A 50,117-nucleotide genomic window follows, 5' to 3' on the forward strand; every position below is an offset into this window, starting at 1 on the left:
GCGAGTCGGTGGTGTTGAGGCGGACTTGGCGGACCCGAGCCAGGGCATCGCGGGCCTCGGCGGGGCTGGGCGCATCCATGCTTTTCCTCCTTGGGCGAATACTTTCCTGAGGAGAAAGTAGCGCGTACTTTCCTGGGCGGCAAGTCAAAGCACGGAAGTTGCGGTGCCCTGTTGGCAGCGGGTTTCTTCGCCATGACGCCCTCACACTCACGGCCGATGGACGTCCCTCACGTCGAGGCGCACCTATCGAGGAAGATCCACACGCGCCCGGGCCGAGAGCGGCCGACGGAAGCACTGTCGGAACTCGTTGACATCGGCTTCACGCAGAACGGGGTGCTGCTCGCCGCCATCGACATCTGCTGTCGCTAGTCGCATGCAATGCCATCCGGCGAACTTCGTCGCGCCGGTGCGCTCCAGGAGCCAGTGCACCGGCCAGCGGCGATCAAAGAACGCATGGGGCCCTGCCGAGAAGGCGAACCCAGCTGCCAGCCCGGCCCAGGACAGAGGGAGCGGCAGCATCGCCCGGGCCACGGCGACCATCACGGTCATGACCAGGTGGTACTGGGCGAAGTGAGCCAAGCACGCACCTCGGCCTTGCCACGGGCTCACGGCGTCGGCGGCCTCGGCTGCCGACGGCGCTGCCTTTCCAGCGGCCTGACGGTCCGTCTGACCGAAGGTGTGATCGGCAAGGTTGTGGCCGACGGTGAGCACTGCCCGCACCGCCGGAGCGTTGCGAGCGTCGCGATCTGCTCGATGCTCGTCATCGGGCACCCCCGGCCGCAGTCAGAACGCCGTGGTCCAGAATCAGGGCATGGACGTCCCCAGGCTCCTGGAAGCCGCCTCCCTGCTGGCCCCCGAAGAGATCGCCACGGAGAACGACATCACGGTCAACGACGTCTGGGACTACCTCACCCACGACGAGTGGGAAGTGGCCCTCGGGCTGCTGGAGGAACTCGGCGACGTCCGCCCGCTCCCACTCAGCTCCTGGGAGGCCCTGGCCACAGCGGCCGAGCACATGCGACTGGAGAAGAGCGCCGCCTGGTGCCGTTGGCGCTGCTACGAAACCCGCAACGGCATCATCCGAGCCGACCTCACCCTCCGGCCAGCCAGCGAGAATCGTCGGCAGACGCCATTCTCCGGAGCCGGCGTCCTGCGACCGATGTGGAACATCGGAAACCGAACCCCGACCGGCGAACCGACCCTGAACATCGCCGCGCTCTGGGTGGAGTTCACGCCCTTCCTGGGGCCGGGCGAGCGATCCTCGGTGCGACTCGCCCCCCTTGACCCCTTGCAGTGGCAGTACCTTCAGCCCGGCCAAGTGATCGCCATGCACGAAGATCGAACCGTTGCCGGAACGGCTGTCGTCCTTGAGGTTCTTCCCCCGGCGACCACGCCCACCGCGTAGCAGTTGGCTTCCCGTACTCCTGCCGTTGGTGCAGAGAAGGTCGACGGTGAACTCCGCTGCTCCCTCCCGGGTTTCGGCTGTGCCGACGACCTCGCGACGGTCTCAGGCCTTCCGGAGGGCCGAAGCTTTCACGCCTCCTTGGGTACCGTGGCGGGCTTATGGGGTGCCCGCCGCTCTCGCCGTCCCTCCACTGTCCCTCCCAGAGGTGAGCAACGTCGTGTCGTGAATCAGGTGGGCACCTGTTGAGAAAGGGACCTCTGATGGGCAGGGAGAACGGTCTCCGGGGCGCGGTGCTGACGGTACGTCGGTTGCGGTGTTGGGCATGGGCGAGGACGGTGCCTGCGGGGCATCGAAGTGTCGTATGTGTAGGGAGATATCTCCTGGACGGAGATCATTGTCGTCTGTAATGATCTATACGCATTGCTCCTGTGCGGTTCCTGTGAACCGGCAGGGCAGCGCGTACCTCACACAGCACACCTCAGGGGGAATATCCATGAAGCCGTCCCGTCTGCGCGCCCGCTTCGGCGGCACCGCGGTCGCCACCGCCCTCTTGGCCGTCGGCGCGGTGGCCATGGCCGCTCCGGCCTCGGCCAAGGCCAACCTCATCGCCATCGACGGCGCCGAGTACGCGGCCCAACCCAAGCCGATGATCACCGTCGATGTCACGTACTCCTGCGACACCGGCGAGACCCTGCGCATCGAGGGCGTGGCCACCAGCACGGCCAACAAGAAGGCCGTCGCCACCGGCACTCTCGCCAGCGGCGAGGTGACCTGCGACTTCGGCTCCCATGTCGCGGAGGTGAAGCTGACCCCGAAGGCGGGGGCCGTCTTCCACAAGGGCGAGAAGGTGACGGTCGTCGTCAAGACGCTCGACGCGACGAACGCCGTCTACGCCGACGCGGAGAAGTTCGCGAAGATCTGAGCGACGGCGGTCCGGGTCACACCGCTCAGACCGCCCCACGCACCGCCCGTACGACACCGACGGCGCCGCCCTCCGCAGCCACGCGGCGGGTGGCGCCGACGGCGTTCTCCCACAGCCCGGGGCGCGCACGACGTCGCGGATCGCGGATCGCCTTCACCAACCGCTTCTCAGTGAGCTTGGTGACGGAGAGGGGCGCGGTGGCGGTGCCCAGCACGGTCAGGTGCCCGGCCGAGAAAGGCTGGTCTGCGGTGAACGGCAGCGGTACGGCGGGCACTTCGACTCGCAGCCCGCGGCGGCCGTGCCCGCGCGCCGCCGTGGTGCACCACCACGGCCAGGCGCTGGAAGAGCAGGGATTGCGGGAGCTCCCAACGGTAAGGAGGACCTCCCGCGTCACCTCGCCACGACACGTCGACGCCCACCAACACCGCCGGGAGACACAGAGATTCACAAGGAGGTGTCTACGGCGCCGCTTCCGCGGCGCGCTGCGCTCGTCCCTGACCACTCGCCGCGTCTCTGCTCGGCACCCTGCTCGCCTGCCCACTCCTCTCAGCAGCGAGTCGTGCAACGGCTGATCAGCGCCCCGAAGCCAGGTCCTTCCGGATCAGCCCTGCTCGTGTTCCTGCCCGCCAGTTCGTCGCACAGTTCCGTCGGGCGGCGCAGGACAAAGACCATGCACCTGGGGGCTGCTGTTTCTCGTGAACGTTGTCGACATTCGGTGTCCTGGCCGCTCGTCCACGAATCTGCCCACGCGCCGGTGACACAGACCGGTGGCCGGCCATGGGGTGCCGTCACCCAGTGGGATTGCGGCTACCACCCCGACAGGGTGAAGAGGCTGAACTGGCTGCCGCGCGGGCCCTTGGCCGAAGCGGTCCGTGACGCGCCCTGGCGCCCATGTGGTTCGTGACCGTGCTCGGTCCTGAGCTTGTTCCGCTTTGACCTTCCAACATCGAGCAGCGAAGTCTGCAGCCGGGAGGAGGTCTCCTCTGACGACTCGACTCCGGCGCCCTCTGAGCCCCTGGGGCCTGAGGGCGAGACGTTGGGAGCCCCAAAGTACGAGGGTGACAACGACTTGAGCAACAGCCCGGAGCACGAGAGCAGCTCGGAGCCCCTCACCGCGAGGCCGGGGGATGCCGAGCCGCCGACAACGTCCGCTGCGGCCACCTGGACGGGCCGCCTCGTGCCGGGCGTACTGCGACAGATGGTCATCGACCACCTCCAGGCACACCCCGACGAAGCCTTCACGGCCACCCGCCTCAGCCGCATCATCGAAAGTTCCTCGGGCGCCATCGCCAACGTCCTGACCAAGCTCACCGCGACCGGAATCGCCGAGGAGGCCACCAGCTGCCCCCGCACCTACCGCCTGGCCCGACCCACCCCCGCTGTGGCCAGTGACGACAGGTAACTCCGAACTCCAACTACGCGGGCGCACCTACCACTTTGGGAAGGTGCGCCCGTACTGTCGTGCGGGCCTGTGGCTCAGGACGTGAGCCACTCCGGGCGGCAGGAGCCGCGGGGGACGAGGGCGAACGGGTAGTGGCCGGGGGTCTGGGACATCCGCACCTGGTCGGTGACGCCTTGGTAGTGGCCGAGCGGAGTCTCGGCGGTGAAGGTTTCGGGGTCGAGGTAGGCGTGCTCCTCGCCGGTGCCGGCGGTCTCCGTCGCGTAGGTCTTGTCGAAGATGCCGAGGCTGAGGATCCACAGGGCGGCGCGGGTCAGGGAGACGTGGACGCGGTAGCTGCCGCCGTCGCGGGCGCGGCGGGCCAGGGCTTCGCCGATGCCGGCGGCCATCAGCCAGGAGACGATGTAGTCGTTGACGACCAGGATCGGCGGCAGGCCGGGGCGTTCGCCGTCGCCTTCGAGGTGCATCATGCCGACGAGGCTGCCGGCGGTCTGGTCGAAGCCGACCCGGTCCGCCCAGGGGCCGGTGGGGCCGTTGAGGGTTGCGGTGGCGTGGATGATGCCGGGGCGGATCTCGGCGGCCTGCTCGGGGCTCAGGCCGATGCTGTCGAGGTAGCCGGGGCGGCGGTTGGCGTAGAACACGTCTGCGGTGGTGAGGAGTTGGCGGATGCGGGCCGCGCCGTCGGTCGATCGCGGGTCGACGGTGGCGGAGCGGACGCCGACGTTGGCGCTGAGGTAGGGGGTGGTCCGTTCGATCTCGCCCGGGCGCCAGATGTTGAGCACGTCCGCGCCGTGCAGGGCGAGCGCGCGGCCCGAGCCGGCGCCGGCGATGACGTGGCCCATGCCCAGCGCCCGGATGCCGGACAGCGGTTGGTCGCCCTCGGCGGGCAGTGGCTCGGCGGGGCTGTCGCCGATCTTCTCGATCTGGATCAGCGGGAGTTGGGCGAGGTGGTCGCGGTACTGCGGCTCGTCGAGGATCTCCAGTGGGGAGCGCAGCATCGGGAGCACGGTGCCGGCCTCGGCGGCGGCCTGTTCGAGGTCGGTGCCCTTCCACTGGGCGATCGCCGCGGCGACCGCCTCGGGGTCGTTCGGGGTGCCGAGCAGCTTCATGGCGGTGTCCTTGATGCCGGGGTAGGGGTTGAGCGGCATCATCCAGCGGCCGTCGGCGGTGGGGTAGAAGGAGAAGCCGAGTGCCTGGTTCTCCTTGCCGGAGCTTCCCGGATAGCCGTTGAGCAGCTCCCACTTGCGGTCGTAGAACGGGCACAGGCGGTGGGGTGTGGTGCGCAGGTCGACGGCGATGTCCTGGCCCGGGCCGCCGCGCAGTCGCCACAGCTTGGCGACCGCGGCGGACTTTGCGGCCAGTGCGATGGCGGCCGCTGCGCCCAGCCGCAGGGTGCTCGGGACGACGGGGTCTGCGCCCTGGAAGGTGACGGTGCCGCCGGTGTCCTGCGGGCTCATGCCGATGCCGTCCAGCACCTCGGTGAACGCGGCGTGGATGTCGAAGGCGTCGTCGGTCGCGGGGGTGGCGACGGCGGCTTCGATGCGCTGGGTGAGGCGGCGGGCGTCCGCTGTGGTCATCGGTCGGCTCCCTGGTGTGGCGCGGGCGGTGAGGCCGAGCCGGTGGGCTGACGGGCGACCCGCGCAAGGTGTCTTGGCGTGTCTAGATGTAATTTGCAACTAGTTTTAGTGTAGATTGCATCTAACTTTTCTGCAAGGGCGTAACTCCTCTTAGCGGACATGCGTGAAGTCGCCGGCTACCGGTTCACGCGGTGGCCGGACGCGGGTGTGACCTCCCGGATCCACGGAGCGATGATCGAGCGGAGGCCCCGGGTCCTGAGCTGGTCGATGAACGTCTGGCTCAGGCAGCCGCAGTACAGGCCGTCCGAGCCGATCATGTCGCGGGTGAGCTGGTCGTGCAGCGCCCGGCGCTCGGGCAGGGCGGCGGGCATCGCCTGCGCGACGTGCAGTCCACACACGGAACGCTCGACGATGTCGACCTGCCTGGCACCGGCTGAATCGGCTGCCGCGAGGACCTGCCGCAGCAGAACGGCACCGCGACAGCGGCTGGTGTCCGGTACCTCGGTGGTGGTCGGGGCGGTGACGCCGTGCCGCTCGCTGAGCCACGTGCAGCAGAAGTAGCCGGCGAAGCTCCACGCCGTCAGGTGCCCCGCAGTCGACGGGGAGGTGGACAGCCACTTCACAAGCCAGTCCTCCAACGCCCCCAGACACTCCGGGCAGCAGCACCCGTCCGTGAGCGAGACCCACAGGTTGTGCTCCTCCCGATTGGTGATGTCGGTGCCCGACTCCAGAAGGTCGTGACCGATCCCGACCACCAGGCCGAGCAGCATCGCGTCCTTGTGGTCGTCGACGATGGCCCGGCCCACCGCGTAACCACCCACCTCGAAGCAGCGCAGCTCCAGAATGCTGCGGTTCTCGAACTCGCCGCAGTGGTTCGCGTAGGCGAGCAGACCGCCGAAGACGCAGTGCCAGAGCACATCCAACCGACCGATGCGGCCCGCGACTTGGACGCTGTCTGTGACGTCCCGCCATGCCTGCTTCACGGCCGAGTCGTTGAACCGCAGCTTCTCCCAGTAGTCCAGCACCACGCCCAACTCGAATCCGGACGCCATGATCCACGCCAGGTCCGTCCAGTCCCGCAACGCCGTCGGAACGGACGTGACCATGTAGACGTAGTCGCTGTACCAGAAGATGCGAGAGGTCCGCAGCAGGGGGCTACGCCTCGACCAGTACGGCGGGATGTCCGCCTGGTAGTCGCGTTCCAGCGTCCGCCGGCCCGTGACGACGCCGAGCATCGGCTCGGTGCTGACCGAGCCCGGTGCACTCCACTGCCCGTCGAGCGGGCGGTTGTACCCGCGCAGGATGCCCTTGCGCTCCAGGAGGCCGCGCCGGATCGAGGGCACCTCCGCAACCTGGGGGAGGGTGGCGAGGGCGTCCAGGATGCTCCGCGCGTATTCCTCGAAGTGCCCGGCGACCGCCAGCAACGTCTCCTTCTCCGCCAGGTCGATCACTCCCGGCTCGTGGACACCAGCAAGGATCCGTCGGATTCCAGGACTATCCATACGTGACTCTCCGATGAGGCTCACCCCAAGACGCTGGCCGTTGCTGCCTGCTGTGGCCATCAGGCGCAGGCGAACGTTCCGTCATTCCTCCGCATGTCCCGGGACGCGGGCGCGCGGTCCAGGTCGTACGACGGCTTGCCCCTCTGCTCAACAGCTCTGCCGACTGCATCCCACCGCCTTCCGGCGCAGGCGTCCCTCAGCGTCAGCCCGCCCCCATTCGCATTCCTCACACGCCACCGAATACACCCACCACAACAACTCATCATGAATTCCAGGCAAGTTCACTCAGGCGGGCTGAAGACGGTACACGCGCTCGAAGCCGTCGCTTGAGACCCCAGGCCACTTCATGAGGGAGCGTCAGACGTCCACCCGTTTAAGCAACTCAGGAAACATGATTGCCATTGATCCTGCGGGTCGGTGTGACGCGTAGTAGTTCATGGGGGCTCCACGGCATGGCCTCGCGCTCGGCGCTGGCCGGGGCGTAACGGCCTGTCTGTTTGGTCCATCGGTAATAGCCCGCGATCCAGTGCCGAAGTCCCGTGACGTAGCGGACGACGTTGGTCTGGTCCGTCACCGAGAGGCTCGTGTACGGGTGCGACGCGAGCAGGACCGCGCTGCGCTGCTCGAACCGTCTGATGGCGTCCTGGGCTTGATGTGACACCTCTTCGATGGCCCTCTTGCGCGGCATGCCTTCGTTGTGTTCGAGGAGGAGAACGGAGTTGTTGATGTCGCCTGTGAATTCTTCCTTGGCGAGCGAGTCGATGTCGTTGGCCAGGGCGATGAAGTAGTTCACTTCCTCTCTCAGGCCGAGAAGGCGTGGGTCGGAGCGCATGTGTGGTGGGATCTCGAATCGGCCGCCTCGTTCGATGGCGTCGATGGAGGGCTCCACGCCGAGCGCCCACTGGCGCTGCTTGAGGTAGAGGGCCAGCCGGAGGGGTTCGTCCTTGCGGAGCCGGTTCTCTGCCTCGTGGAGGTAGCTGGCGTAGAACCTCTGGCAGCTCCAGAAGAACTGCCGCTGCCAGCTCGGGGACATGCCGTCGAGCATGCGAGCCAGGACATCCACGAAAGCGCTTCCCAGCCTGCTCCTTGAGGAGGGACGACCACCGGGAGTGGAGTACATGATTGCCATGAATTCCCCCATGGCCTCCATGGGCCGGTCCAGGGACTCTCCTTGGTGTCCGGCGAACTGGTCGTCGTAGAGGAACATGAACGTCTCGAAGTCGACGAGGAGTTTGATCTCCTCGCGCGCTGCGTGTGGATAGACGTAGCAGTACAGCTCGGGGAAGTTGCTCTCCCGGTAGCGGTCGAGCGACGTGTCGGAGTCGAACAGCCCATGCGAGAGCATCCACGCGATGTTGTCTTCGCGCACTGCGTCGAGGTGCGGGTTTTCGGCGCAGGGGAAGGGGACGTGCACTTTGGTCGTCATGCGCTGGTCTTCCTGGCTACCGTGCGCATCCGCAGTCCTTGGGGGGTGAGACTGGCGCGAGGGCGGGGGCGGACGTGGTTGCCGGGCATGGGCTCGACGTGCCAGCGGCCGGCGATGGTCGCCAGGGCAAGGGCCGCCTCCGCCATGGCGAAGGTGTCGCCAATGCACTTGCGTGCTCCTGCTGCAAAGGGCATGAACGAGGCGCGGGATCGGGGGTGACTCTGCCACCGATCGGGATCGAACATTTCAGGGGCAGGGTGCAGGTCGGGACGACGGTGGAGTAGATACAGGCTGCAGATCACCGCTGTTCTCGCCGGGATGGCATGCTGGCCAAGCCATGTGTCACGAGCGACCGTTCGGCTGGCCACCCAGCCGACGGGCGGCCACATGCGCAATGCCTCGTTCAGGATGTTCTTCACCAGACTCAGCCGAGGCAGGTCGTCGTAGACCACTGCTCCTGCTGGCGCCACGGCATCCACTTCGGCTCGCACGCGCTTCGCCACATCGGGGTGTTGGCCCAGGAGATAGAGGGACCAGGCGAGTGCGGTTGCCGTGGTTTCCGTCCCGCCCACGAAGAACGTGACAGCCTGATCGCTGACTTCCTCGTCCGATAGCCCTTGCCCGGTCTCAAGGTCACGCGCGGCCAGCAGCGCGGACAGCAGGTCTCCGTGGTCATCGCCGCTGTTGGCTCGCCGCTCGGAGATGATCTGGCCGATGGAGCTGCGCAGGCGGTGGATTGCCTGGCGGTATCGGCGGAAGGTCGGGGTGGGAATCCGGTCCAGCGGGGGCGGGGTGATCATGCGCAGATAGATGCCGTTGAGTACCGTGACGAGATCATCGACCGCCTGGTGTAGTGCCTGGGGTGGCATCGAGTCGGAGAAGATGGTGGCCAGGGTGACCCGCGCCGTCAGTTTCATCATCTCTGCACGGGCGTCGATGACTTGGCCGGCTCGCCAGGCTCCCGTGACCGCCTCGATTTGCTCGCCCATCACCCGCGCGTAGCCCGGTATGCGGTCGCTGTGGAACGCGGGTTGGACCAGTCGACGTTGGCGCCGGTGCCGGCTATAGGGACATGTGGCTACACCGTCGCCGAGTACCTCTCTCACTCTGTCGTAGAACGGGCCGCCCTTGTCGTAGGTCCGATCGTCCAGAAAGACCCGCCGCGTCAGTTCCGGGTCACACACCACCACGGTCGTCAGCGGCCCGATGCACACACGCACCAGGTCTCCGTGGGCGGGCAAGGAGCCGAAGAAACCCAGCGGATCGCGCAAGAGCGCCAGACCGTGCCCGAGAAAGGGAAGTGCGCCAGGCGTCATGGGGATGGTGGTGCTGCCCTCGCTACTCGTGCTGTACACAGTAGGACTCCTCTCGAATCCGTCCTGGTGTGGAGAGGCACACGGGAGCCTCGGAACGGCGTGATGCCGTCGAACGAACCTCGACTTTCCAGACGAGGGCGATGCCCAGCCCCTGTGGGAGGACGGAGCGCTGGTGCTCGTCGGCGACCTTGACGACCTCAATGTCGACCTCGTCGTCGTAGCCGTGCTGTACCAGCCGCTGAAGAGCCTGTTTGACGAGGGGCTTGGGAATGGACGCGCCCGATGCCACACCCATAGTGATGACACCGCCGAGCCACGCTTCGGCGATTTCGCAGGCTGCGTCTACTGGGTACGCCTTCACGGGTACCAGCAACCCGTGAAGGCACACACCACCACTACATGCCACCGCACTCGCTGCGTCGCACCGGAGCGCTGTGTGGCGAACCGCTGATTGAGCGGTGTGACCAGTACGTCACCGTTACGCGACGAAGGCAAGAGGTATCGGCGACGCAGGTGTTGAACGGGTTGAACGCTCGCGTTTGTGGCTCGATGGGTAGCCTTGGCAGGCAGGCATCGCGCTGCTCTTGGTGAACGATGCTAGGGCGCTTCTGACGGATCTCCGCGGCGTCGCGGCGTCTGGCACGCACTCCCCCACGCCTTAAGGGCGCGGGGGACCCCCTGCGGCGTTGCCGAAATGTCCCCATAGCTCCGCTATGAAGACATCCCGGCGCCTTGCGATCGCTCGCACCAGACGCCGTTCCTTCCTCCACGGAGATCCGTCAGAAGCGCCCTAGTCATGCCGGCGGTCAAGGCCGGGTCCCTGTCGCGAAAGGGTCCCTCCCCGGTCGAGAGAGGGACCCTTCAGGGCGTCAGGCCGGCAACTGCCGTTGCCTGCTTGCTTTTACTTGGTGCACATGGCGTAAGCCTTGGCCCTGCCGCCGTCCATGCGGACGGCCCAGGTGTTCGCCTTCCACGAGGAGGGGGCGTTGGCGTTGACGGCGTCGGCGATGGCTCCGTTGCCGGTGTGAACCGGCTGTGAGTCGTATCCGCCACCGGACAGTGTGGTGCCCTGCGGACAGGTCGCGTACACGGTCCCGGCGGGGCCCGACCAGTCGGACGTGACGACGATGGGTGCTTGGTTGGAGTCCTTGCTGCACATGGCAAATGCGTTGACGGTGCCGTCGTCCATGCGCACGGCCCAGGTGTTGGGCTTGGCTGCGGAGGGGGCGTTGGCGTTGACCGCGTCAGCGTTCGCTCCGTTGCCGAGGTGGACTGGCTTGGAGTCGTAACCACCACCCACCAGGGTGGTGCCTGCCGGGCAGGTCGCGTAGGCGGTCTGCGCCCGCCCGGACCAGCCCGAGGTGACGATCACGGGGGCGTCAGCCGCAGCGGCCGCTCCCACTCCAGGGGCGACGAGCAGCGAACCGACAGATGCGACTACGGCGGCGGATGCGAGCGTGACGCGGTGCATGAAACGGCGAGACATCGGAAGTCCTTCCCTCGCAGGAATCAGCGAACTCCCCTTTTTTACAAGGAGATTAAGAAAAACAAGCCGATAACCAAGTGTCTACTCCGAAAGGGTGAATGTGGCCCGCGTCCGCAAAGACGGCTCTGCGTCTCCGCGGTCGGTGCCGCCGGCGGAACTCGGACTCACCCAGGGGTGTGGGTGAACTCCCAGCCCACCAACGGAGGGGAGTCCGACTCCTCACGGGCCCGGTCAGGTGTGCTTCCTCGTCGGTCAGGCGCCGCTGTGTGGGCCACGCCTATCCCAAAGTCGCCAGCCTGTACGGGTGGTTGAAGGAAGCTTCTTCCGGGCCGTATCAGCGGATGATGGCGAACCAGCCGCGGCCGGGGACGCCATGATTCAGTACTCGCCCCCGAGACGTTGCGGTCCGATGGTGCGAGGTCGGGCGGGCGTACATGGGGCCGCAGAGCGCCTGCGTCGACTGCTGGGACACTGCTCACAACTCCACCGCACCCACGAACTGGTCCGCCAGTTCGCCACCATGCTCGATGCCCACGATGCCGTACCCCTACCGGACTGGCTCGACCGGCTCGCGACCAGCGGACTCGCGCCCTTGACCGGCGTCGCCAAAGCCCCTCACGAAGACCAACACGCAGTCGTCCAAGGGATCGTCCCCCCCCCACAGGCCGTACTCCGACACGCCGCCTACCTCACGAACACGGTGCCCACTACCTGGCCATTGCCAAGCGGAACCACCCCGGCATCCACGACCGCGTGCGCCGCCTGCCCTGGCGGGACATCACCCTCGATCACTACGCCCGCACCCGCGCACAGCACCACGACGAGATCCGCCGCCTGAAGCCCGCCGCTTTCGTCCACCTCGACTACCCCCGCGCCTGCCAAGCCCTGCAAGTGGTGCGCTGGCGACGTGACCTGTCCACCGGCAAGCCGACCATCGGGAGGACCTACGTGATCACGAGCCCGCCACCCGGCGCCGCCAAGAGCGCCCAGCTGGCCGCCTGGAGCCGAGGCCACTGCCGTGGGCCTTCCCAACCAGGCCCGAACCTCCCTTGGTCTCTTGCGCGGTGAGTGAGGCAAGGACCTGGTCGAGAATGCGGTCCGGCAGGGCCCTGCCCAGCACCGCGGCCAGGGTTGCGTCGGGTCCGACGCGGTAGCGGGTTCGGGGGTGGGCCGCGGTGAGCGCCTCGGCGATGGTGCGGGCGTAGTGTTCGGGCGTCGTTCGGCTGGCTTGGGCGCGCTGCTCATTCATCTTCAAGAAGCGCTCGAAGGACGGACGGTAGCGCTCGGCCACCTCGGTGGGCAGCACGTCCAGCACGTCCTGGCCGGCTTCCTGGACCTTCTCCCAGATGGGTGTCGCGATGGCGCCTGGCTGCACCAGGATCACGTCAATGCCCTCTGGCCGAAGCTCGCGACGGAACGCGTCGCTCAGTCCCTCCTTGGCGAACTGCCCGGTGGCGTAGGCGCCGAGGTACGGTAGCGCCACCTGGCCGAGCCCCGGGGTGACGTTGACGATACGCCCGCCGCTGCGGCGCAGCTGTGGCAGGAATGCCTGGGCAACCGCGAGCGGGCCGACGACGTTGACATCCAACTGGCGGCGCAGCTGTTCGGGGCGAACCGATTCCAACGGGGCCGACAGACAACTGCCCGCGTTGTTGACGACGGCCCAGACGCCGCTGACGGATTCAGAGACCTGGGTAGCCGCGGCGGTGACCGACGCCTCGTCGGTGACGTCCAGGATGACGGGGTGCAGTCGGCCGTGGTCGGCCTCGGCAGCTAACGTGTCGCCGTCCTCCTGCTTGCGTACTCCTGCGAACACCTGGAAGCCGAGCCGCGCCAGGTGAAGGGCGCACGCCCTGCCGAGACCTGAGGAGGCGCCGGTGATGACCACGGACCGGCCTTCGGGTGTCACAGGCTGAGCTGTGAAGAGGGGCTTCGACTGTAGGAACAAGGTTTTCTCCGTGTCTGATGAGTGTCTGGCGCCATCGCATTTCGTCCTCCTCGGGGTGTTCGGTGGCGAGAAGGGATGCGAGGAGCCGATGTCGTGTAGCCGGTTCAGCCTGCGGCGGATGCGGCTGCCGTGAGTACGGTTCGTACGCAGTCGTCGGCTAGGCCCTGGGCGCGGAGCGGGGAAATCGTGCCCGGGACGTAGCTGAAGTTCCAGGCGAGTTGGCCATGAGCGGTGATCGCGGTAGCCACCATGGAACCGGTCACCGAGATGCCCGCGACGAGTTGAGCGTCACTCACCGCCCAGGGTCCGAGGCGGGCGGGGAAGTCGTGCCGGCCCACGTTGGACAGGCACAGGTTGATCGGCCCCTTCTCGTCCATGAATCGCACGAATGGGCCGCTGTTCTCGACGGACGCGGGGCCGGCCGAGCCCAGCAACTTGACCAGCGTGAGATGTTCCCCGCGGGCTCGGCGTCGGGCGAGGTCCTTGCTGATCGATCGAGCCATCGGCCACAGCGGGCGGCCTGGCCGGTACGCGACCAACGACGGCAGCGTGGCGGCATAACTACCGGCTTCCTCGCGGGATATCGCGCCGCTGAGTGAGGATCGGAAGTCGACCGGGCTGCCGATGGAGAAGTGTGCCGGTGAGCATGTGCCCGCGTCTTTGGCCACGGCGGTGACCAACGCCGCGGCCAACGCCCCGTGCACGGTGGTGCCCTGCCGCTTGCACGCCCGCGTCACCAACTCCATCTGAGCGCCCGTCAGCGTACGGTGCAGCATCTGGGTGCGACGCTCCTCGGCGGGTACCGCCCGCCCCGGCACGATCCGTTGGGCACGCAGCCGCCGGGAGGCGAGGGTGTCCCGCAGCATGAGTGCCGCCAGTCGTGCGGACCCCTCCACGCCGCGATGCCGCTCAGGCACGAGATCCTCGGTCGCGGGTAGCGCCCTGAAGGGAGGGGCCAAAACGGTCCGGCCGGCGTGGAGTTCGGCGGCGATCTCGATCCACTGCCGCAGCAGCGAGAGCAACGTCAGGCCATCCGCGACGCAGTGCGATGCCACCAGCAACAGGTCGTGCGCGGGGGCGTCATCCGGGGTGGCGGACTCCTCGGTCCTCTGACTGATCACCACAGCGCGCAACAGCGGTCCGGTCCGCCAGTCGACTCCGGTCACCAATTCGTGCTCGTTGACCTCCCGCTCCCACGCGGTCTGGTCCTCGGCGTCCGCGACGGCCAGGCGCAACGGGACCGGCTGCCCCTCCACGGGTACGAACTCCGCTCGTGTGCCGTCGGGTTCGCTGCTGATGGCGACTCGGAGCAGAGGGTGGCGGTCCTGCAGCACGTCCAGGGCGCGTCGCAGCACCTGCACCGGCAGGAGGCCGTGCACCCGGGCCCGGGCGATGCCGTTGAGCGGAGAGATCTGGTCGGCGATCCAGTACCAGCGTTCCAAAGGGCTGAGAGGTCGCCGCAGCCGAGGCCGGACGCTCTGGTCCCGGGCGGGGGCGCCCGCGGCCGAGGTGGATCCGGCGGATGTCGAAGTCATGGAGGGCCTTTCTCGGTTCCGAGGTGGGCCCAGCCGGCGAGGGGCCGGGCCCACCCCGGAGGTCATGCCGGTATGCCGGGGAAGGTCAGCGCCGCCTTCTGCTGGCGCAGCAGTACGCGCCTGGGCACCAACCGGAAGTACGCGTCCCGCGCCAACAGGCGCTTGGGGCCTTCCATTTGCTGCAGATCGCTCATCGACCGCGAAGCCACGACCATCGTTCGGGCACGTTCCCGGCGCCGGCCCTCGTATCTGCGCAGCAGCAGCGGCAGACTGTCGTCGCCTTCCGCGAGGGTGCGGGCGAGCACCACGGCATCCTCGATGGCCATGGCCGCGCCCTGGCCCAGCGTGGTGAGCATGGGGTGGGCGGCGTCCCCGAGGAGAGTCACCGGGCCGTCGCCCCAGCGCTCCAGGAACCTCCGGTCGCGCGAGGGCACCCCGAGGATGGCGTCCTGGGGCGTCACCCGGATCACTTCGCGTACCTCCTCCGCCCAGCCGGAGTAGGCACTGACGACCTCGTCCTTGCCGCCCTGCCAGCTGTGCGAACGAGCGGCGGGCATGTTCTTCGTGCCCCACCAGTAGTAGCGACCGTGGCCGATGTCGATGAGGCCGAACCGCTGGCCGTTGCCCCAGTAGTGGCCGACGTAGCCGGGGCGCAGCCGAGGATGGGAGAAGGAGGTCAGGGCAAGCCAGCAGATGTATCCGCTGTCCTTGGCCTCCTCGGGACCGACGAGCTGGTGGCGGACCACGGAGTTGATGCCGTCGGCACCGATCAGCAGATCGCCGCGTGCCTGGCGACCGTCCGCGAACTCCACCTCGACCCCGTCGACGTCGCTGGTGTAGCCGGTGGCGGCCGCGCCCAAGGTGATCGAGCAGTCGTCCGCCGCCTCCAGCAGCGCCTGCTGGAGATCGGCGCGACTGATGCACACGTTGGGTACTCCGAGGGCGTCGCTGACCTCGCGCATCGGCAGCTCGCGGATATGCCGGCCCCGGCTGTCCATGATCGTGAAGGTGTTGGCGACCTGTCCGCGCCGTTCCAGGGCGAGGTCGATGCCCAGTGAGTCCAAGGCCGAGATGGCGTTGCTCATCACCGACAAGGCCGATCCCTTGGCTGCCAGTTGGGATGCCCGCTCGTAGACCTCCACCTCAACACCGACCCGGCGCAGTGCTATTGCGGCCGTCAGTCCGCCGATACCCGCGCCGATGACGATGGCTTTGGCGGGCCGGCGGCCCCGGCTCTGCCGCTGGGGTGGGTGACTCTGGTCTGCCTGGTGCTCGGTGCGCTGATTGTGCTTCACGATGTCCACTCTCCCCGTGTGGGAACGGTCCGGTTGGCCCGGGCCAATTGTGCGACTTCCCGGGCTACTCGTCCCACGCACGGCTCCTCCATGATCGTGAGATGGTCGCCCGGCACCTCGACGATCCGGACCCGGCCCTCGGTCATCCGACGCCAGCCGTTGCTGGCGTCGCGGTGCTGACTACCGGCCGCGCCGTGCATCGAGGCGAGTACCGGAGGCAGGGGCTCCATTGCGCGGATCAAGGTGAGGTCCAGGTTCACAGGCCGCGGCCGATAGGCAAGCGTTGCCCTCCAGTTGGCCTCGTACACCCCGAACAGGCGGCGGACGACGGCGCCGGAGCTGCCGGACGGCAGCACGCCCGTGTCGGCCGCGAACCGCGCGATGTACGTGAACTTTTCCTCCAGCGTGCCCAGATCGCCGGGAATGATCTCCATCGGAGAGTCTCCGCCGCGCTCCAGCCACAGCAACTCCCAGAAGAACCACGTCAGCAGCGCGTCGTCGCCGTGCTGCGTGCGCTCGCCCGCATCGAGAGCGGTGGTGTCGAGCAGCACCAGGTTGGCTATCTCCTCACCGTCCGAGCGCAGTTGCCGGGCCACCTCGAACGCCACGAAACCACCGAAGGACCAGCCGCCAATGGTGTACGGACCGTGCGGTTGTACCTGCCTGATGGCGGTGAGGTAGCTCGTCGCGATCTCCTCGACGCTGCGCAGCGGCTCGCTGCCCGGGTCCGCACCGGCCGCCTGGAGGGCGTACAGCGGCTGGTCGTCGGGGAGATGGCCGGCAAAGGGCAGGTAGCACAGCACGTTGCCGCCCATGGGGTGGATCATGAACAGCGGCGGCCGGCTGCCCTTGGGGCGGATCGGTACCAGGGGATTGAACTCCTTGAGTACCGAGCCATCGGCCCCACCGCGTAGCCGGACCGCGAGTTCAGCGGCGGTCGGTGCCGCGATGAACTCCGAGAGCGGCACGTTGACACCGAACCGCTGCTCGACGATCACGACCAGCCGCATCGCGGTGAGCGAGGTGCCGCCCAGGTCGAAGATGTTGTCGTGCACGCCCACCAACGGCACCCCGAGCAGATCGGCCAGGACGTCGACCAGCACGCGCTCGTACGCGTCACGCGGGGCAGCAGCACAAGCCGCTCCCGCCACTGTGGCCAGGGGGACGCTGCACAGTGCCCGGTCGTCACGCTTGCCGCTGGGCGTCAGCGGCAGGGCATCCAGCCACGTGAAGTGCGTGGGCACCATGTAGTCGGGCAGCCTGTCGCGCAACTTCCGCTTGATCCCGCCGCTGTCCACCGCCTCGCGGTCACCGACGAGGAAGGCGGCGAGGAAGACGTCACCACCCTCGCCCCTACGCGCCACCACGGCGGCTTCCCGCACGCCTGGAAACGGATCGGCGAGGCTGGTGATCGCCAACTCCACCTCGGCGGGCTCGACCCGGAAGCCGCGCACCTTCACCTGCCCGTCGGCCCGGCCCAGACACACCACCTCTCCTGAGGGTAGGACGAACCCGAAGTCGCCGGTGCGGTACAGGCGTTCGCCTTCCGCGTCGAACGGATGCGGAAGGAATCGCTCCTTGGTGAGATCGGGCCGCCCCTCATAGCCCTGGGCCAGGCACGCCCCACCGAGGTAGATCTCGCCCCGCACTCCCGTGGGCACCGGCCGCAGGCGGGAGTCCAGCACATGCACCTCGGCGCCGTCCACGGCCCGGCCGATCGGCGGCAGCGCCGGGAAGGCGGCCGGGTCGCCGGCCATCGAGTGGTACGCGGCCACATGGGTCTCGGTCGGCCCGTACTGGTTCTCCAGGATGACGCCGGGCAGCCTGGAGCACAGGCGACGGATCTCGTCGGTGACCCGCAGTTGTTCGCCGGAGGAGATCAGCACCCGCAGCGCGCTGGGTACGAGGTCCAGCGCGTCGGCCGCCTCGGCGAGTTGCTGGAGCGCGACATAGGGCAGATAGAGCCGTTCCACCCGCTCTGTATCCAGCAGCCGTAGAAGAGCGGGCATATCGCGTCGCTCGGTCTCGGAAACCAGCAGCAGCGTGCCGCCGGAGCACAGCGTGGAGAAGGTCTCCTGGAAGGAGACGTCAAAGCTCAACGGGGCGTAACTCAGGGTCGTCGCGCCCACGGCGCCGCTCGGCACGCGGTTCTGCCAGGCCACGAGGTTCGCCAGCGACCGGTGCGGCATCGCCACCCCCTTCGGCTGCCCCGTGCTGCCGGAGGTGAACAGGACGTACGCGGTGGAGTCCGGGGCGACCTGGGGGAGCGGCACCTCGGTCGGAGCCACCTCGGTCAGCGACTCAGCGGGCAGCAACACCGACCGGTCGGCGACCAGATGGGCGTGCGCGGAGGTGGCGACAACCCGGAACGGCGCGGCCCGCTCGATCATCGAGGCCAGCCGCTCGACCGGATAACCGGTGTCCAACGGCACCACCGCAGCCCCGGCTTTCATGGTGCCGACGATCGCGGCGACCGTCTCCGGAGAGCGCTCCATGGCGATACCGATGCGAGCCTCGGCCGGGACACCGAGCGCGAGCAGCCGCCGAGCCACCGAGTCCGAGGCCGCCTCCAGCCGCGCGTACGTCCACCGTCGCTCACCCATCGCCACGGCAACAGCGTCCGGTGTGCGGGCGGCCTGCTCCACGAACCGCTGCACCACGCCGAGTTCGGCATCGGGACTTGGTCCGGCGAGGGCGGGCGCCTCGGTGAGGAACGTGAAGTCCACTTCCGCATCGGGCTGTTCCAGCATCCGCCGCAGGATCGCCACATACGTCCGAGCGAACAGATCAGCCTGCTCGGCGCTGAAGGTGCGCCCGTCACAGTCGATCTTCAGCTGTATCCGGCCGTCCGCCGGGTCGGTCATGGCGTTGACGAGCAGGACGAAATTGCTCTCCTCCCAGGTGGAGAAGTCCAGCAGTGCCAAGCCAGGCAGCCGCAACACCTCGGTGAGCTGGTGGAAGTGCACGTAGTTGAACGCAGTCTCGATCACCGTCGCACTGCCACGGTCCTCCTGGATCGCGCTCAGTGGGAAACGCCGGTGCGGGTGGCTCGCGCGCTCCTGACGGAACGCCTCCCGAGCCACGTCGAGCCACGTGTCTCGGTCGGTGTTGAGCCGCAACGGCACGGTGTTGAGGAACAGCCCCGCGATCCGTTCGGCGCCCTCGCGCTCGGGACGGCCGTGGGTGACCAGCCCTGAGGTGATGTCAGGTGTGCCCGCCAGCAACCGCAGCGTGAGGGCGTGCACCGCGAAGAGCACCGATTTCACCGGCAGCGCGTTATCCCGCGCGAAGCCGCGCACCCGCGCCCCCAGCTCCTGTGGCAGCTCGACCCGGCGTACCAGCGTCTGGCCGCTGGTGTCGTGGGCGGCGTCGGTAGCCGTACGGGCCTGGTGCGGGCGGAACGCATCGAGCTGGACCGGTTCGGCGCCCGCCAACTCGGCTTGCCAGTAGCGACGAGACCCGGGATCGTCGAGGGCGCGCTGCTCCTCGCGGACGTAGTACGCGGCCGAGGGAAGCACCGTGTGGGGTATCGGACCGATAGGCAGGCCCAGCCCATGCGCGTAGTCCTGCAGCAGTTCGCCGACGAGGTTCGCCACGCTGCCGCCGTCGAGGATCGCATGATGGAAACTCAGCACCAGCTCGATGGCGGTGGGCCGAACGTGAACCCGGAACAGATACAGCGGCGCCCGGTCAAACGCATAGGCGTGGTAACGCCGTTCCTCAATATGCCGGTGCACCTCGGCATCGGCATCGGCAACCCCACACTCGCGCTGGTCCACGATCTCCAGGCCACCGTCAACCGTCGGGTGGATGATCTGCAGCGGCTCCGAGAAGCCCGCCAGATCGAAGGAGGAACGCAGCACCGGGTGCCGGGCGACGAGACGGGTGAACGCCTGCCGGAAGGCGCCCTCGTCCCAGGCGACCCGGAGGGTGTAGCGGAAGACGTCCTTGTAGACGGCCGAGATCTCGTGCCGGCGGCTGTGGTACAGCAGTCCGAGCTGGAGCCGGGAGACCGGAAACGCGTCCTCAGCGCCTTCCAGCCTCGCCCGGTCCACCCCCGAGACCAGCCCGAGGGGAGCCAGGCTGTCGTCCTCGGCCATCGGGCCGGTCTCCACCCGCTCGGCGAGGGCGGCGACGGTCGGGTTGTGCACCAGGTCGGTGAGGGAGAACCGCAGTCCATGCTTCTCCGCCTCGGCCCGCACCCGGAGCATCAGAATCGAGTCCCCACCGAGCGCGAAGTAGTCGTCATCGATCCCGACCGACTCCCGCTCCAGCACCCGTGACCAGATGTCCACCAACGTTGCCTCGGTCGCGTCGCGCGGTTCCCGCGCGGCGGCGCCGCCAACGGTGTCAGGCGCGGGCAGGGCACGACGGTCGGCCTTGCCATTGGGGGTCAGCGGAATCCGGTCGATGCGCACGAACTGCGTGGGAACCATGAACTCCGGCAGCATGCGCCCGAGGTACGCCCGCAGCGCCCCTGCCTCGACGTCCGTCCCGGCGCCGTCCTCGGCGACGTAGTAGCCCACGAGGTAGGCACCACGCGTGTCGGAGCGCTGGTCCACGACGACCGCGTCGCGCACTCCGGGAGCGGCAGCCAACGCGTCGGAAACCTCGCCCAACTCGACACGGTTGCCACGGATCTTGACCTGGCCGTCGATCCGGCCGAGGTATTCCAGGGTGCCGTCGGCCAGCCAGCGCGCAAGGTCACCGGTCCGGTACAGCCGCCCGCCGGTGACGAAGGGGTCGTCGGTGAACTTCTCCGCGGTCAACTCCGGCCGCTCCAGGTATCCCCGGGCCACCTGGACGCCGCCTATACACAACTCACCTGGCACGCCGACGGGTTGAGGCAGATCGTCGGCGCCCAGGACGTAGAGCCGCGTATTCTCCACCGGGCGACCGATCGGCACCCGCCGCACCGGATGCCCGGGATCGGCCGGACAGTCGAAGTACGACACGTCGACGGTCGCCTCGGTCGGCCCGTACAGGTTCACCAGCTTCGGAGCGGCCTGGCCGGCGGTGGCGAAGACCCGATTGAACTGCTCGACCCGGGAGGCAGGAAGCGCCTCACCGCTGCAGAAGACAAACCGCAGCGACCGAGCGCGCTCGGCCAGCTTGGGGGAGTCCTGGAGCAGGTCCAGGAACGGGCCGAACATCGAGGGTACGAAGTGCACGGCGCTGACCGCGCGGTCGTGGATCGTGCGCAGGATCTCCTGCGGATCCTTCTCACCGCCGACCGGCAGCAGTGCGAGGCTCGCACCATCGACAGCCCACCAGAACAACTCCCATACCGACACGTCGAAGGAGACGGGGGTCTTCTGGAGCAGGACGTCGCCGCCGGCGATGGGGTAACGGCGCTGCATCCATGCCAGGCGGTTCACCACCGAACGATGCTCGACCATGACCCCCTTGGGCTTGCCGGTCGACCCCGAGGTGTAGATGACGTAGGCCAGGTCGCGGGAGGTGGCACGCGGTTCGAGGGGGGCGGTCGAACCGCGAGCCAGGTCCTCCAGACGCCGTACGGGTGTGCCCGGCGCGACCTCGACATCGGGGGCGCCCGGCCCGGTCAGCACGACCTTGGCCCTGCTGTCCGTCAGCAGGAAGCGGATGCGGTCGGCCGGATACTCCGGGGCCACCGGCACATACGCGCCGCCCGACTTCAACACGCCATAGAGCGCGACCAACATCTGGGGCCCTCGCTCCATGAGCACGGCGACCCGGTCGCCGGGCTCCACGCCGAGCTCACGCAAGGCCCGCGCGACCTGGTTGGCGCGCGCGTCGAGTTCCGCGTAGGTCAGCGACTCACCGTTGGGGGCAAGCACGGCGTTCTGGTCGGGATGCCTGGCGACACGGGCCTCGAACAGTCCGTGAATGGTGGCCTCTTGGGAGTACGGCATCTCAGGACCCTGGCAGCGACCACCGATGAGCTCTGCCCGTTCGGCGTCGGCCAGCATCGGCACGTCCGCCACCGGCCGGTCCGCCAGGTCCAGGCCGTGCGCGAGGAGCGAGGAGAGGTGGGCTGCGGCCGACTCGATGGAAAAGTCCGCGTCGAATACGTCGTGGGCGTAGTCCAGGTCGATGTGGATGTCCGGCACGTCGTCGAAGGCCCGGATATAGACAGCCAGCACGTCCTGGTCGTGTGTGGGCGCAAGCATCTCCGTCGTGCGGCGGATACCCATCACAGCTGGCGGACGCGCGTAGCGCAGAGAGGAGACGGTGACGTCGAAGAGCTGACGGGAGTTCACCGAGGCGGGCAGGTCTCGCAGGATGTCGCCGAGCGGCAACCGTTCATGACGCCGGAGGCGGCGGATGTCGGCGGAAACCCCCTTGAGCAGGTCGCCGACTGACCGGTCGCCGGATGCCGAGACCCGCAACGGCAGAGTATTGGCGAACTGGCCCAGGACGTCCTTGTGTTGGTCGCTTTGCCGGTTGAGGAATGGTACCCCGAGCACCACTTCCGCGCTGCGGTGCACTCGCGAGAGATAGACACCCAACATTGCGGAGATATAGGTGAACGGCGAGTGCCCCGCGGCCCGAATACGGTCCACCAGCGCGCCATCGACGGTGAAGGAGTATCGGGAGCGTTGCCGGGCGCCGCTGTTCGCGCGACGCGCGAACAACACCGGTACCACGTCGTGGAGTTCGGCACGGTGGAAGGCGCGGTCCTGCTCGAAATCGACCGACGCGCGGTAGCCAGCCTCTTCCCTAACAAAGTCCAGATACCCCGACGAGGACCCAGCGGGCAGGCAATCCGCCGCCTGGCCGTAGTCGGCGAGAATCTGGCGGCTCAGCTGGTTGACGGTCCAGCCGTCGGCGACGAGGTGGTGCGCCTTGACGTGGAGATGGGTCACGGTCGGGCTCTCCACCAGCACGGTGGCCTCGACCATCGGCCCGCGCTTGAGCGGGATCGCGCGGGCCAGGGAGTCCGCCATCCAAAGGGCGCAGGACGCGGCTGGATCGGCCTCACCGGAAAGGTCATGGACGCCGATGACGAGCGGATCCTCGTCGGCCCACTGGTAGGGCGTTCCCTCGCGCTCGTCGAAGCGGAGCCGGAAAGCCTCGTGCCGGTGCAGGATCCGCTGCACGCTCCCGATGAGCCGTGAGAGGTCTGCTTCACCCTCCAGCCGTTCCTGGAGAACGCAGTTGAACTGGGGCGAATCGGGGAGGACCGCGTTTGCCGCCCAGATATCCCGCTGATAGGCGGTCAGCGGTGTCTGACGTAAGGAGTGCAATGGGTATTTCTTTCTAGCGGGCAGCAATGAGCAGCTGTTGCTGCCAAGGGCGCGCGGGAACCTTCGCCAGCGAACACTGGGCAGGCACGCCGCCCACTCCACATTGAGCGTGATCAGTTCATCCTCTTCAGGCCCTGGCGCGCGCCGCCAGGGCCGAACGGCCGAAAATTAGGGGCGTTGGGCCCTTCCCGAGACGGCTGAATTGTGTATTGCCGTCTTCGGCTCATCAGCGTGATTATTCGTGAATCCCCGGTATTTGCTGGGGTGTTGGCCTGTTCCGTTGCGTGTGAGGTACGCGGATGGGGCCCGGGCGGTCGGCTGCGGGGAGCCGGCGCCGTGAGGCAGTACGAGCGCAGGTGGCCGAGTTGTTCGAGGGGAAGGCCAAGCCGCCGGAGGATGGGTGCCGGGCCGGCCGGCTCGACTCTCGCCGGTGAGCTGGCCCGCCGGGGACACGCGGTCCGTCTCGTCGACCGCTCCGGGACCGGCGCGACCCCCGACGGAGTCACACGCGTCCGGGGCGACGTCGGCACCGTCGAGGGCGCCCAGGCCGCCATCAAGGGCGCCGCCGTCGTGTACCACTGCGTCAACGTCGCCTACCACCTGCAGGTCGACGTGATGCCGGGCATCCAGTACGCCGTGCTCGGCGCGGTCGAGACCGAAGGCGCCCGCCTGGTCGTACTCGACACCCTCTACCCCTACGGCGAAACCCACGGCCAGGTCATGACCGAGGACACCCCGTGGAACGCGACCAGCGCCAAGGGCAGGATGCGAGCCGCCCTCGACGAGCAGTACCTGGCCGCACACCGCGAGGGCCGTGCCCGCGTCGTGCTCGGCCGCTCGGCGGACTGCGTCGGCCCCGGCGTGCTCAACTCCACCCTGGGCGGCGCTGTCTTCCCCGGAGCCCTGACCGCAACCGAGGTACTGGCCCTGGGCGACATCGACCTGCCGCACAGCTACACCGACATCCGCAACGTCGCCGCCGGCCTGGCCACCCTGGGGGAACAGCCCGACGGCGACGGCCGTGTCTGGCACCTGCCCACCGACCCGGCCCTCACCACCCGCGAGATCTTCCAGCAGATCGAGCGGAAGGTCGGACAGCCCCTGAAGACCACCATCATGAGCGAGCCGCGCCCCTTCGGGCCGTTCGACGAGGTATTCATGGGCTCCTACGCCGAGCTGTTCTACCAGCACACCGAACCACAGGTGATGGACTCCACCGCCATCCAGGAATCCTTCGGCATCAAGCCGATCGCCCTCGACACGACCCTGGACGACACCCTCGCCTGGTACCGCTCTTTCCTTGCCCGGACCCAGCACTGACCGCAGGCACCCGGGCCCTCTGAACGCGGCATCCATCACAGACGGCGAGGCGGCAGACTCCCCTGCGACGTTGCCAGGTGTCCGCGCGTGGGGGATTCCCGCTGTCCGCTCACAACGCCTGCGCACCTCATGCCCGCGATGGGCCACGCCACGGCCCCATGCCTCCTCGGGGATATGGCACGGCCCGGTGACCATCACCTTCGTAGCAGCCCGCGCTCGGTCGTCGATGGGCTCCTACGCCGCCCAGATCGCGGACTCTCGGCGTCCCCGGGCCGAGTGCGGGAGGACCATCCGATTGCCTATCCGCTCGCAGTACGCCGCGATAGCGGCCGCGCGGGCCCGGGGCGCCTTGGTGGACGTTCCACGCGTTCGGAGCGACCAAGCCGGTCACTTCACCGAAGGTCTCCCGCGCCACGAACCCTCGCAGCTCGTTCCCGCCGCCCCTTGGTCTCCACGCTGTGTGGACGGTCGTGCGCGGGGATGTCATTGGGCGGGGAGGCGCACGGAGTAGATGGACGGAGTGTCGAGCCGCCGGGAGATGAGTATGGCGCCGGTGACGGCGAAGAGCAGAGGAACCATCAGGGCGTCGATGGTGCGGGTGAGTTCCAACATCAGGACGACGGCGGCGATGGGGGCCTGCATGGCCGCGGCGAGGACGGCGGCCGCGCCGATGACCGCGAAGCCGGCGGCCGGGGCTGGCCATGCCTGCGTCCAGCCCTGCCCCACGAGGGAGCCGAGCAGGGCGCCGGTGGCGAGGGTGGGGGTGAACAGGCCCCCGCTGGCCCCACTGCCCAAACTCCCGGCTGTTGCGAGCGGTTTGAGAAAGAGCAGGGCCACCAAAAGAGGGGCGGCGACCTGCGCCGTGAAGGTGTCCTGGACGATGTCCTTGCCATTGCCGAGCAGTTCGGGATAGGGGACAGCCAGCAAGCCGACCACGGTGAACACCAGCAACGGCGCGACCAGCGGCCCCCAACCCGTAGGCCGGTGTCGGTGCGCGATCCGGACCATCCGTACCCAGCCGACCGCGATGAGCCCGGCGACGGGCCCGATCAGCACCGCGAACACGGTCAGCGACACGGACAGTTCCACTGTCGGCAACTGGTAGGTGGGTCCGGAGGGCAGCACCGTCCAGGAGACCGCAGTGGCAATACAGCAGGCGGCCAAGGCAGGCATGGCCAGGCGCAGTGACACGACGCCGAGCATCGCCTCCAACGTCATCAGTGCCCCACCCAGCGGGACGTTGTACACACACGCCATCCCGGCACCGGCACCGCACGCGGCGAGCAGTCGGCGGTGCACGGTATCCATGCGGGCCCAGTCAGACAGTCGGGAGGCCAACGCCGCACCGGCCAGCCGCGGTGCTCCCTCACGCCCCAGCGACGCACCCATGCCGACGATCACCACGGACAGGACCGCAGTGCCCAGGCTCCGCGGTAGCGGTAGGCGCCCTTCGTTCCGCCACAGCGCCGTGCTCACCTCCGAGCTGCCGGGCCCCGTCCACCACCGCAACAGCCACCAGCCGATCCCGGCCACCGCCCCCGCGACGGCCAGGGCCACCACCCGGCGCAACGCGCCAGCCTGCTCGACGGCAGTCAGGAAACTTCCCGACCGGTAGGAATACGTGAGGTGGGCTGCCGTGTGCAGCACCACCATCAGGGCGGCTCCCGCCACCCCCGCCAGCACCCCCGTGGCCACGACCAGCGCCCAGAACCGTGCAGACAGTGCGGGAACATCCGACGGCGCGACGAGATTCGGCTGCCCGACCGTCCCCGCGCCACCGGGCTTGTCTCTTCCCCGGCCATCGCCCTGTCCGCCGTCCATCGCTCGCCCTTCCCGGGAAGCCGGCCCTAGCTGAGTCCTCGCTGGTCATCGTCTCCCGTCCTGGCCAGTCAAAGGAGCGCCTGGCGCGCGTGTTGTGCCACCCGCGCAAGCCAGCCGCCTGCACCAACGGTTGCTCCATGGCTCCCTGAGGCGGTGTCACTGAACATCTGGGAGCGGTGGGTTGGTGGGAAAGTGCACGCGGATGGTGAGGCCGCCGTCGGGATTGCTGTCCAGGGTGAGACGGGCGTGGTGGGCGGTGGCGATGGCCTGGACGATGGACAGGCCGAGGCCGGATCCGCTGGCTGGTGAGTTGAGCCGTGGGCGTGGACCGCGACGGAAGGGTTCGAGGAGTTCGTCGACCGTGTCGCTGTCCAGATGGGGGCCGGTGTTGCGCACCGTCAGCGTGTGGTCGGTCAGGCGGACGTCGACGGTGCCGCCGGGGTGGTTGTGAGTGACGGCGTTGGCGATCAGGTTGCGGACCAGGTGGGTGAGAAGCGTCGGGTCGCCGTGGACGGTGAGAGGCTGCTGCTCCAGGCGGAAGGTGACCTGCGCTGCCCGTGCCGCGGGGGCGGCCGAGTCGGTTTCGCGGGTGGCGATCGCCGTGAGGTCGACCGACTCGTAATGATCCAGGCCGTGTTGGCCGCGGGCGAGCAGGAGCAGACCGTCGATGAGTTTTTCGCTGGTGCGGTTGGACTCCAGGAGGTCGTTGCGGATTTCGGCGAGTGCGTGCGGGTCGGGGTCGCCCAGACCGACCTGGATGAGACTGCGTTGGACCGCTAGCGGGGTGCGTAGTTCGTGGGAGGCGTTGGCGACGAAGCGGCGTTGCGCGATGAAGGTCGCCTGGAGGCGGTCGAGGAGGTCGTTGAAGGTGTCGGCGAGCGCGGTGATCTCGTCACGGTGAGCACCTGTGGTGAGACGCTGATGGAGGTTGGTCGCCGTGATCTCACGGACCGTCGTGGTGATCTCGTCGACGGGACGTAGCACGCGCACCGTGGTCCACCAGCCGACCAGGGCGGCCAGGATGGCGGCTATCGCCAGCGCGGCGACAGACCACAGGAGTTGCTGCTGGGCAGCGGCGTCGGTGATCTGCCGGCTGACCGTGGTGAGGGTTTCGCTACCGCTGGGCACCGTGGTGATGGGTCCTACGGGCTGGCCTGGTTCGGGGGGCCGGGCTGGTGCCTGGGCGGAGGGATGGTTGGCCAGGTTCGTGATCGCTCGTACCTGGGCTCCGGTGCCGTGCTGGGTGAGGAAGTAGACGGCGGTGAGCAGGAGGGCACCCAGGGCAAAGAACGCGGTGCCGAAGACGACGGCGATGCGCGTGCGGATGGTGCGTGGTTTCAGCACAGTGCGTACCCGATGCCGGGAAGGGTCTGGATCGGGTCGGGGGCCCCGAGTTTGCCGCGGAGCTTGCTCATGGTGACGCGAACCGCGCCGGTGAACGGATCCGCGTGCGCGTCCCAGGCACGTTCGAGGAGTTCCTCCGCGCTGACGGGAGTGCCGTCGGCCTCCAAGAGCACCCGCAGCACCGCGAATTCCTTCGGGGTCAGGGACAGAGTGCGGCCCTCGCGCGTGGCGTGGCGACGGGCGGTGTCCAGGGTGATGCCCGCTCGCTGCAGACGCGGTGGCGTGGCAGGCACGGCCCGGCGGGCCAATGCCTGGACTCGGGCGACAAGTTCGGGGAACTCGAAAGGTTTGCACAGGTAGTCGTCCGCTCCCAGACCCAACCCGCGGACCCGGTCATCCAGGGAGCCGGCCGCGGTGAGCATAAGGATCCGGGTCCGGGCTCCGGAGGAGGCCAGCGAGCGGCACAGCGTGTCGCCGTGCAGCCGGGGCAGGTCACGGTCCAGAACCAGCACGTCATAGTCGGTCAACTCGACCAGGTCGCGAGCCTCTTCACCGTCGAGGACCACATCCACTGCCATGCCCGCGTGCCGAAGCCCCCGGCCCAACATCTTCGCCAGGACCGGCTCGTCCTCGGCAACCAGAACCCGCATCACGCACCTCCCTGCACCTTGTCGCCACTTCCCGCCAAGGCCCTCAGGTCTCCTCGAACACCCCCGTGCTCGAGGAGACCACCCCGCCCGACGGCGGTGAGGGGCCCTTACAGATAACGGGAGGGCCCGCAGACGGTATTACCGCTTGTGGGCGGGGATGCCGGCGTGGTTGCCGCCGGGGCCCATGCCGTTGCCGTTGTGGCCGTTGGCGCTGGTCCACTTGTAGTCGGTGGTGGCCGGGGTCTTGGTCTTCTTGTGGGCGGGGATGCCGGCGTGGTCGCCGCCGGGGCCCATGCCGTCGCCGCCGCGACCGTTCGCGTCACTCCACTTGTACTCGGCAGAGGCCGGAGCCTGGCTGCCGGAGTTCACTGCGGGCTTCGATGCCTGTGAGCCGCCGTCGGTAGCCGCGTTGGCCACGCCCGACAGGGCCAGCACGCCGAGAGCGGCGCTACCCATGATCGCGGCGGTCTTGCGGGAGAACTTTGCCGTCAGGTTCATGTGAGAACTCTTTCTTCGAGCCGCTCATGCGGCTTTCGTGTGGCACTGGGCCCTTGCACCACCGAGCAAACCGGGCATCCTGTTTCGCTGGTGTCTCCTCGCTCCTTATCTCTCCCTCACTCCGGTGACGCCATCCGCCTGCCGTCACCGATCCCAAGCGGCTACTGAGGTGTGCCCGCTTACGGGATCCAAGGCCAGCCACGTGGGAAGGCTGGCGGACAGCAGCACCGAATTCTCAGGCGTCGAGCAGTTCCGCTGGCTGGAGTAGTGCCTGGAACCTGTGGAAGGCAGTCCGCCAAGGGCGTGGGTGACGTGGGTCCCTTGGCGGGCCGCGGTTCTGCCGTGCGGCCAGGGGAACTTCCGCTCGTGGGCTGGCACTTGCAGATTGATCCAGGCGGGGTCGCCCTCCTTCCTTACCCGTCGTACTGCAGCATCAGTGCAGCTGCGTCGTCGCCCAGGCAGCCCCCGGTGTGGGCTCGTACGTCGGTGTGCAGTCGGCGCAGCAGGAGGCGAGGGTCGCTGGTCGCCAGCGCGGGCAGGCGTTGGGCCAGGGGGTAGAACTCCCCTTCCTTGTCGCGCGCTTCGGTGATGCCGTCGGTGTAGAGCAGCACCGCGTCGCCGTGCCGCAGCCGCCGGCGCAGCACCGGCGGGCAGACATCCGTGGCCGGGAGCACTCCCAAGGGCGGGACACAGTGTGCGGGAGTGAGGGACTGCGGTGGACGGTCGGGGCGCAGCAGGTAGGGCGCGGGGTGACCGCAGTTGACGACCTCGATGTAGGAGTCGTGCGCGCCGCCGGCCGGTGGTAGGCAGACCAGCGCGGCGGTGACGAACTCCTCGGTGTCGTGGGGGAGGCTGCGGCTGAGGGAGCGGGCGATGCGGCGCATGACGTCGTCGGGAGCGGGCTCTTCGTGAACCGCTTCACGGAACGCGCCGAGCACCGCGGCCGCGGTGGCCACGGCCGGCAGTCCCTTGCCCTGGACGTCGCCGATGAGGGCGCGGACGCCCCAGCGGGTGAGGACCACGTCGTAGAGGTCTCCTCCGATACGAGCGAAGGCGGCCGCCGTGGTGTAGTCGACGGCGGCCCGCACCGGACCCAGGTGTTCGGGTACCGGGCGCAGCAGGACCTGCTGTGCGACGTCGGCGGTGGCGCGGACCCGAGCCAGCTCGCGGTCCTGGCGTGCCCGTGCCCAGCCGGTGAGGCAGCCGATCACGGTGGTCAGCGCGACGGCGTTCACGGTGGCCAGGTGGGTGGGGGCGAGGATGTCGTGGTTGCGGTAGGCGTCGATGAAGCTGGCGGCCAGGGTGACCGCTCCCATCAGGAGCGGGTAGCGCGCCCGGCGTCCCACCGCGGCCGCGAGGGCCGGTACGGCGGCAAGTGCGGGTGCGATGACGAGCCAGATGGGCAGCACGACGTCGACGGCTACCAGCACGAAGAGCAATACCCAGGGCAGCAATGCCGCCCAGGCTGCGCGCAGTGGCACAGCGCAGGCCAGCGGGGCCTGCCCGCGCGGCACCGCCGTGCCGCAGCGTCGGATGTCGTACCTGGTCAGAGCGGACATGACCTTTCCCATGACTGTCGGGGACGGTTGCTCGTGGCCGAGCAACCCCGGGACCGGATACGACCGTACGGAGCCGGGGACTCCTGCATCAGCCACCGTTGGGCCAGTGCATCGGTGGACACCGGTGTCCACCGATCGCGTCCTCCGGTCGTCTCCTACCGCCGCGTCCACCATGACCCGGCCGCAGTCTGCGCAGCCGCGGCGACGAGCGCGGCGGGGAGTACCCCCGCCCAGGCCGGGGCGGTCTGGTGCAGTACCACGGCCGCTGCCGCACCTGCGATCAATGCGGCGAAGCGGGCGGGAACCCAGGGGTCGGAGCGCCCCGGGCCGCTGCCCGGGGCGCGCACGATGTAGGTGGCGAGCGTGCCGGTGAGATAGGTCGTCGGGGCGGCTGCCCGGCCCGCCGCGACCATGGCCGCGCACTGGGCGCCCATGGCCGCTGCCGCCCCGCACTGCAGCACGTCCCGGGTCACGCCGCCGGGCGTACCGCCGGAAGCGGCCCACGCACCGGCGCCCGCCGCGAGCAGCGCCGCCTCTCCCAGCAGGCAGTACAGCACCGGCGCGGACCAGCGCTCGTCAGTCTCCTCCGCGCCGCGGGTGGCCCAGGCGCCCATCGCCGTACCGGCACCGAAGCCGCCCAGAGCCAGCACGGCCGCACGCACCCCGGCCCCGCGGGCCTGCCCGGCCGCCATGCCCAGCAGGGCGAGGTTGCTGGTCATCACGCCGGCGAAGACGTGGTCGAGCGCGGTGAAGGACAGCGCCTCCACCGCACCCGAGGCAGCCACCAACACGACCACCGCCAGGCACATGCGCCTGGCGGGACTGCCACTGCGATCAGAGCGGGAACGCACCGCGTGTCCTCCTCACTCCGGAAGCCGTACTTCCGCCGTCGTGGGACCGCCGGGCACACTGGTCACAACCCAGTGACCGCCCGCACTCTCGACCCGCACACGACGGCTGGTCAGCCCGATATGGCCTTCGCGCAGACGCCGTCGGACGACGTCCGGGTCGAAGCCGACGCCGTTGTCCCGGACGGTCAGCACGGTCTCGCCGTCCTCCGTGCGCAACTCCACCCACACGTCGCTTGCCCGCGCGTGTTTGGCGGCGTTGCCCAGCAGCTCACGCGCGACGGAGTACAGCAGCGCCTCATGTGCGCTACGACCGGAGGTCCGGATGTCGCAGTGCACGGTGAAGGAACCACGCTGGGCGGCTCGGTGCGCTACGGACCGCAGCGCCGGCCCCAACCCTTCAGCGGACAGGACTTGCGGGTGCAGATCGAAGATGACCCCACGCAACTCCCTTACGGTGGAGTGCACTTCAGCGCATGCGCGGGTGAGCAGGTCCCCGCCGGCTTGTGCCTGGCCGGGCTCCTGCTCCTGGAGTTCGTACAGGTCCTGCAACGCCACCAACAGGGTCTGCACCGGCCCGTCGTGCAGTGCGTCCGCAAGGTCGCCGCGTTCGCGCTGCTCCGCCTGGAGGGCGTCCTCCAGCAGCACTTCACGGGCACGGAGCAGCTCGGTGACCCGTCGGGTGCGCCGGCGCAGCAGCACGGCGATGACCACGGACGCCAGGACGGTCCACAGCAGGTACGCCAGGTCCACGAGCACCGGCCAGACATGGCTCGACCCATGACTCAGCAGGTCCGGCAGGGACACCACCGCGTAGCCGACCATGCAGACGGCGCCGAACGCGGCTGTCACCTTGGGGAGTTGCCACAGGACCGTGGCCATGGGCCACATGAAGTAGGCGTAGCGGACTGCGGAGTTCTGACCCCCGGACACCGCGGCCATGGCGGTGATCAGCGCGAGATCGACCGCCACCGCGGCCGCCGCACTGCGCATACCAGCGACGGGGCGGCGATACACCCACAGCAGGCGCGCCACCGACCACAACGCGTAGGCGGCGACCAGGACGCCGAACCACGGGCCGGTGGGATAGGCGCCAACGTAGCGGCCTGCCATGGCCAGTGGCACCAGCATCAGCAGGCGTACCCACGCCACAGAGCGGGATGCCTCGGCGCTCATCGCACCGTTGTGCCCGTGTCTACGGTGGTCGGTGTCGTGACGGCGCACGGTCGCGACAGTACCGAAGCGCAGCGAGAGCAAGCGGACATCGGAGTCAGCCGATCGGGTGGTCCGCCATCCCCCTCACGTCCCCACCACCAACCGACGGCACAGCCCTCTCCGGCGGCCCAACCTGGGTGGCATGAACAAGGACCAAACCGAAGAAGAGTTCAAGAACCTCATCATGGCCATCGAGTCGGGAGTGCCCATACCGCAACACGACTCCTACGAGGTCACCGTCGGCAATCTGTCGACTCACGCCCTCGTCTTGACCTCCATGTCCGTGTCCGGATCCTTCGATCGGGCCCCAGAGCCCGGGCACGTCCTCACCCCGGGAGGGACGGACACCTTCCTCATCACCACGACCCGGCTGCCCTCGGAGTCCGGTGCGGCCTCGCTCCGCTACCAGATGGCCGACGCCCCAGTCAGTTTTACGGCCATGGTCGGCCCCGACCACGCGTCGTCACCCACCATCGTGTTGGAAGGGCAGGGCTGCGAGGAGTACGCCGGCACCATCGAGCGTGGCGGCCGGAGCAAGCGTTCCTTCATCGCGTTGGAGCAGCCCCGTCAAGGACTGTGACGCCCCGTGCGAAGGGGAAAGGAGTGTGAGTGACATAGCAAAGCGCACGACCGCCCACGGGCGGCTCATCAGGATGCCGAACTCCGGCGCCGGGACTGTCCCAGACCGGGCGCCAGAACGCATCGCGTGACATGAAGAGCTTGAGCGTGGGCAAGCACGGAGATCAGGAAACCCTTGGGCCGGAAGAAACGAAGTGGTGAGAGCTCCATGAAGTTCGTTCGGCAGCCTGCCGAAGGCGATGCCGGGCGTTGCCGCGCGCTCCTGTCCGTCGAGCCCGACCCGGTCACCAGCAAACCGATCCGATGGTGAATACCGCGAACCCCACCTGCAGCACGAGGTCCGGCCTCACACGGTCTCCAACCGAGCCGCAGAGGAGCATCAGTGCCGCCATCGCCAGGTTGTAGGTGACCAAGACGCACTGGATGCTCAAGATCGTCGCTCCCAACTCCCGTTCCATGACCGGCAGGGCAACGTTGAGCGCGGTGACGTCGAAGCCGTGCGACAGCAGCGCACCGCAGCGCACGCCGAGCACAAGCCGTCGCTGCGGCCGTCCGAGCGCGAGTTCGGACATGTACGACCGGCCAATGGAATGCGTTGCAAAGGCGAGGCCCACCGTCCAGGGGTTGGGCGGTGAGTATGCGTCGCATCCACAAGGGGCCCGGGCCGGGCCCCTGCCGTTGGCGGGCTTGCGGGCCGGGACAGTGGCCTCCGTCACGCGCGGGTGCTCAGCGGCACGGGGCCACCCCTCTATATGCGGCGGTGACCAGGTACTTCGGGCCTGGCAGGGACGAGACGCCCAGCTTTGTAGACCGTGTCTCATCGTCCGTCGAAAGATACTTCTTGCTGTCTCGCGGCCTGCCGGGTTTGGGTGTTTCCGGTGGCCAAGGGGCCGATTCTTCCCAGGGTGGAGTTCGGACGGCCTTTTCCCGGAAGGAAGTCCATGAAGTTCTCAGCCCGTCTCGTCCTCATCCCCGTGCTGCTGGCCGGGGTGGCCGTGCCAGCGGCAGCGCTCCCGGCCGCCGCCGACTCCGGTCCCGGCGCTGTCCCCGTCCTTACGGCGGGCAACGGACCAGCCGACAAGAACGCCGTCGTCGCGGTCAGGCCGACAGCCAATGGCCAGGTCACTCCCGTCCAGATCGGTGACGCCCGGCTGACGGACTACGACGCCGGCGGCGGGCATGCACTGCTCTCCGGAAGATCTGCCAACGGACTGCAAAACGCTGGGGAGTTGAAGGCGGGGGATGTCATTGCCAGTCCGGCGACGGCAGCCGTGCCGCACGGTGCCCTGGTCAGGGTCGTGGCCGTGCATCCCCAGGCAGGTGGCGCGGTCCGGCTGGACACCACGCGGGCGAACCTCACGGAGCTCCTGGGGGACGCCAAGGCAGACCTGCGCACCCCCTTGACCGCCGCGGACCTCAAGGCCAAGTCCCTCGCCAAGGGCGGCCACGCCTCGGTCGGCGAGTCGAACGGCCGGGGGATACGGATCGACGTGAACGTCCCGATGCCGTCGGGCGTCACGCCGACGCAGGGCCATGCCTCCGCCCTGTCAGGGTGGTTGGAGCTGCGTCCGGAACTGCTCTTCGCCTACGAGCGGGCCCACTGGTACTCGGTCGCGCCCTCCAAGGCGAAGATCGGCTTTGCGTCGGACTACAACTACGGCTTCGCCGCCCACGCCGAAGGCTCCGCCTCGTACGACACCGGGCACCGACCGCTGCACATCCCGGCAGCGGAGGTCGACGTCAACAAGACCGTCTGGCTCGGCCCCGTGCCGATCGTGCTCAATCTCAAGGTCGACTACTTCTACGACATCTCTGCCAACGGCAAGATCACGATCGACGCCGAGCAGCGCACCGACGGACGCCTGGAGGTCGGAGGGGTATACGACGCCAACCGCGGCTGGACGGCACTGTCCGGCCCGGACCCGGTCAGCACGGGCACCGCGGCTCGCATCGAGGGTTCGGCCACCGCAAAGTCAGGAGTCGGCACCCACACGCAGGTCGGGCTCTACGGATCGGTGGGGGTCACAGCTGACTTCATGCCGTATCTCAAGGCGGACGCCCATGGCTTCACAGGAAGCGAGCAGCCCCAGGGCAGCGAAGCCGACTGGGCGCTGTACGCGGGTACCGATCTCACCGGCACGTTCTTCGCGAAACTGAACGTCTTCGGCACCAAAGTCCTCGACAAGAGCTGGAACTTCCCCGCGGTGAACTTCGAGCGCAAGCTGGCGGGCAGCGACAGCGGGCACTGACGCCTCACAGCCCGTTCTCGTCGCCGGTGCGGACGACGAGAACGGGGCAGTGCGCATGCTTGAGGCAGTACCAACTCACCGAACCGTGGAAACAGCGGTACAGCGCTCCATGGCTGCCGGCGCTCATGACGAGGAGGTCCCTGTCGTGGTCGGCGCAGGCAACCAGAGCAGCCCCGGCCGGCCCCCGGATGACCCTGGGCACGACGCGTAGGCCGTACGGCGCCGTGCTGAGCGCCTTCTGGCACGCTTCGGCCAGGATGTCGTCGGCCTCCTGCTCCCAGTACGCGCACACCTCCCACGGGGGCGGGATCCGACCGTCCGTCGCCTCCCCGCCCGGGGGTGCCCAGACGTACGTAGGGCACAGCACAGCGTCGTGGCATTGGGCCTCCTCCGCGGCCTGCCGGAGCGCCTCGACACTGCTGGCCGATCCGTTCACTCCGACCACAACGCGCTCGACCGTCTGTGACATCGCTCCGCTCTCCTCCGGTTCGGGTCCTGCGGCCACGGTAGGAAAGCGCACGACGCACGGCAGTCGGCCTGGTGAGGGAGGTGGTGGAGGACGGCGGCCTCCACCGATCGGAGGAGGAGCGAGAGGCGTCCAGACATACGGAATAGCCGATGTGGTCGGTCTCCGTAGTGCTCGCGGGAGCCGTGTCGTTATCGTGCGGGCATGACAGCTTGTAGGGAATGCGGCTTCGCGTACGACCTCTCTCTGGCTCCCGCGGTGTCGGAGCTCGCCAGGGGGCGTATAGGTGAGTACGAGGGCATGTTGGGGGCCGGGTCGGCGGTGTTGCGGCGGCGTTCGGCGCCGGAGGTGTGGTCCGCTCTTGAGTACGCCTGCCACGTGCGTGACGTACTGCTGGCCCAGCGCGAGCGGGTGCTGGCCGCGCGGCGCTGTGAAAAACCCGTCGCCGAGCCCATGGGGCGCGACGAGCGGGTCGACCACGACGGATACGCAGAGCAGCGGCCGGCCGACGTCGCCCGTCAACTCCGTGATGCGGCACTGCTGTTCGCCAACGTTCTCGACCGGCTGTCGCCCACGGACTGGGACCGCACACTGGTGTACACCTACCCCGAGCGCGAGGAACGTTCGCTGCGCTGGCTCGCCGTGCACACGCTGCACGAACTGCGTCATCATCTGCGCGACATGCGCTGCCAACTGGACTCCCACGAAGTGCAGTTGGGCTGACTGGGCCTTCGGTGGCGAGGTGGCCTGGCCGGCCCACAGCCTGGCTGTCGCGCCCAGACTGTTGGTTGCCGGTTCGTGCTCGTCCTTGGGCCGGGCCGGCAACCGTCGGCCCCCGCACCGCGGTTGGTCGTGCTGCGTGCCTGGGTCAGTCGAACGCGGCCCGGTGGTCGTCGGCCCAGCTCGCGTAGGTGCGCGCCGTACGGCCGAGGACGGTGTGCACGTCGTCGGTGAGCCGGGCGTTTCCTCCCTCGGCGATGTGCCGTTGGCCGCGCGGATCGCCGACGTGCTGCTGCTGCGGCCCGACGGCGCCCTGCCGCTGGTGCACCTGCCTGGTGCCGCCACCGCGTTGGTCTACCGCAGGCTCGGCACCGGAGGTGGCGAACTGCGGGTGGTCGGCCCGCGCAGCCGTGCCTCCTACCACCCCGGCAAGGAACTGCCGCTGTGTATCCGGGTCCGACTGCGTCCCGGTGCGACCCGGGCGGTGTTGGGCGTCCCGGCCAGCGAACTACGGGACGAGGCGGTGCCATTGACCGACGTGTGGGGCGACCGCGCCGAGCGCCTGGAGAACCGTCTCAACGAGCTGACCGCCCCAGGCTCGATCCTGCGGAGCGTCGAGGCCGCGCTGTTGGAGAACCTGCCCAACGGCACAGGCCCGAGTGATCGGTTGCTTCGCGAGGCCGTCGCGTCGCTGTCCACCACCTATGGACGGGTCGGCGCGCTCGCCGGGCGCCTGTCGGTCAGCGAACGCCACCTGCGCACCCTCTTCACCGACCAGGTCGGCCTGTCGCCCAAACGCTTCGCCCGCATCCAGCGCGTCCGCACGGTGTTGGCCGGGGCGGGCTCGGTGGGGTGGGCGCGACTCGCCTCGGATGCCGGCTACTACGACCAGTCGCACATGACGGCCGACTTCCACCGGCTCATGGGAGCGTCACCAGCCGCCTTCCACGCGGGCCGGCTTCCCGCAACGACACCCTGCGCAGCATGAGGCAGCAAAGCATCGGGTGACCGGGGCGGTGCTCGATCTCCTTGGGTGTCCCGGACTTTGCGTCGTCGCACCGCATCGTGCGCCCACTCCCTGGGCACGAGCAGGCGCCGTCGCAGTGGGCAGGAGGCGGTGTTGGTGACCTCGTGCACGGTGCGCCTCACGTGTTCTCGCTCGGCCTGCGCGGACGTGCGCTGTACCAGCGCTGCTGAGGGGCGAAGGGCCGCGGTCGAGCAGGTCAACATGCACCTGGCACACCCGCGCAAGGACGGCGGGCCGCGCGGTGCGGCGGAGCCGCCGGGCGATCATCGCTGCCAGGCTCCCGCCGCTGCGGCCCGCACGACGTAGTCCTCAAAGGTTCGGGGCGCCCGTCCCAGCACGGTGGCGAGGTCGTCCGTCGTCGCGGCAATCAGCCCGCGTTCCATCAGCACGAACATCTCGGCAACGTGGTGGGCGTCGTCCTCGCTCAAGCCCTCCTCGACCAGCGTCGCGGCGTACTCGGCGGGGGAGATCTGCCGGTAGGCGAGGGCCCGCCCGGACGCCCGGGAGATCAGCTCAACCGCCTCGCCGAAGGTGAGCGCACGCGGTCCGGTCAGCTCGTAGACCCGTCCGGCGTGTCGACCGGGCTCGGTCAACACCGCGGCCGCGACGTCGGCGACGTCCTCGATGTCGATGAACGGCTCGGGAACCACGCCGGCCGGGAGCGCCAACTCCCCGGCGAGCAGCGGGGCGTGGAAGACGTCCTCGTCGAAGTTCTGAGCGAAGTTCGACGACCGCAGGACGGCCCACTCCAGCGCCGAGCCGCGCACGGCGTCCTCGGCCGACCGCATGTCCAGGCCGAACGCGGAGTCGCCCCAGGTGTCGGCGCCGCGCCCGGAGAGCAGGACCAGCCGACGCACTCCGGCAGCCTCGGCCCGGGCCACGAACTCGTGCACCGGGCCCGGCACGCGCGGGGGCACGATGTAGGCGACGGCGATACCCCGCAGGGCCGCATCCCAGCCGGTGGGGTCGGACCAGTCGAAGCGGGCCCGGCTCGATCGGGAGGCGGCGCGCACTGTCGTGCCGCGCAGCCGCAGTCGGGCAGCGATCCGCCGGCCGGTCTTGCCTGTTGCGCCGAGGACGAGAGTGGTGTCGTTGTTCATGACTCCGATTGAACGCGGCCGATACGGACGATTCCATGGGTGAAAAGCCGGATCGCCTGTGTGTTCGTCTAGCCTTGGTGGGGTGGACGTGTTCAGTGACCTGATCCGCGGGGTGCGAGCCCACGGCTCGTTGTTCAGCAGCTCGACCCTGTCCCCGCCCTGGGCCCTGCACTTCGTGGACGGTGCGCCGCTGACCTTGTGCACCGTCCTTGACGGGGCGGGCTGGATCGTGCCGGAGGGCCGTCCGCCCGAGCCGCTGCGCGCCCGCGAGACGATCGTCGTGCGCGGCCCCGCGACCTTCACCTTCGTAGACGAGCCGGGCACCCGAGCCGAACCGATTGCGTGCGGCGAGCACTGCGCGACGCCCGAGCAGGGCGGGACCCGGCACCGGCGCGGCTGGAACGACCGCGGCGCGGGCGCCGGTGACGTCGCCGGCGCGACGACCCTGATCGTCGGCGCCTATCCGGTACGCGGCGAGATCAGCCACCGACTGCTGGACGCGCTGCCCGTCGTCCTACGCGTGGGCGGCGGGGGCACGGCCGACCCCGTACTGGACCATCTCGCCGCCGAGGTCTGCGTCGACGCGCCGGGCCAACAGGCAGTGCTCGACCGGCTGTTGGACTGGATGCTGGTCTGCACGCTGCGCGAGTGGTTCGACCGGCCCGGTGGCGAGCCCCCGGCCTGGTGGGCCGCCCAGCGGGACCCGGTGGCCGGCGAGGCTCTGCGCCTGCTGCACGCCGAACCGGCCGCGCCATGGACGGTCGCCGCGCTCGCTCGGCGCACCGGGGTGTCGCGTTCGACGCTGGCCAAGCGGTTCGCCGACCTCGTCGGGGAGCCGCCACTGACCTACCTCACCCGCTGGCGCATGACGCTCGCGGCAGACCTCCTGGTCGAGCAGGAGTCCGCAACCATCGCGGACGTTGCCCGCGCCGTGGGTTACTCCGACCCGTTCGGGTTCAGCGCAGCGTTCAAACGGGTCCGAGGTGCCAACCCGAGCGAGTTCCGGCGCACCGCGACCACTGCCTCCCCGGCGGCCGAGCGGCCCGCTCCAGCCCGCACCACCCCGGCCGACTCGATGTCTGAACCGGGGTGAGTCAAGCCAGGGTGCGATCGCACTGCGATCTGATGCCGAGGTTGCCCGCACCCGACCGCAATCATCCATCGGCCCAACTGGCCTGGCCGATCGCCGAGTTACGTGAGGGGCGGAAGGGCGCGGTGGCTAACGCCCCGTGACCCAACCGACTTTCGCCCCCCCTACCGGGGAATGCCGGCCCAGAAGTCGGCTTCGAGTCGGGCGCCGAGGGGGGCCAGGCGGGAGATTTCCACGAAGGAGGGGGTGGGCAGGTCCCGCCCGAAGTACTCACGGGCGACGGCTTCCACGCCGGGGCGTTCCCGGAGGTCGGTCAGGTACCAGGTCGACTTGATCACGCGGTCGAGGGAGGTTCCGGCCGCTTCGAGGATGGCGAGTTGGTTGCGCATCGCGATGTGGGTGTGTTCCTCGATGGTGGCCGGGGGCACGTAGCCGGTGTACATCTCCTGCGCGGTGCCGCCGATGAAGATCGGGATCGAGCCGGTGCCGGCGGAGGCGAGGAGTCGTCCACGGAGGTCGACTGAGCCGATACCACTGTTCGGCGCGGGGCTGGCTCCGTGGTCGGTGGCCACCCATGCCGCCAACTCCACCCACCGTTCCGGGTGGTTGGTCTTGGCCACCACGACGGGGGTGATGGCGGGGCAGTCACGGCCGTACCGGCCGGTGAGCATGTGTTGCAGCGCCGGCCACGTCCTCGCGTCCCGGACGTAGACAACCAGCTTGGCCAGACCCGCAGGCGAGGTGCCGAGGGTGTCCAGTTGGCGTTCGAGGTCGTGGAGGCAGCTGAGCATGTCCTGTTCGGGACCGCCCTGGGCGGCCGGTGGCCCGGTGGGAGCGGCCGTGAGTGCGTGCAGGGTGGCGGCGCTGTCGACCACGGTGGCCACCGGCACCGGCCCTTCATCCCACACCCGGCGCAACCCCTGCGGCCGACTTGCCGGCGGGGCCACCGCCCACAGGTCCATCGTCACCCGGGCGCCGTGTACGGGGGTGGCGGGCCCTTCGAGCCAGGCGGCGGCCAGTTGACGGCCGTAGCGTTCGTCCCAGGACTGCCCGGCCGCACCGATCTCCCGGCTTTCGGTCGCGAAGTAGTGCAGCTTGACCGGCTCGGCGCCTTCCCCGACCAGTTGCAGGGAGGTCTCAAGGTTGTCGAGGCAGGCGTGCATCTGCTCGTGGCTGGTCGGGGGGATGCTGCCGTTGCGTTGTGGGGTGACCAGACTGAGGAAGACCAGTTGCGCCCCGGGCTCCAGCGCATAGCCGGAGCAGAAGGCCAGCCCCGTGGGCTGCGATACGGGTTCGATCAGACGCATAGTCGTCTCGCCCTTTCTTGCATCGTGGAGATTGCTCGTGGTGTGGGGTGTGTTTGACGGACTGTGAGGCGTGGCTGCGGGGCGTGGCGGGCGGTGGGTGTCGGCTCGCCACGCCTATCCAATGGGGATGTGCGGCTGTGTGCTCAGTGGAGGTGGTGCAGGAGGGTTGCGAGGTTGGTGTGGAGGTCCGGGTGGTGGGGGAGGCCGTCGGGTCCGAAGGCGGTGTGGGCCTCGGGTATGGCGAGGCTGTGGTCGGTGACGTGCGCGCCGCAGGTGGTGAGGATCTTGCGGAGGTCGTCCTGGGCCCACTGGGCGCCGTAGGCGCTGGGGCTGGCGCTGATGAGGGTGGTGGTCTTGCCGGTCAGTGGGGAGTCACCGTAGGGGCGTGAGGCCCAGTCGAGGGCGTTCTTGAGCTGGCCGGGGACGGTGGAGTTGTACTCGGGGGTGGAGATCAGCAGGGCGTCGGCCTCGCGCAGCGCGGAGCGCAGTTCCTCGACGGCCGGGGCGGGGTCGTTTTCGCAGTCCTCGCAGAACGGGGGGATGGCGGCGAGGCCGTCGAAGAGGGTGAGCTGGACTGCGGGGTTGGCGAGGGCGGCGACCGCTCGGAGTGCGGCGGTGTTGTGCGAGTCGACCCGCAGGCTGCCGGAGATACCGAGGACGCGGACCGGGCGGCCGGGCAGGGGCGTGGAGAGGGAGGCGGTGCTGTGCATCTGGTGTTCCTCTGAGGGGTTTGTCGGGTGTCGCGGGGTGTGCGATGGGTCAGGGGATCAGGGCGAGGTGCGGTGGGTCACGTGCCATGGCTGCGGGGGTGGGGTGGTGGGCGGTGCGGTTAGGCCCGGGCGTGCGCGGCGGGCCGCTTGCTCTTGGTGGTGTCGCCGGTGGGGGGTGTCGCGCAACGGGTCAGGAGGAGCGAGCCGAGGGCGAGCGCGGCGCAGAGGGTCATGCCGAGGAACATCGGGACGGCGGTGTGTTCGCCGCCGAGTCCGACCAGGGGGGCGACGGCGGCGCTCAGTGCGCTCTGCAGCGTGCCCAGTACGGCTGAGCCGGACCCTGCGGCGTGCGGGACCTGGGCTTGGGCCAGGGCTCCGGCGTTGGCGGTCACCAGGCGCATGCCGACGAAGACCAGGCAGAGCAGCACCATGGTGAGCGCCAGGGTGAGCCGGCCGGTCAGGGCGATGGCGCACAGCGCCGCACTACAGACGACCATCGTGTAGAGGCCGGTGCGCAGGAGCCCCTGAGGGGAGAAGCGGCCGACGAGCTTGGTTCCGACCATGCTGGCGATGGTGCCGATGACGCCGACCGAGGCGAAGGCGAGCGAGGCGTGGCCGACGCTGAGGCCGAGGATCTTCTGGAAGAGGAAGGCGGATCCGGCGATGTAGGAGAAGAGCATGCCGAAGGCCAGGGCGAAGGAGAGGGCGTAGCCGAGGTAGGTCCGGTTTCCCAGCACGTCGCGCAGGGCGTGCGCGGTGGCGCGTATGCCTCCGGTGTGCCGCCTGTCCTGGGGCAGGCTTTCGGGGACGAAGAGGGCGGAGCACAGCAGGGCGAGGGCGGATGCGCCGGCCAGCACCAGGAAGATGCCTCGCCAACCGGTGGACTCCGTCAGGGTGCCGCCGATGAGGGGGGCGATGATCGGGGCGAGGCCGGTGAGGGTCATCAGGGTGCCGAAGAGCTTGGCCGCGGCGTTGCCTTTGGCGATGTCGGAGATGACGGCCCGTCCGATGACGACGCCGGCGGCACCGCTGAAGCCTTGGACGAAACGCAGCGCGATCAGGGTGTTCAGCGACGGTGCGAGAGCGCACAGGATCGACGCGGCGATCATGACCACTGCCCCGGCGAGGAGGGGGCGACGTCGGCCGAAGCGGTCGGAGACCGGGCCGAGAACCAGTTGCCCCAGGCCCATGCCGAGCATGAAGGCGGTCAGGGTGAGCTGGATGCCGGAGGCGTTGCTGTGCAACTCGCCGGTCATCTGCGGGAAGGCGGGCAGGTACATATCCGTGGCCAGCGGGGTCACGAACGACAGCAGCCCCAAGGTCGCGGTCAGCGGGAACATGGGATCTCCGAAGGTGTAACGGGACGTCGCCGGCAGCCGTGGGTTCGGCACGCAGAGGCAACACTAATACTTATAGATATATACATTGATGCTAACGTGGATCCATGTCAACGCAAGAGCCCCACCCGACGACAGGCGACCACCTGGACCAGGCAAGGGAGCTGACCCCCGCCCTGCACGCGCTCTCCCGCGTCCTGCGCTTGCGCATGCGCGGCTCAGAAGAGGTCGGACTCCAACCGCTCCCGCCAGCGGAATACGAGGTGCTGCGCGCCGTCCTGGACGAGCCGGGCATCGGCGTCGGCGTCCTCGCCCGACGGATCGGCCTGCACGCCAGCAACGTCAGCGCCACGGTCCGCGGCCTCGCAGGCCGCGGCCTCGTGCTCCGCGAACCGGACCCCGCCGATCGCCGCGCGGTACAGCTCCACCCCACCGCCCAGGCAACCGCAGACCTGCGCCGCATCGAACAGCACTGGGCGCAGACCCTCGCGACCCACCTGGCGCGACTCACAGGGGACCAGCGCGCCGCCCTTCATGCCGCCATCCCCGCACTGCAAGCCCTCAGCGACGCCCTCAAGGACACCTGACAGCCACCACAAAATTGATCATGAACGCCGACTCCACCAAGCCAGACATCTTCCTCCCCGCACTGGGCCTGGTCGGCTGGGCCCGCTGGTTCTGGCGACAACTCACCTCCATGCGGATCGCGCTGCTACTGCTGTTGCTGTTGTCGACCGGTGCCGTGCCCGGCTCGCTGATTCCTCAGACCAGCAGCGACCCGGTCAAAGTCGACGAGTTCAAGGCCTCGCACGCCACCCTCGGCGGGATCTACGACAAGCTGGGGATGTTCCACGTCTACAGCTCGGTGTGGTTCTCAGCGATCTACCTGCTGCTGTTCATCTCGCTGATCGGCTGCATCGTGCCGCGCGCCTGGCAGTTCGTCAGGCAGCTCCGCGGCCGCCCGCCGGCCGCCCCACGTCGACTCGCCCGGCTACCCGCGTACACAACCTGGCGCACCAACGCGCCCCCTGACGAGGTCCTCGCCGCCGCCGAACGGATGCTGACGAAGCGCCACTTCCGGGAAGGTGGTCCGCGCCGAGAACTTCGCGATCTCTGCTTCGGTGAGGTGCCCTCGTCCCCGCGGTGAACCGGCGGCAGCCACAGGCATGGGGACGGGGCACGCAGCAACCGCAACACGCCCCGGTACGTTGTCCCGAAACGACGCCGGATCTACCTCACGCGGTGGTGAGAACTCGCAGAGGAAAGAGGCGAGGGACTGTAGGCCCCGTTGACCGGGCCTGCTTTTTCTGCGGAAGGGTCGGTTTTCTTGGTGGTGACCAGTACGCCGAGCAGAGCGGTGGCGAGGCCGCCGGCTGTGAGGATCCACCAGGCGGGCCGGACCGCGGAGGTGAAGGCGGTGGCGTCGGTCAGGGGTGCGCCGTGCAGTCCGGTGCTGAGGATCGCGCCGAGGACGGCGACGCCCATCGCGAAGGCGGAGCGGCCGAAGGTCGTCAGCATCCCCGAGGCCAGGCCGGACTGGTCGGCCGGCAGGCTGGAGACGCCTGCGGTGAGGACCAGCGGGCTGGAGAGGCCGATGCCGAGGCCGAACAGGGCGTACTCGACCGCCAACAGGGGGCGGGCGGGGTCGGCGCTGAAGTGTGCCATCAGTGAGGTGCTCACCGCGAGGGCCAGCCCTGCCCCGATCAGGAGCGGCCGTGTTCCGTACCGTTTGGCGAGCGGGGCCGCGCACAGCGAGGAAGCGGCCAGGACGCCCGCGGGCACCAGCATCCACAGTCCTGCCTGTGCGGCGGACATGCGTAGGGGGTTTTGAAGGTAGAGCGCGGCGAGGAAGAAGAACCCACCCAAGGTCCCAAAGACCGACAGCGTCGCGGCGATCGCGCCGCAAAAACGTGCGTCGCGGAAGAACGCCGGCTCGATCAACGGCTCGTCGCACCGCTGCTCGTGGACCACCAGAGCCAGGCCCGAGGCGACGGTGACGGCCAGGCTGGCGAGGACGCTGGGTGCTGTCAGGCCCGCTCGCGGTGCTGCGATGATCGCGTATGCCAACGGTCCCAGGACGGTGACGACCAGCAGTTGGCCCAGCCGGTCGGGTTGGCGCGGCCGTGCGGCCCGCGACTCCGCAACGCCGCGTGCCGCGGCGATCGCGCCGATGAGGCCGAGGGGGACGTTGAGCCAGAAGACCGACCGCCAGCCGGCGGCCCCCACCAGGAGGCCGCCGACCACCGGTCCGAGGGCCAGGCCGAGGCCGTAGGACCCCATCCACACGCCTACCGCCCGGACCCTCTCACGGCGGTCGGGGTAGGCGTTGGCGACGATCGCGACGGCCACGGGGCCCAGTCCGGCGGCCCCCACGCCCTGCAGGACGCGGAAACCGATCAGCGCAGGCAGGTCCGGCGCGAGGGCGCACAGTACGGAACCGACGGTGAAGACGGCCATGCCTGCTATGAGCACGCGTTTGCGGCCGATCCGGTCGCCCGTCGATCCGGCGTAGAGCATCAGCGTGGCCATGGCCAGGCTGTAGGCCGCGACAGCCCACTGCATTCCGGAGACCGAGGCCCCCAGATCCCGCTCCATCGCCGGCAGAGCGACGTTCAGCGCGGTGACGTCGACGCCGACCATGAGGATGGCGACGCAGCAGATCGCCAGGACCAGACCGCGCCGACGAGCGGAGTGCACAGGCATGGCAACGACCTTTCCTAAGGTGCCTTACCTGCGACGATCCGCTCCCGCATGCCGTCAACCCATCGGCCGGGCAGAGGACGGACGGACCACCCTTGCTCCTCCGATCGCCCGACCCGCCCTTCGTCCGACACCGCGGCGACAACACATCGTGATGGATCAACTACAGGGTGCTGGCCAGACGCTGTGGGCAGCAGGCGTGTCAACGCATCCGCGTGGCCGCGGACTTGGCTGAGGGCAGGAGTGCTCATACGGCGCTGTCCGCGCGAAGGCCGAGTGCGCTAAAGCCTGGCCCTGTCAAGTGGTGCGGATTTCGAGTCGCGGTGAGCAAGTCGGGGTGTGCAGAGCGGTGTTCGCCTCCTGGCGGGCACCGGGTTCCTTCCTCAGCAGGCCGTTCGTAGGACCCTCGGGTCCTCCCCGGAGTCCTACGAACGCCTGGCACGACACGACACGCTTCAGGGGAAAGCTCGAACCAGACGCCGCACAGGACGTGATGCGGTCCCGACCCCGTCCCCTCCGCAGCGGCTCGACAACAGGCTGGGGCGCCCTACCCCCCTTCGTGCCCTCGCCTTCGGTCCCATACGAGGAAGGGGTTCCCATGCGCAGCTCAATCGTTGCCTCTGCGCTCACTCTCTGCGGCGTGGTTGCCTGCGTTCCAGTCGCCCTGGCCAACCCGGCCTCGGCGCAACCGTCTTCGCCCGCACGTTCCTCCACCGCCAGCTTGCCGGCCCACCCGGCGGTCGGAGCGGGGAAGTTGACCCTCACCCCGAGCACGGCCCGCACCGGGCGCACGATCCGGGTGACCGGGGCCGCAGCGCCCTATCCGGGGGCCAGGTACGTATCCGTCCAAACCAAGGCGGGCGTTGTCCACATCACCAGCACCAGAGCCCAACACGTCCGGGGTTTCCTGCGGATCAACGCCGGGCCCGGCAACTACCTGGTCGTCATGAAGTTCAGCAACGGCAACGCCGTAGCGAGACTTCACGTGGTCGGCTGCCACGCCCCGAGCGGGAGGCCGGTGCCGGCCAAGTCCGCACCACAACACCGCCGAACGGCAACGAAGGATGCCCCGCGGCCGGCGCCCCGAACAAGCGGCGGACCACACCGGTGACTTGGCAGGAACGCAGTCACTGGTGAGGCAGCCGCTGCCTCGTGCGCGCACCAAGGAGCTCACTCATCGCCTTCAAGGAGGGACGGGTGGGCTCCGCCGCGTCGTGCTGAGAGGGCTGGGGCAACCGGTTGTGGTCGGGAATTCGCAAGGTGCGCCGTTCGCTCTCGCCTGCGCTGCGGAGGGGATCGCCTCGGCACTGGCTGTCGTCTCCGGTGCGGACGAGGTCGCCAGGCCGGAGTTCGCTTCGGTTCTGAACGCGGACCTGCGTGGTCTCGTTGAGCGGACTGCGTGCGATCCAGCTGGCGCCGAGCAGTCTCTTGCCGGCTTCACTGCGGATGCGATGTGGGACATGGTCATGGCCGGGAGCCCAGGGTGCGACCTTGCCGTGTACCAGGATCCTGATTTCGTGGCTGGTTTCCGCAGGGCCTTGGACGAGGGATTTGCTCAGGGTGCCGCTGGTTACGCCCGTGACACGGTCCTGGCGATGGGACGGTGGCCGTTCGCCCTCGACGAGATCGATGTCCCCGTCGATATCTGGTACGGCGAGCAGGACACCAGCCACTCGCCCGATAACGGAGCACTGCTCGCTGCCCGTGTGCCCGGTGCTCAACACCGTGTCGTGCCGGGAATCGGTGGTGCCCTGCTGTGGACACCTGCCGAGTCGATCCTCGCGCTCCTCCTTGAAAAGACCATCACCGACCAGTAGACCCTCGGTTCGTGGCCGTGCTGGGTGTGAGGCGTGCACGTGCCAAACAGCGATCTTCGTCAAGCTGTGCGGGTGGGGGAATCGACGTCCATAGCCGTGAAGTCCGATGGTCAGCCGCCCTGACAGGCGGCTGACCATCAAAGGCATGCAGTGGAATAGGACAGCCGGCCTTCGCCGGTTCCTCGACTCGTGCCCGTCAGTCGCTGTGGTTGACCGGCTCGGGGTCGGCGTCGAGTGCATCGAGCACGGCGTCGCCGTTGGCCCTTGCCCACTCGGTCAGCATGTGGATCGGTTCGATCAGCGTCGCCCCGAGCGGGGTGAGTTCGTACTCGACGCGGGGCGGCACCTCGGCGTAGGCGTGGCGGCGGATGAGTCCGTGTGCCTGTAGCCGTCGGAGCGTCTGGGTGAGCATCTTGCGGGAGATGCCGCCGATCAGCTCGATCAACTCGCCATGGCGCACCGGGCCCTTGCTGAGGCCGTAGAGCACGACCACCGTCCACTTGTCGGCGATCAGCTCGACCGCCAGACGCGCCGGACAGTCGGCGAGGAAGGGATCACCGGGACCGAAACCGCTCATGGCGCCAAAGGTACCTGCGCCTAAGGTACGTGCTGGTTCCTGTCACGTTCATAGTCTGGGTTCTCTCCCCCCTTCAAAAGTAGGAGAGTCATGCGAGTCATCACCCAGCACACGCTCGGCGGTCCCGAGGTGCTCACCATCGTGGACGCGCCCGAGCCCCAGCCCCTCCCGACGGAGGTTCTCGTCCGCGTCAAAGCGATCGGGCTGAACCCGCTGGAGGCGCGCCTGCGCGCCGGCGAGTTCCCGCTGATCGGTCGGCCGCCGTTCGTCCTCGGCTGGGACATCAGCGGCGTGGTCGAACAGGGGCCGCAGACGTGGCGGTTCAGGCCCGGCGACGAGGTGTTCGGGATGCCGCTGTTCCCGCGGGCGGCGCGCGCGTACGCCGAGGTCGTGTCGGCGCCGGCGTTGCACCTGGTGCGCAAGCCGGCCTCGCTCTCGCACATCGAGGCGTCGGCGCTGCCGATTGTCGGGCTGACGGCGTGGCAGGGCCTCGTCGACCTCGGCGGCGTGACCGAGGGCGACCGCGTCCTGGTCCACGGCGGCGGTGGCGGGATCGGCCACGTCGCGATCCAGATCGCGAAAGCGCTCGGCGCGCACGTGATCGCTACCGCGAGGGGGAGCAAGCGGAGGTTCGTCGAGGGGTTCGGCGCCGACGAGGTGATCGACTACACGGCGGTCGACTTCACCGAGACGGTCCGTGACATCGACGTCGTGCTCGACACCATCGGCGGCGACACCGTCGAGCGGTCGCTCGAAGTGCTCCGCCCAGGCGGTCACCTGGTGACGGCGGTCGCCGAGGAGGATGCGGAGCTTGCCGCCGGGTACGAGGCCGCCGGTATGCGCTTCAGCGGCATCGCGGTCGACCCCGATCCGGTCGCCCTGCGAGGTCTCGTCGAACTCGTCGAACAGGGCAGGCTCCGGGTCCACGTGCAGGAGACGTTCCCGTTCGAGCGCGTCGCCGACGCGCACCGACTGCTCGACCGCGGTCACCTCCAGGGCAAGCTCGTCCTCACCGTCTGATCCCGTCGAGGGGTCTCACGCGAGCGGAGGCCCTGCTGAGTTGTCCCCTTACGCCTCCACGAGCCGGCTCCGGCCTCGCGCCTCAACGAACCGAGTTCTCCTGGTTCACGTACAGCACGGGGATCAGCAGCAAAAGTGCCACAGCAGCGTGGTGCCGTAGTTCTGGCCCGCCTGGCCGTAGGTGGCGAAGGCGCCGGCGTCGTTGTCACCGACCATCACGATCAACCCCGGGCCGACGATGGCGAGAAGGGTCTTGAACTTGGCGCCGACCCGTGGACGAGGGCCGACGTCGTCCGCATGGATCGAACCCAGCGCACCGCGGATGTCTCCGACGTGAGCGTCGTCGATCACCCCGGAACCTCTCGAACCCCCGGTGAATGAGTCCGTGTTGGTCATGAGCCGCCTCCTCGAACGGTGTGCCTGTCGCCCGGCGGCAGGTATTCCCTCCCCTCTACGCGCTCTCTTGCGGCGTGGGCCACCGCGGTCCGCAGTGCCTGGCAGCACCCCTCGACCGGCTCTGGCGCTCCCGCCGCCCGGTAGATCGAGGTCTCACGGAACTGTCTGGGTACGAGGTGGATGAAGCAGTCGTCCGCCTCGTGGGGCAGTGCGCTGCGCGGCGCCACGGTCACTCCGACGCCGGCCAGGGCGAGCGCGACGGCCGTTTCGACGGTGGGCACGTCGGCCACGGGCAACGGCCAGGAGACGCCGTCGTCCCCGCACGTGCCGACCACCAGGTCCTGGGGGCTCCCTCCCGCTCCGCGGTGAACGATCCAGTCACGCCGCAGCAGGTCCTCCAACGGGCTCTCACGCCCGGCGAGTTGGTCGTCCGACGGGCACACCACCACGGTCTCGTCCGCCGCCAAGTGGTCGACGCGGCCCTCCCCGTGAGCGGGGCACGGGCCGACAGCGATGTCCGCGGCTCCGGACTGCACGGCCGCTCGCAGTTGGCGACTCTCGTTACGGGTCTCGACCACGAGCGGGGCGCCGGCGCAGGCCCGCGCCGTGTCCGCGAGCGCGGGCACCAGGCCGGGAAGGAGCGCGGGCAGCGTGACCAGCCGGACCGCGGCGCGCCTCTTCTCGTCCGCGGCGCGGGCCGCAGCCTGGGCCAGGGTGGCGCTGCGCA

The 50,117-nt window shown here is 68.9% G+C and carries 41 protein-coding genes and 3 pseudogenes; 13 read left to right on the plus strand and 31 right to left on the minus strand.

What is annotated here, in order from left to right; genetic code table 11:
* Positions 1–243 precede the first annotated feature (243 nt).
* The gene (locus ACIQU6_RS33725) at positions 244–720 is read right to left on the minus strand and encodes a hypothetical protein (protein WP_403485543.1); all 477 of its coding nucleotides are present in this window, start codon (positions 718–720) and stop codon (positions 244–246) included.
* A 91-nt stretch (positions 721–811) separates the two neighbouring features.
* Here ACIQU6_RS33725 and ACIQU6_RS33730 point away from each other — a divergent pair, with 91 nt between their 5' ends.
* Together ACIQU6_RS33730 and ACIQU6_RS33735 are read left to right on the plus strand one after the other, a co-directional pair.
* Complete coding sequence (locus ACIQU6_RS33730; protein WP_403485544.1) at positions 812–1,405, plus strand: hypothetical protein; 594 nt, start codon at positions 812–814, stop codon at positions 1,403–1,405.
* Between the two features lie 493 nt (positions 1,406–1,898).
* Entirely contained in the window at positions 1,899–2,327 is a 429-nt protein-coding gene (locus ACIQU6_RS33735) for a hypothetical protein (RefSeq protein WP_403485545.1), read from the plus strand.
* A gap of 25 nt (positions 2,328–2,352) precedes the next feature.
* On the opposite strand, the gene ACIQU6_RS33740 is transcribed toward ACIQU6_RS33735, so the two are convergent.
* Complete coding sequence (locus tag ACIQU6_RS33740; protein ID WP_403485546.1) at positions 2,353–2,601, minus strand: hypothetical protein; 249 nt, start codon at positions 2,599–2,601, stop codon at positions 2,353–2,355.
* Positions 2,602–3,396: 795 nt separating this feature from the next.
* On the opposite strand from ACIQU6_RS33740, the gene ACIQU6_RS33745 reads away from it, so the two are divergent.
* Positions 3,397–3,729, plus strand: coding sequence for a hypothetical protein (locus ACIQU6_RS33745; protein WP_403485547.1), 333 nt, complete (start codon positions 3,397–3,399; stop codon positions 3,727–3,729).
* Between the two features lie 74 nt (positions 3,730–3,803).
* Here the strand turns inward: ACIQU6_RS33745 and ACIQU6_RS33750 are convergent, their stop codons facing one another.
* The 11 genes from ACIQU6_RS33750 to ACIQU6_RS33800 all read right to left on the minus strand — a co-directional run bounded on the left by ACIQU6_RS33750 (position 3,804) and on the right by ACIQU6_RS33800 (position 23,040).
* Positions 3,804–5,303, minus strand: coding sequence for a CoA transferase (locus ACIQU6_RS33750; RefSeq protein WP_403485548.1), 1,500 nt, complete (start codon positions 5,301–5,303; stop codon positions 3,804–3,806).
* Positions 5,304–5,479: 176 nt separating this feature from the next.
* Positions 5,480–6,805 carry a hypothetical protein gene (locus ACIQU6_RS33755; protein ID WP_403485549.1) on the minus strand — a complete coding sequence of 442 codons (1,326 nt, stop codon included), beginning with the start codon at positions 6,803–6,805 and terminating at the stop codon, positions 5,480–5,482.
* Positions 6,806–7,187: 382 nt separating this feature from the next.
* On the minus strand, positions 7,188–8,231 hold the full coding sequence (locus tag ACIQU6_RS33760; protein WP_403485550.1) for a hypothetical protein: 1,044 nt from the start codon (positions 8,229–8,231) through the stop codon (positions 7,188–7,190).
* On the minus strand, positions 8,228–9,586 hold the full coding sequence (locus ACIQU6_RS33765) for a cytochrome P450 (RefSeq protein ID WP_403485551.1): 1,359 nt from the start codon (positions 9,584–9,586) through the stop codon (positions 8,228–8,230). Before ACIQU6_RS33765 ends, ACIQU6_RS33760 begins: the two co-directional genes overlap by 4 nt.
* A complete protein-coding gene (locus tag ACIQU6_RS33770; RefSeq protein WP_403485552.1) occupies positions 9,570–9,842 on the minus strand; it encodes a hypothetical protein in 273 nt (90 codons plus the stop codon). The genes ACIQU6_RS33765 and ACIQU6_RS33770 overlap by 17 nt, the downstream gene beginning before the upstream one ends.
* A gap of 606 nt (positions 9,843–10,448) precedes the next feature.
* A complete protein-coding gene (locus ACIQU6_RS33775; protein WP_403485553.1) occupies positions 10,449–11,033 on the minus strand; it encodes a hypothetical protein in 585 nt (194 codons plus the stop codon).
* Positions 11,034–11,717: 684 nt separating this feature from the next.
* A complete protein-coding gene (locus ACIQU6_RS33780) occupies positions 11,718–11,891 on the minus strand; it encodes a hypothetical protein (protein WP_403485554.1) in 174 nt (57 codons plus the stop codon).
* Between the two features lie 94 nt (positions 11,892–11,985).
* Complete coding sequence (locus ACIQU6_RS33785) at positions 11,986–12,915, minus strand: SDR family oxidoreductase (protein ID WP_403485583.1); 930 nt, start codon at positions 12,913–12,915, stop codon at positions 11,986–11,988.
* A 170-nt stretch (positions 12,916–13,085) separates the two neighbouring features.
* Positions 13,086–14,516 carry a condensation domain-containing protein gene (locus tag ACIQU6_RS33790; protein WP_403485555.1) on the minus strand — a complete coding sequence of 477 codons (1,431 nt, stop codon included), beginning with the start codon at positions 14,514–14,516 and terminating at the stop codon, positions 13,086–13,088.
* A 62-nt stretch (positions 14,517–14,578) separates the two neighbouring features.
* On the minus strand, positions 14,579–15,811 hold the full coding sequence (locus ACIQU6_RS33795; protein ID WP_403485556.1) for an FAD-dependent monooxygenase: 1,233 nt from the start codon (positions 15,809–15,811) through the stop codon (positions 14,579–14,581).
* Positions 15,808–23,040: an amino acid adenylation domain-containing protein gene (locus ACIQU6_RS33800; protein ID WP_403485557.1), complete on the minus strand. Its 7,233-nt coding sequence runs from the start codon at positions 23,038–23,040 to the stop codon at positions 15,808–15,810. Before ACIQU6_RS33800 ends, ACIQU6_RS33795 begins: the two co-directional genes overlap by 4 nt.
* A 396-nt stretch (positions 23,041–23,436) precedes the next feature.
* Here ACIQU6_RS33800 and ACIQU6_RS33805 point away from each other — a divergent pair, with 396 nt between their 5' ends.
* Positions 23,437–24,360 carry an NAD-dependent epimerase/dehydratase family protein gene (locus ACIQU6_RS33805; protein WP_403485558.1) on the plus strand — a complete coding sequence of 308 codons (924 nt, stop codon included), beginning with the start codon at positions 23,437–23,439 and terminating at the stop codon, positions 24,358–24,360.
* Between the two features lie 483 nt (positions 24,361–24,843).
* Here ACIQU6_RS33805 and ACIQU6_RS33810 read toward each other — a convergent pair whose 3' ends face one another.
* From ACIQU6_RS33810 to ACIQU6_RS33840, 7 genes are all read right to left on the minus strand, one after another.
* A complete protein-coding gene (locus ACIQU6_RS33810) occupies positions 24,844–26,181 on the minus strand; it encodes a chloride channel protein (protein WP_403485559.1) in 1,338 nt (445 codons plus the stop codon).
* Positions 26,182–26,337: 156 nt separating this feature from the next.
* Positions 26,338–27,525 (minus strand): sensor histidine kinase, encoded by a 1,188-nt coding sequence (locus ACIQU6_RS33815; protein WP_403485560.1) that lies wholly within the window; start codon positions 27,523–27,525, stop codon positions 26,338–26,340.
* Positions 27,519–28,175 carry a response regulator transcription factor gene (locus ACIQU6_RS33820; RefSeq protein ID WP_403485561.1) on the minus strand — a complete coding sequence of 219 codons (657 nt, stop codon included), beginning with the start codon at positions 28,173–28,175 and terminating at the stop codon, positions 27,519–27,521. Before ACIQU6_RS33820 ends, ACIQU6_RS33815 begins: the two co-directional genes overlap by 7 nt.
* Positions 28,176–28,313: 138 nt before the next feature.
* Complete coding sequence (locus ACIQU6_RS33825) at positions 28,314–28,673, minus strand: hypothetical protein (RefSeq protein ID WP_403485562.1); 360 nt, start codon at positions 28,671–28,673, stop codon at positions 28,314–28,316.
* Between the two features lie 413 nt (positions 28,674–29,086).
* Positions 29,087–30,232: a PP2C family protein-serine/threonine phosphatase gene (locus tag ACIQU6_RS33830; protein WP_403485563.1), complete on the minus strand. Its 1,146-nt coding sequence runs from the start codon at positions 30,230–30,232 to the stop codon at positions 29,087–29,089.
* Positions 30,233–30,387: 155 nt separating this feature from the next.
* A complete protein-coding gene (locus ACIQU6_RS33835; protein WP_403485564.1) occupies positions 30,388–31,083 on the minus strand; it encodes a DUF1275 family protein in 696 nt (231 codons plus the stop codon).
* Positions 31,084–31,095: 12 nt separating this feature from the next.
* The gene (locus ACIQU6_RS33840; RefSeq protein ID WP_403485565.1) at positions 31,096–32,256 is read right to left on the minus strand and encodes a sensor histidine kinase; all 1,161 of its coding nucleotides are present in this window, start codon (positions 32,254–32,256) and stop codon (positions 31,096–31,098) included.
* 181 nt (positions 32,257–32,437) lie between these two features.
* On the opposite strand from ACIQU6_RS33840, the gene ACIQU6_RS33845 reads away from it, so the two are divergent.
* Positions 32,438–32,875: a hypothetical protein gene (locus ACIQU6_RS33845; protein ID WP_403485566.1), complete on the plus strand. Its 438-nt coding sequence runs from the start codon at positions 32,438–32,440 to the stop codon at positions 32,873–32,875.
* 283 nt (positions 32,876–33,158) lie between these two features.
* On the opposite strand, the gene ACIQU6_RS33850 is transcribed toward ACIQU6_RS33845, so the two are convergent.
* The gene (locus tag ACIQU6_RS33850) at positions 33,159–33,446 is read right to left on the minus strand and encodes an MFS transporter (RefSeq protein ID WP_403485567.1); all 288 of its coding nucleotides are present in this window, start codon (positions 33,444–33,446) and stop codon (positions 33,159–33,161) included.
* 369 nt (positions 33,447–33,815) lie between these two features.
* Here ACIQU6_RS33850 and ACIQU6_RS33855 point away from each other — a divergent pair, with 369 nt between their 5' ends.
* Complete coding sequence (locus ACIQU6_RS33855) at positions 33,816–35,123, plus strand: hypothetical protein (protein ID WP_403485568.1); 1,308 nt, start codon at positions 33,816–33,818, stop codon at positions 35,121–35,123.
* Between the two features lie 4 nt (positions 35,124–35,127).
* Here ACIQU6_RS33855 and ACIQU6_RS33860 read toward each other — a convergent pair whose 3' ends face one another.
* Positions 35,128–35,592: a universal stress protein gene (locus ACIQU6_RS33860; RefSeq protein ID WP_403485569.1), complete on the minus strand. Its 465-nt coding sequence runs from the start codon at positions 35,590–35,592 to the stop codon at positions 35,128–35,130.
* 201 nt (positions 35,593–35,793) lie between these two features.
* Here ACIQU6_RS33860 and ACIQU6_RS33865 point away from each other — a divergent pair, with 201 nt between their 5' ends.
* Together ACIQU6_RS33865 and ACIQU6_RS33870 are read left to right on the plus strand one after the other, a co-directional pair.
* The gene (locus ACIQU6_RS33865) at positions 35,794–36,312 is read left to right on the plus strand and encodes a DinB family protein (RefSeq protein WP_403485570.1); all 519 of its coding nucleotides are present in this window, start codon (positions 35,794–35,796) and stop codon (positions 36,310–36,312) included.
* A gap of 136 nt (positions 36,313–36,448) precedes the next feature.
* Positions 36,449–37,297: a helix-turn-helix domain-containing protein gene (locus ACIQU6_RS33870; RefSeq protein ID WP_403485571.1), complete on the plus strand. Its 849-nt coding sequence runs from the start codon at positions 36,449–36,451 to the stop codon at positions 37,295–37,297.
* Between the two features lie 25 nt (positions 37,298–37,322).
* Here the strand turns inward: ACIQU6_RS33870 and ACIQU6_RS33875 are convergent.
* Positions 37,323–37,449: pseudogene (locus ACIQU6_RS33875) on the minus strand (transposase); the annotation flags it as partial.
* Between the two features lie 150 nt (positions 37,450–37,599).
* Positions 37,600–38,436, minus strand: a complete 837-nt coding sequence (locus ACIQU6_RS33880) for an NAD(P)H-binding protein (RefSeq protein WP_403485572.1) — start codon at positions 38,434–38,436, stop codon at positions 37,600–37,602.
* Positions 38,437–38,518: 82 nt separating this feature from the next.
* Between ACIQU6_RS33880 and ACIQU6_RS33885 the strand changes: the two genes are divergently transcribed.
* Positions 38,519–39,529, plus strand: coding sequence for a cupin domain-containing protein (locus tag ACIQU6_RS33885; RefSeq protein ID WP_403485573.1), 1,011 nt, complete (start codon positions 38,519–38,521; stop codon positions 39,527–39,529).
* 161 nt (positions 39,530–39,690) lie between these two features.
* Here ACIQU6_RS33885 and ACIQU6_RS33890 read toward each other — a convergent pair whose 3' ends face one another.
* From ACIQU6_RS33890 to ACIQU6_RS33900, 3 genes are all read right to left on the minus strand, one after another.
* Complete coding sequence (locus tag ACIQU6_RS33890) at positions 39,691–40,833, minus strand: Rid family hydrolase (protein ID WP_403485574.1); 1,143 nt, start codon at positions 40,831–40,833, stop codon at positions 39,691–39,693.
* Positions 40,834–40,976: 143 nt separating this feature from the next.
* A complete protein-coding gene (locus tag ACIQU6_RS33895) occupies positions 40,977–41,543 on the minus strand; it encodes an NADPH-dependent FMN reductase (protein ID WP_403485575.1) in 567 nt (188 codons plus the stop codon).
* Positions 41,544–41,662: 119 nt separating this feature from the next.
* Entirely contained in the window at positions 41,663–42,883 is a 1,221-nt protein-coding gene (locus ACIQU6_RS33900) for a multidrug effflux MFS transporter (protein ID WP_403485576.1), read from the minus strand.
* A gap of 104 nt (positions 42,884–42,987) precedes the next feature.
* On the opposite strand from ACIQU6_RS33900, the gene ACIQU6_RS33905 reads away from it, so the two are divergent.
* Positions 42,988–43,467 carry a MarR family winged helix-turn-helix transcriptional regulator gene (locus tag ACIQU6_RS33905; RefSeq protein WP_403485577.1) on the plus strand — a complete coding sequence of 160 codons (480 nt, stop codon included), beginning with the start codon at positions 42,988–42,990 and terminating at the stop codon, positions 43,465–43,467.
* A gap of 14 nt (positions 43,468–43,481) precedes the next feature.
* Positions 43,482–43,961 (plus strand): annotated as a pseudogene (locus ACIQU6_RS33910) (cytochrome c biogenesis protein ResB); the annotation flags it as partial.
* A 149-nt stretch (positions 43,962–44,110) separates the two neighbouring features.
* Here the strand turns inward: ACIQU6_RS33910 and ACIQU6_RS33915 are convergent.
* Positions 44,111–45,583 carry an MFS transporter gene (locus ACIQU6_RS33915; protein WP_403485578.1) on the minus strand — a complete coding sequence of 491 codons (1,473 nt, stop codon included), beginning with the start codon at positions 45,581–45,583 and terminating at the stop codon, positions 44,111–44,113.
* A 1,130-nt stretch (positions 45,584–46,713) separates the two neighbouring features.
* Between ACIQU6_RS33915 and ACIQU6_RS33920 the strand changes: the two genes are divergently transcribed.
* Complete coding sequence (locus ACIQU6_RS33920; RefSeq protein WP_403485579.1) at positions 46,714–47,397, plus strand: alpha/beta hydrolase; 684 nt, start codon at positions 46,714–46,716, stop codon at positions 47,395–47,397.
* A 196-nt stretch (positions 47,398–47,593) separates the two neighbouring features.
* Here ACIQU6_RS33920 and ACIQU6_RS33925 read toward each other — a convergent pair whose 3' ends face one another.
* A complete protein-coding gene (locus ACIQU6_RS33925) occupies positions 47,594–47,974 on the minus strand; it encodes a winged helix-turn-helix transcriptional regulator (protein WP_403485580.1) in 381 nt (126 codons plus the stop codon).
* 90 nt (positions 47,975–48,064) lie between these two features.
* Between ACIQU6_RS33925 and ACIQU6_RS33930 the strand changes: the two genes are divergently transcribed.
* Positions 48,065–48,994 carry an NADP-dependent oxidoreductase gene (locus tag ACIQU6_RS33930; protein WP_403485581.1) on the plus strand — a complete coding sequence of 310 codons (930 nt, stop codon included), beginning with the start codon at positions 48,065–48,067 and terminating at the stop codon, positions 48,992–48,994.
* 85 nt (positions 48,995–49,079) lie between these two features.
* On the opposite strand, the pseudogene ACIQU6_RS33935 reads toward ACIQU6_RS33930, so the two are convergent.
* Positions 49,080–49,390 (minus strand): annotated as a pseudogene (locus ACIQU6_RS33935) (manganese transporter); the annotation flags it as partial.
* A partial coding sequence (locus ACIQU6_RS33940) for a LysR family transcriptional regulator substrate-binding protein (protein ID WP_403485582.1) occupies positions 49,387–50,117 on the minus strand: 731 nt, incomplete at its 5' end. The pseudogene ACIQU6_RS33935 and the gene ACIQU6_RS33940, both read right to left, overlap by 4 nt.

This window comes from Streptomyces sp. NPDC090442, from assembly GCF_044769405.1.
Lineage (GTDB): Bacteria > Actinomycetota > Actinomycetes > Streptomycetales > Streptomycetaceae > Streptomyces.

What these genes read in the sequence shown, in the direction of transcription:
- ACIQU6_RS33730 (WP_403485544.1), top strand. Translation starts at nt 812, where the DNA reads ATGGACGTCCCCAGGCTCCTGGAAGCCGCCTCCCTGCTGGCCCCCGAA.
- ACIQU6_RS33735 (WP_403485545.1), top strand. Translation starts at nt 1,899, where the DNA reads ATGAAGCCGTCCCGTCTGCGCGCCCGCTTCGGCGGCACCGCGGTCGCC.
- ACIQU6_RS33750 (WP_403485548.1), bottom strand. Translation starts at nt 5,303, where the DNA reads ATGACCACAGCGGACGCCCGCCGCCTCACCCAGCGCATCGAAGCCGCC.
- ACIQU6_RS33755 (WP_403485549.1), bottom strand. Translation starts at nt 6,805, where the DNA reads ATGGATAGTCCTGGAATCCGACGGATCCTTGCTGGTGTCCACGAGCCG.
- ACIQU6_RS33760 (WP_403485550.1), bottom strand. Translation starts at nt 8,231, where the DNA reads ATGACGACCAAAGTGCACGTCCCCTTCCCCTGCGCCGAAAACCCGCAC.
- ACIQU6_RS33770 (WP_403485552.1), bottom strand. Translation starts at nt 9,842, where the DNA reads ATGGGTGTGGCATCGGGCGCGTCCATTCCCAAGCCCCTCGTCAAACAG.
- ACIQU6_RS33775 (WP_403485553.1), bottom strand. Translation starts at nt 11,033, where the DNA reads ATGTCTCGCCGTTTCATGCACCGCGTCACGCTCGCATCCGCCGCCGTA.
- ACIQU6_RS33790 (WP_403485555.1), bottom strand. Translation starts at nt 14,516, where the DNA reads ATGACTTCGACATCCGCCGGATCCACCTCGGCCGCGGGCGCCCCCGCC.
- ACIQU6_RS33805 (WP_403485558.1), top strand. Translation starts at nt 23,437, where the DNA reads ATGGGTGCCGGGCCGGCCGGCTCGACTCTCGCCGGTGAGCTGGCCCGC.
- ACIQU6_RS33810 (WP_403485559.1), bottom strand. Translation starts at nt 26,181, where the DNA reads ATGGACGGCGGACAGGGCGATGGCCGGGGAAGAGACAAGCCCGGTGGC.
- ACIQU6_RS33820 (WP_403485561.1), bottom strand. Translation starts at nt 28,175, where the DNA reads ATGCGGGTTCTGGTTGCCGAGGACGAGCCGGTCCTGGCGAAGATGTTG.
- ACIQU6_RS33825 (WP_403485562.1), bottom strand. Translation starts at nt 28,673, where the DNA reads ATGAACCTGACGGCAAAGTTCTCCCGCAAGACCGCCGCGATCATGGGT.
- ACIQU6_RS33830 (WP_403485563.1), bottom strand. Translation starts at nt 30,232, where the DNA reads ATGTCCGCTCTGACCAGGTACGACATCCGACGCTGCGGCACGGCGGTG.
- ACIQU6_RS33840 (WP_403485565.1), bottom strand. Translation starts at nt 32,256, where the DNA reads ATGAGCGCCGAGGCATCCCGCTCTGTGGCGTGGGTACGCCTGCTGATG.
- ACIQU6_RS33845 (WP_403485566.1), top strand. Translation starts at nt 32,438, where the DNA reads ATGAACAAGGACCAAACCGAAGAAGAGTTCAAGAACCTCATCATGGCC.
- ACIQU6_RS33850 (WP_403485567.1), bottom strand. Translation starts at nt 33,446, where the DNA reads ATGTCCGAACTCGCGCTCGGACGGCCGCAGCGACGGCTTGTGCTCGGC.
- ACIQU6_RS33855 (WP_403485568.1), top strand. Translation starts at nt 33,816, where the DNA reads ATGAAGTTCTCAGCCCGTCTCGTCCTCATCCCCGTGCTGCTGGCCGGG.
- ACIQU6_RS33860 (WP_403485569.1), bottom strand. Translation starts at nt 35,592, where the DNA reads ATGTCACAGACGGTCGAGCGCGTTGTGGTCGGAGTGAACGGATCGGCC.
- ACIQU6_RS33865 (WP_403485570.1), top strand. Translation starts at nt 35,794, where the DNA reads ATGACAGCTTGTAGGGAATGCGGCTTCGCGTACGACCTCTCTCTGGCT.
- ACIQU6_RS33880 (WP_403485572.1), bottom strand. Translation starts at nt 38,436, where the DNA reads ATGAACAACGACACCACTCTCGTCCTCGGCGCAACAGGCAAGACCGGC.
- ACIQU6_RS33890 (WP_403485574.1), bottom strand. Translation starts at nt 40,833, where the DNA reads ATGCGTCTGATCGAACCCGTATCGCAGCCCACGGGGCTGGCCTTCTGC.
- ACIQU6_RS33895 (WP_403485575.1), bottom strand. Translation starts at nt 41,543, where the DNA reads ATGCACAGCACCGCCTCCCTCTCCACGCCCCTGCCCGGCCGCCCGGTC.
- ACIQU6_RS33900 (WP_403485576.1), bottom strand. Translation starts at nt 42,883, where the DNA reads ATGTTCCCGCTGACCGCGACCTTGGGGCTGCTGTCGTTCGTGACCCCG.
- ACIQU6_RS33905 (WP_403485577.1), top strand. Translation starts at nt 42,988, where the DNA reads ATGTCAACGCAAGAGCCCCACCCGACGACAGGCGACCACCTGGACCAG.
- ACIQU6_RS33915 (WP_403485578.1), bottom strand. Translation starts at nt 45,583, where the DNA reads ATGCCTGTGCACTCCGCTCGTCGGCGCGGTCTGGTCCTGGCGATCTGC.
- ACIQU6_RS33925 (WP_403485580.1), bottom strand. Translation starts at nt 47,974, where the DNA reads ATGAGCGGTTTCGGTCCCGGTGATCCCTTCCTCGCCGACTGTCCGGCG.
- ACIQU6_RS33930 (WP_403485581.1), top strand. Translation starts at nt 48,065, where the DNA reads ATGCGAGTCATCACCCAGCACACGCTCGGCGGTCCCGAGGTGCTCACC.